Genomic DNA, 57,671 nt, shown 5'->3' with positions numbered 1-57,671 from the left:
GAACTTCTCAGCTATTACAATACAGGCTTTTTCTCCAGCTCTTTTTCCAGCTGCGCGATGCGTGCATCGATTGTGCTGCGGTGATAGGAGCTTTTCACCTGCTGCTCAAGACGGTCTAAATAGGACTCAATTTCCTGGAATCTTGTAATGGATTTATCACTGTTTTGATCAAGCACCTTATCCATTCGGTTGTTGGCGCGTGTAATATTTTCACGGCCCATCAGTTCCATGCGGCGGATATGCATATCCTTCAGTTTATGCTTCATTTCCTCATATTTTCTTTCAAGATCACCCAGTTGATTTACCGCCTGGTCTAATAGATCCTTCAAGCGGCCGGCACGCTCTTCATACTGCATTTGCTCCTGTGATGCGAACTGGAAGAGTTCCTCTTCACCGGCCTTGGAAGCAACATCTGCCTGGCGCTTGCGCTTATCTGCAAGGTTTTTAGCCTGCTCGTATTCCCGGGTGAATTCTTCTTTCAATGTATATTGACGTTCCAACAGCTTGCGGACCTTCTCAGTTTCCCTCTCACAATCACGAAGGTATTGGTTTAATAGTGCTATTGGATTCCTTTTCTCCTTTTTATCCAACGCCTCATGAAGGTCTGCCATTACAGTATCTTTTATTCTTGTTAATAGGTTTGCCATATGGATCTCTCCTCTTTTTAGTTTTTATTTAATTCTGCCCATTGCTTTTCAAAGCTGGCAAAAGGATCATTATCTTCTTCCATTACACTTGAGCCTGAATCGTTCCATTTTTTATAAACCAGGTAAAGCACGTATGCAGCTGCAAGCCCCAGAATTGCTGGGAAGTTGGAAGCTGTGGCCATCAAAGCCATAAATCCGATGATGCCAAGACCGATTTTCGCCATGGTGCTTTCTGCTTTTAAAAATTGTTTAATCACAAAGTATAGAATTGCCGCGCTTACTGCGAGACCCACGATTGGGCCAAGATTCGAAATCAGCACCATCGCTGCAATTCCACCTGCTATCAATAATCCAACTTTTTTCATTTTTCGTTTCCTCCTTTCTTGATTTCATCTTACCTGTAATCCGTAAATGCTATAACGAGCCTCAGCTTTATTTTTAAATAAGACCTGAGACGTAGCAGCTGGTCGGCCCCTTTAAATTTAATTGGAAAATCTGGAAAAATAATCTACGTTAGTGCAGTAAAATGAGGGGTACACATGAGGTGTGCAATCAATTAACGATGTCTGATCGGGCAGTTTTTATAGATCTATTGAATTGGAGGGACTTCCATGTTTGGGTATGATGATTTTTTAAAGTTCATGCAAGCTTTTTTTGTGGTATTCCCAATAGTGACCCTCATTCATTTGCTAGGTCATATATTCTTTGCAGCCATTTTTGGCGGGAAAAGAATCCGTGTTATCATTGGCACAGGGAAAATTCTATTCACAACGAGGTTTTTGGAATTGAGACGGTACTACTTCTGGTATGGAGGGTGTGAATATACCTCTTTAAGATACAGCAGTAAACTGACCAAATCTCTTATCTTTGTAGGAGGATCCATTTTAAACATTGCGAGTATTTTTCTTGTGAATCACTTGATCCAAATAGGTGTTCTGGATGCTAATATGCTGTGGTACCAATTTATCTATTTTTCCTTTTATTATGTTTTTTTCGCTCTGCTGCCAATGGATATGGCAGATGGCACACTTAGTGACGGGAAGGCCATTTATATGCTGTGGTGCAATAAAAATATCAATGATTGCTCCGCGGACTGTCAGCTCGTCGATGAGAAAAGATTATGATCATCCAAAAGGAAGCCCAAAGAGGAGCTTCTTTTTTGTATGTATTTCTTTTTTGTAATTGCTTATTGCGGCCAGAACTTAAGCAGATTGGAATGATGATCAAACAGACTTTTCGGCACATGAAAGAATTCTTTCCTGCCAATACTAATGGCGGAGGTGAGAATAATATGAATTTCTCATGGGTATTAGGGATTATGTTAATGGTACAAACACAGACTGCCGGGCTTCCACAAGATTTGTCCATTGAACATAACGGCCAAACCATTTCAAATATCAGCAGAATGGACTATCAAATACCGTTTCCCGGGCTTCCCATGGTAGATAGCGAACGGTTCATTCAGCTCCTTGAGACATTGGATCGACAGACGTATATTCCGCCTATGAACGCTTATATAGACGACAGCGGGCGGATCGTTGCCGAGAAACCCGGAAGAATCCTGCATCGCAAAGCATTCATCGATATTTTCTATACGTATTTTTATAATAAGGGAACGGCAAGAATTCAGATCCCGATGCTCCCCGTTTATCCTAGAGTGGATAGGGACCTTCTTTCCCATATTCGGGTTAAAATGATCGGCCAGTATGTTACATACTTTAATCCCAATAACACCTCGCGCTCGCACAATATTCAGCTTGCAGCTGAAGCCCTTGATAATACTGTGGTTTTTCCGAAAGAAGTGTTTTCTTTTAATCGTGCGGTTGGCAAAAGAACAGCCGGGAAAGGCTATATGCGTGCCCCGGTTATCGTAAGGGGGGAATTGTCAGAAGATATCGGAGGCGGGATCTGTCAGGTATCCTCGACTCTGTTCAATGCAGTGGACCGGGCTGGCGTCAAGGTACTCGAGCGTTATTCCCACAGCAAGAAGGTTCCGTATGTACCTCCCGGCCGGGATGCAACGGTAAGCTGGTATGGCCCGGATTTCACCTTTAAAAACCGCTACAGCTCGCCACTGCTTATACGGGCAAAAGCCCTGAACGGCCAAATGGTGGTCAGGGTATACTCATCTGATGAAATAGACTATGAGCCCCGCCGGGTCCCGAAGGCCTCAACCATGCTGCCGGAAGAAATCAGAATCGAAAAGGAAACGATTATAGAGGACTGAAGTTGATCAGGCTATTCATTGAACATCTATAAAAGAAGACCAAGAAGCATTATGACCAGTCCAAAGACCGAAGAGATCCGCTTCACACCTCTATTCTTTCCGGGCTTTAGGAATAAACTGATCACAAAGCCAACTGGCAAAATAATGCCATTAAAGCTGAAAGTGAATGTGCCTAGTATATAATAACCAATCAGCTTCAGCACCAGGTGCTCTTCTTCCTCATTCCTGCTGCGGAACAGAAGATAAATGCCGGCGGCCCATATTAGCAAAAAGATTATAAACATAATGTGCACCCCCTTTAAGATACGGTATTCCCTCTTAGTCAGGAAAGTGCCAATAAACAGGAAACACCCGCTCACCAGCGGGTGTTCAACTTTAGATAAGCGGCTTCGAAGAGACAATCACACCATCATCATCTGCATAAGCATATTCTCCCGGCTTCCAGTCAATCCCGCCAAAAGTGACAGGAATGCTGCGGTCTCCTTTTCCTTCTTTACGGCTTTTCAAAGGATTTGAACCAAGTGCCAAAATGCCTGTATTTAGGCTTCCAAGCTCCACTGTGTCCCGAACGCATCCGTAAATAATTACACCGGCAAGCTCCCTTGATTGAGCAATCTCACCAAGCCGGTCACCCATTAGGGCACATCTTTTTGACCCGCCGCCATCCACAACCAGTACATTTCCCGCTGGTATTGACTCCAGTGCCTCTTTTACCAGCACATTATCTTCAAACACTCTGACGGTCGAAATGGGGCCGGAAAACCTGCCTTTTTTCCCATACGACTTAAACTCCTGCTGGCAAATACGCAGCTCGTGACTGTACTCATCACATAAATCTGCCGTTTTAAAACTCAAAAGAGATCTCCTCCTTAAGCACTTTTGGCTGTAAACCTCTTCATGCCATCTTTCAATACTTCGATATGCAGCAGCCTGTTCCCTTCCTATTTTAATAATCGAATGGGAAAGATTACAGATTTCAGGCATATACCTTTTAGTAAAGAAACTCTGCACTAATAGAAAAGGGAGGTTAAAGGATGGCTTTAATGTGGGCAATTACCATCGGTTTTATTGTGTCACTGGGTCTTGTCGGATACATGCTTGTCCATTTTCTAAAAGGTGCAATGGATACCCGTGATTCCAAGACTGTTGACAGAATCGAGAGTGATACAAAAGAGTAATGAAAAGAGGCTGCCGAAATAGGCAGCCTCTTAGTCAGCTTTGGCAATTTGCACAATAGAACGTTTTCCGTGAAGATATTTCTTCTTTCACTATAGGGCTGCTGCAGCGAAGACATGGTTCTCCTTCTCTGTCATACACTCTGCACTGCTCATTATACCCTCCGGTTCTTTTATCTCCTTTAAACAACGGCTCTTCCATATAGCCCCCAAACTGAATGGCGCGGGTTAATACGCCCCTCATGGACTGATATAGGATTTTTATTTCATCCTCATCCAATTCATCTGCCTTTTTCATTGGCAGCAGTCCTGCCTCAAAGCAGATTTCATCACTGTAGCAATTGCCGATTCCCGAAAGAAAATGCTGATTGATGAATGTTGTTTTCAGCATTCCTCTTCGGCTTCCGATCAGTTCCCGGAAGGCTGTAAATCCCAGCGTGTGAGCCAAAGGCTCCGGTCCCAGATCTGAAAGCTCCTTTTCAATCTCTGCGTCTGTCAGCAGATGAAGATAGCCAAGTCTTAGTCCAATAAAATAGAGCTTTTTATCACCGAAAGAAATAATAATCTGTTTAGTTCGGTCAGGTTTGTCCGCTTCATTTCCTATATACATCCACCCCCCCAGCATCAGATGAAGCAGCAAATTTTTACCGGAGCTCAGTTTGAAAATAAGATGCTTGGCCCTTCTTTGGATTTCGTTTATTTGCACACTAATCAGCTGACTTTTGAATTGGGCAGGCTGAACGTTTATGGACTTTTCGCGATTTACTTCTACATCGGTAATGACTTTACGGGCCAGCTGTTCCGTTAGCAGCCTTCTATAGGTTTCCATTTCCGGAAGTTCAGGCATCATGTCAGCTCCTTCCTAAAATACTGTTACCTTAGTATTTAATGGAAGGAATCACTTCATTCCTGGAAACTGCACAATAATACATTCATTGTTAAACATTTCGTAACAATAGTTTCCAATATTTTGATGTTAAAAATGGTACGATTAAGATAAAGGGAGGTTTTTCCATATGCAAAAGAACCGTTCCAGCAAGCAGGCATTATTGTTTTTCTTCATTTATTCTGCATTACTTGGCAGTTTAATTTTTGCTGCTGCCACTTTCAAACCTTCGTTCCAAGAAGAACAGCCAACCGAAATTTCTTTCACTTTCTCGAAAGAACTCCAGATTCAAAAGCATAATCAGGAAAGGAAAGCAGCTAAGAACGAAGGGAAATGGAAGCCAACCAAAACCTTTGTAATCACAGCCATTTCCATTGCCTCCTGCCTTGATATCATCATTGTTCTGCTCTGGGCCCGTCATGAGAATAAACAGAAACAGCAGGGGCAACTCTCTAATCCGGATAGATTGACTAATAAGAAGTGGTTCTGGTACTTGGTTTCAATGGGCATTGTTTTGCCCAGGGATGGCAGGCTGACATTCAGCCTTAGAAACTTCATCTTAACTGCTGCCTTATTGGTGTTATTGAAGTTTTGGATGTTAGCCCGGCTTGAGAGCATCTAATATCATCCCTGACTTCGATTAACTGCCTCATTAAGCTGTGCAATAATATCGTCTGCATGTTCAATACCGATGGAAATCCTCACCACGTGCTTGGTGATTCCAAGTTCTTTGCTCACTTCAGGAGGCAGTGCACGATGGGACGTTGTCAGCGGATGGGACACCGACGTTTCAACACCAGCAAGTGTCGGAACAATTTTAATCCACCCCAGCTCTTTAAAAAACGCATTCACATCAGTACTTTCAGACAATTCAATTGTTACAATGGCCCCGAACCCTTCTTCACCGTGCTGGGAAGGATAATATACCTTATTTACCTTTTGCTCTAATGCCCTTGCCACTTTACTGGCATTGGCAGACTGCTGCTTCATTCTGAGTGCCAGAGTTTTTGCTCCCCTGCAGGTCAGCCAGGCTTCAAACGGGCTTAGATTTGCGCCAAGGTTAATAATTTTTGTGCGTGCTTTCCCGACCAATTCTTCATTTCCTGCCAGGACACCTGCTGTAATATCGCTGTGTCCGCCTATGTATTTGGTTGCACTGTGGACGACCAGATCAATGCCTTTCAAATAGGGCTGGCAATGATATGGAGTGGCAAATGTATTATCAATCAGAGTAACGAGGTGATGCTTCTTCGCCAGTCGGACGACATCCTCAAGGTTTTCCACCCGCAATAAAGGATTTGTGATGCTTTCAGAGTATAAAAGTTTTGTATTCTTCCTTATGGCCCCCTCCACTTGGTGAGCATCAGAAAATGGCACAAAGGTTACTTCTATACCAAGCTGTGTCAGCTCTTCCTTAATTAAATGGAAGCTGCCTCCGTACAGGTCATCTGCTGCCACGATATGATCTCCGTTTTTGACCACAGCAAGCACCCCCGCCAGGATGGCAGATAAACCGGATGAAGCAGCAGTCCCGGCCGGAGCTCCTTCAAGGCCGGCAATTAATTCACCAAGCTCATCTGTATTCGGATTCCCAACCCGGGAATAAAGATAATTGCCGTTCCCCTGATAAAATCCCTCCAGCTCATCAAGGTCGCTGAAAGCGAAAGCAGAGGTTTGATAAATGGGTGTTACTTTACTTTTAATTTTTCGTTGGGTGTTATGGTTTCTATGAAGAACAGAAGTTTCGAAATTCATTTGGTCTTACTCCTTTAAAAGAAATAGGCCTGGAGACAAGCCCAGACCTTTTTAATGAAATTAGCTGAATTTATAAAAAATTATATCAATACAGCTTTTATACGTCAATGTACGAGAGGATCCCTACTTTACTTCCTGCAGAAAACTTTTTGTCCTGATGCCCGTCCTCCGAATGATTAATGTTGTGTCTACATGTATATCTGCTTGTGCAAATTTTTCATCCCAGTTCTTCTCGACCTTTTTGAAATCCTGATAATCCTCCCTCATCACAACCTCGCCAAAACCGAAGATATCGGTTCCATATTCCTTCTGAACTTTTTTGATCGTTTCAGCAACCATTTCATTAATCTGTTTCTCTGCCATTTGCCCATTTTCATCGAATGTCTTTGCTTTATCAAACTGATCGTTGCAATGAGTACCGTTAATATAGGACTCTGCTCTGATTTTTATATGGATATCTGCTTTCCCATTCTCGAGTTTCCCTTTAACTTTCGTCCGTGTATCGTATACTCTTATCCCCATATAACGGTTTTCGCTGCATTTTACAGTAATCGACGTTTTATCAATTTTATTCTGAAGCCATAAGTAATTTCTTGAATCCTCCAAAGTTAGAAATCCATCCAGCTTATCACCTTTGAATATCGCCAGTGAGTCCAGGACTACAAGTGCGTCCGGGGTGACCTTCATCATATTTTCCACATTTGGGCCAGCCTCCGGGTCACCATTTATTCTGACAGCGGCCATTACAGGCTGACGGCCCGGAGTTGTCCAGGCCGTAATGACATCATTCATTCTAACGCCTGGGTCTCCGCCCCAATCCTTCATCATGGTATCCAGCTGTGTGTGCAATTTTAAAGAAGTAGATTTTTGGAATTGATATGTCACCTTTAGAATATCAGAACCTTTGGCTTCTCTTGCAATCAATATATTAAAATCATCTCGAATCTCCCTGTTTCTTTCCAGAAAATCAATGAAGTCAATAATCCCCTCTTTGGCTAGTTCCTCTCCAATAATCAGCGTGCGCATGTGAGAATAGATCAGATGCCTGGATAGTCCTTCATTCACTCTATAGGCCAGCTCTGCCAGAGAATTTCCTTCTGCAGAGAATACGATAGAAGGAGCAAAGCCGCTTGCGGTGCGGTTATTTAACTCGATTGCATTAACGCCTTCCACAGTCAGGATGTATTTATCGTTTTCTCCCTTATCCACAGCCATTCCTATTACAACGGTTATTTCCCCCAGTTCTCTCTGATCCCAGCATCCTGTCAGCAGTATTGCCGTTAAAAAAATGGCACCAAATTTTTTCAATTGGACTGCTCTCCTTTCATTGGGGGAGGAGAGGGCGACCCTGTCTTTGGAAACTTTTCAGGATTCTGTGTTTTTAAATATGCCGGCCTCTTCCTCATGCTCCAGATCGGGAATCGGAAAAATACATCCTTCTGCTGCTCAATGATAAACGGTGCCACCGGCGATAGATATGGAACACCAAAAGACCTGAGAGAGCTCAGATGGGCCACAACAAAAACAAGTACAATCAGTACGCCATACAAGCCCAATATAGCCGATACAATTATCAAGAGAAACCTTAACAGCCTTGCTGCTGCAGCAAAACTATAAGTTGGTGACACAAAATTGGCGATGGCAGTAATAGCGACAATGATGACCATAATATTCGATATTATCCCTGCCTCTGCTGCAGCCTGGCCGATCACGAGTGCCCCTACAATGGAAACAGTCTGCCCGACAGCCCTTGGCATCCTAACACCGGCTTCCCTCAGGATCTCAAACGTTACTTCCATTAATATAACTTCAATGACCGCTGGAAAGGGCACTCCTTCCCGCTGGGCAATGATCCCGAGAAGCAAAGGGGTTGGCAGAAGCTCATGATGAAAGGTTAAAATCCCGACATATAAGGAGGGCGTAAGCAAGGCAATCATAAAGGATAAATAGCGGATTAATCTTAAGAAGCTTCCCATCATAAAGTTTTGATAATAATCTTCTGCGATGGAGAAGAAATCGACCAGTACTGCCGGAACCACCAGTACAAAGGGAGTACCATCGACAATGATGGCAATCTTCCCTTCCAGCAAATTAGCTGCCACCGCATCAGGCCTTTCACTATTCAGAGCCAATGGAAAAGGTGTCGCTGCTTTATCTGCAATCAGCTCTTCAATATTTCCGGATTCAAAGATGGCGTTCACCTTTATCTTGCCAAGTCTTTTGCGTACCTCCTCAACGATCTTTTTATTTGCGATTCCTTCCATAAACCCGATGTATACAGTTGTGTTAGTTTCAGAACCAATAATGAATTTTTCAAAACGGAGGTTCCTGTTTTTTATTCTTCTTCTCAGCAGGCTTACATTGGTTGTTATCGACTCTACGAACCCATCCTTAGGCCCCCGGATAACCGTCTGCGTGCTTGGCTCAGTTATGGACCGGTCTTCCCCGATAGCCATAGAAAGGGAAAGCGCCTTCTCCATATCTTTAAATAAAATAATGATGTTTCCATAAAGCAGAGAGGTGATAATCTCATCGAATGTATCAACAAGCTGATAGCCTGCTCCCCCGAATTTCTCCTTACATAAAGACTTTAAATCATCCTCTGTTGATAAATTAAAACCATCCTTATGCCCGCTGATGGATTGCAGGATCGTTTCCTTGAGTGATTTAGTATCAATCATGGTTGTAAGATAGACAAGCAGCGCATCTTTGCCTTCTGTTTTCAGTTCATCCATGCTTAAATCAATCGTGCTTCCGAACTCTGCTTTGATTTTTTTTCTCAGCTGTTCCAGGCTCATGCTTTTTAGAACCGGACCCGGGTCTGCCGCTTGCTCAATCTGAACAGGGTGTTCCTTTTTTTTGCGCATTTTCAAGAGTGATTTAAGAATACTCAAAACTTCATCCCCTTCGTGCCGGGTTTAGCCTTTTTCTTTCGGCTCTTCCATAAAACTGCGATTAATAGAAGTGAAGGCAGCGCGAACTGCATCGGCAAATGCAAGAAGTATGGAACCATCTCAAGTCCCTCCTGCCAATGGTCACCGAAATTGGCTGATATCAATATAGAATAAGATGACACAATCATGGCTGCCGGAAGGGAGAAATACCGATACGGAATTCTGAAGGTGTATTCCAAGCCCTTCAGAGCTGCAAACATAAATACGGATCCCTTGACCAAAATCCCCAGCATCATGATAAAAACAACGAGCGCATCAATTCTTTCTATGAAATTGCCTATGGAGACCTCGCGGGCAGAACTGAGCATAGGAAAATTGGAACGCAGCAAAGCATCAGATCCCAGTGTCACAATCATCAAAAACATCGCAAATAATAAAAGCACACCCGCAATCGCCACTCCCAGCAATGACACACGCAGGCAATATTTAAAGTTGGTTACGACGGGAAGGATGAGTGTGAATGCAACAAGCTCGCCAAAAGGAAACACGATTAAAGTTGGAAAAAGCGCTTTTACAACCGGCTTAATCCCATCTCCGAGCACGGGCTTTATTTCATTTAAGCTGGCATTCCCGCTTGCAAATAAGAAGATGGTCAGAAGGAATAAAAATCCGAATAAATAAGGCGTAAAAATTTCTGAAGTTCTCCCAAGGACTTCGAGGCCGAGATATAAAATATAGGCCATGGCAAGACAGATGGTCAGCGAAATGATCTCAATTGGCGTCGACGGCAGAATGGCCGAAGCAATCAATTCGCCAAAATCCCGGACCACACGGCTTGCAAGGTACAGAAAATAAACTACATAAATACTAGAAAAAATTATGGCAAGCGGTCTTTTAAAACCCATTTCCATGAGTTCATACAAATTTTTTCCAGGTACCCTGCTAATCAGGAAATAGTAGAATAGCATGATCCCAAACCCGAACATAATGGAAACTGCAATGGCAATCCAGGCATCCTTCTTGGCATCCCCGCCTACTCCGACAACAATGGCGCTTCCTAAAAGGAAATTGATCAACAATGTCAGCAGCTGGCTGAGAGAAATATTCTCTTTTAACATTCCATCACCAATCCCTTTTAAGATGTGTAAGTTCTAAGATGACCGATTCTTTTTCCTGGCTTTCCAAAGATGGAAATCAACAGCTGCACTCGAGGCAATTCCAATCATAACGGTAACAATAACAATCATTCTTCCAGTAGCAACCTCTGAAAACAGCAGATTCCTCAAAGCTTCAAAAAACGTTTCATCAAATATTTTCATATCAAAAATAGTGCACAATATAGCCAAGAGCAGAAAAATGGCCAGATAGCTAAATGTAATCATGTCTGTACCCCATTAACATTGGATATTGTATATCTTTTCTCGGTCTGCCCATTTTATCCAGAATAAAAGAAAAATCTGGCCAGGATCCGATTTACCATTCCAATTATTTGGGTATGGTTAGAGAAGGACAAATTGTATAGGAATAGGATTTGCAGGAAAAATTATGTATGAATACAACGTAGGAGGACAGATATGACGACATCCAACCACAAAACACCTCAATATCCTGAGCCATTTTGGAGGGAAGAGGAGCTTCCTGCCTTTGACAAGCTCAGAGAAGATGCTCAAACGGAAATTGCGATTGTCGGAGGAGGCATAACCGGGATTACAGCAGGGTACCTTCTTGCCAAGGAAGGTTTTAAAGTGGCGATCCTTGAAGCCGGCAATATCCTGAACGGCACCACTGGCCATACAACAGCAAAAGTAACTGCACAGCATGGTCTAATTTACGATGAATTGATCAGCCACTTTGGCGTGGAAAAAGCTAAACTTTACTACCAGGCTTCCGCTGACGCTCTGGATTTTATCAGGAAGACCGTTTCTGACCAACAAATCCAATGTGACTTCAGCAATGAAGAAGCCATTATATATGCTGTTTCGGAAGAGTATGCACAAAAAGTTGATAAAGAGCGCCAAGCCTATGAAAAACTCGGCATTCCACACGCAATGAAGGAGAGCATCCCGTTTAACATCAACACGACTGCTGTGCTTTCTATGAATAACCAGGCCCAATTCCATCCTGTGAAATACTTGAAAACGCTCCTTAAAGAATTTGTGGATCTCGGAGGGACTGTTTATGAAAATACAACAGCATCAGATATTGAAGAAGGCAATCTGCCTGATGTGGTAACCAGAGATGGCCATCGACTGAAATGCAAATATGTCATTGCAGCTTCCCACTTCCCTTTTGCGGATATGAAAGGGTTTTATTTTTCCAGATTATCTCCGGAAAGATCTTATGTCATTGGCGTAAAAATCAAAGAGGATTTTCCTGGAGGCATGTATTTAAGTGCCGATTCACCGACCCGCTCGCTGAGGTACACCCCCTATAACGGAGACAAGCTTATTTTAGTCGGCGGGGACAGCCATAAGACGGGTCATGGGCCGGATACGATGAAGCACTACGACGCCCTCGAAGTATTTGCGGAGGAGGTGCTCGGCATAACCGATTATCCTTATAGATGGTCTGCCCAAGATTTATACACACTGGATAAAGTCCCTTATATCGGTCCGATCACGTCCAAGCAGAAGAATATTTTTGTCGCAACAGGCTACCGGAAATGGGGGATGACAAACGGGGCAGCAGCTGCCATGCTGATAAGGGATCAGATAATGGAAAGAGACAACCCTTATGCCGACCTGTTTACTCCATCAAGATTCCAGGCTGACCCAAGCATTAAAAAATTTATTGCAGCCAATACAGATGTTGCCGGACAGCTGATCAAAGGCAAGCTTGAATTTGTTCCAAAAGATACAGGGGATCTGTCCAATGATGAAGGCGGCGTCGTAATGATTAACGGCAAGCGGGCAGGGGCATACAGGGATCCTGAAGGCAGCCTTCATCTTGTGGATACAACCTGCACCCACATGGGATGTGAATGCGAATGGAACCATGGTGATCGCACCTGGGATTGCCCATGCCACGGCTCACGCTTTTCCTATGATGGAACCGTTGTCGAAGGTCCCGCTGCCAAACCGCTGAAAAAGGTTGAAGAATGAGATATAGGTAATTGAAATGTAAAAAAGACAGTCTTCGAATGGGAAAACTGTCTTTTTTTATGTGTTTCGGAGGATTTACGCGCCAGTGATAGAGCTGGTCCTGATTTATGTACAGATAATTTTTTTATGTGCGGATAACCTTTTTTGTGGGCGGATAGAACTTTTTTGTGCGCATACCCCATTTTTCTGGGCGGATAATTCTTTTTCTGTGCGCCTAGCCCTTTTTGGTGGGCGGATAAACCTTTTTCTGTGCGCATAACCCTTTTTGGTGGGCGGATAGAACTTTTTTGTGCGCATACCCCATTTTTCTGGGCGGATAATTCTTTTTCTGTGCGCCTAGCCCTTTTTGGTGTGCGGATAAACCTTTTTCTGTGCGCATAACCCTTTTTTGTGGGCGGATACTACTTTTTCTGTGCGCATAGCCCTTTTTGGTGTGCGGATAAATCTTTTTCTGTGCGCCTAGCCCATTTTTCTGTGCGGATACTACTTTTTCTGTGCGCACAGCCCATTTTTCTGTGCGGATACTACTTTTTCTGTGCGGATAAATCTTTTTCTGTGCGCACAGCCCTATTTATGTGCAGATAGTATTCTGCACTATAAATATAGCTGCATTTTAAAGTTTAAGATGCTGAATACCCAGCTTTTACTTTCAGATAACCTCTTTTACATGCATATAGCTCACTTTTATTTTCGGATAGCCTTTACACGCCCCTCTGGTATGACAGCAGCAAAAAATCCCCCTTTTAAAAGGGGGATTGGGTTCATCAGTCCTGCACATTGTTTTCTTTCTTTTCTTTGCTTCCAGTTGTGAATTCAACAAGCTCTTCGCTTGTTCGCTGCGGTCTGTGTTTATTGTTGTTGCGCTGTGCATTGCCATTTCCAAGTTTGGTTCTGCCCATATTCTCATCTGCTCCTTTTTTGGTTTATCAGGAGTAGTATGAGTCAATCAGGGAGCTGTTATTCTGATGCCAGCACTCCAAGTTCAGGGGCTTTTCTATGCCTGGTAGCCTGTTCAAAAGCATAGGCAAGTTTAATCAGGAGCGGCTCACTGTAGGCAAGTCCTGTAAATGTGATGCCCACCGGCTCTCCTTCAGGGGTATATCCGGCTGGTACTGTGATGGATGGATATCCCGCTTTTGCAGGGATGCCTGCCCCATAATTATTCGGGAACACGATGGCATCGAGATTATGCTCCTGCATTACGTAATCAATACCCTGCTCCCCTGAAAAATAGATGTCCTTCTCAAGCGCTGATATATAGGCCATTTCGGTTAAAGCTCCGCTGGTTTCCTCCGCTTCAATCAGAATGGATTGACCGTATTTTAAGCACTTTTCGCCGTTTTTATCATTGAATTTAATGACATCGGATAGGGTGCGAATAGGAAGGTGCGGTGCGACAGTCCGCAAATAGGCATTCACATCCGCTTTAAATTCATAAGTCAGGACGTCGTAGCTCCACTCCGTTTTTGCGGAAGGAATCACTGCTTGGTCGACCACCACTGCACCCAGCTCATTTAATCGGGCTACGGCCTGATTCATGACGGCAAGCTTCTCAGAACTTAAATAGTCAAAATAAGTCTCTCTGGCAATGCCGATTCGTGCTCCCTGCAGTCCGTTTTCATCAAGGAACGAAGAAAAATCCTTCCCCTGCCGATCCTGATTGGTCAGGGTTACCGGATCATTTTCGTCAGAGACGGCCAGCACGTTTAATAATAATGCGGCATCCTTTACCGTTCTCGCCATTGGCCCGGCAGTGTCCTGGCTGTGTGCAATGGGAATAATTCCGGTTCGGCTGACAAGTCCGACGGTCGGCTTTATTCCAACGAGAGAATTCTGGCTGGCAGGACTTAATATAGAGCCCGATGTCTCTGTTCCAATGGCTGCCACTGCAAAATTAGCTGCAATAGCTGCACCGGATCCCGCGCTCGAACCTCCGACATCAAATTTACCCGGCCCGTAAGGATTTAAGGTCTGCCCGCCCCGTGAGCTGTAACCGCTCGGCATCCCTTCTGTCATAAAATTAGCCCATTCTGTCATATTAGTTTTTCCTAAAATAACAGCCCCCGCTTGTCTTAATTGAGATGCCACAAATGAATCCCTTTGTGCAAAGTGATTCTTTAAGGCAAGTGAGCCTGCAGTTGTCCGCATTTTGTCTCCTGTATCAATATTATCCTTTAATAATATGGGAATGCCGTGAAGAGGGCTGCGCGGCCCCTTCTTCTCTCTTTCCGCGTCAAGAGAAGCTGCAATATGCAGTGCATCCGGATTTAGTTCTAAAACAGAATGAATATTTTTATCCAGCTGTCCAATTCGGTACATATACATTAATACAAGTTCTTTGGAGGTAATTTCCCCATTCTGCATTTTTTCCTGCAGTTGATCTATTGTGGCTTCAAGCAGATACTTATCATGAAAACTCTCTAGCCTTGGATTCTCCATTTTATTGATTTCCCCTATTCTTTAGTGAAATAAAGCTGTACTTACTAATTCGCTTAGATTACGGGAAATTCCTTTTTAAAAAAAGGCCGGACACCAACTGATTCAGGTGTCCGGCCCTTAATCTTTATACGATTTGGCCGCCGCGCATGACTTTCTTTTCTGCAGTGAGGCTCAGTTCTTTCACCATTTTCTTCAGTTCGCGCTCTTCTCTCTCAGTAACAAGAGAGATAACAGTTCCGCCAGCGCCGAATCTTCCTGTTCTTCCCGACCGGTGAACATATTGATTGATATCCTTCGGGAAGTCGAAATGTACGACATGGGTAACACCTTTGATGTCCAGCCCCCTTGCCGCAACATCTGTGGCAATCAGCATATTTGTTTTACCCGTGCGGAAATTCTTAATCGCTTTCTGCCTGTCAAATTTGCTCAGGTCGCTGTGCAAAGTGCTTGAAGAGATATTTTTAAAATCAAGCTTTTCAGCCATGACGGTAAGGTTGCCAATATCCTTAACAAATACCAGTGCCTTTATGTCCTCAAGCCTTGAGATCTTCTCGAGCATTTTGATTTTATCCCGCGCTTCCGCCACAAAATAAATATGGTCCACTCCTGCAGCCTGAATGGTTTCATCCTTCTCGACACGGATGACTTCAGCATCAGCTGTCAGCTCTTTCGCGAGCTGCTCAACAACCGGAGGCAGTGTAGCTGAAAACAGCAGAACCTGGCGTTCTTTAAGCGTAGATTTAACAATGTTTTGGACCGTCTGAGTGTGTTCCTTAACGAGAAGCTGATCGCCTTCATCAAGGACAACGGTTTTGACTTCATGCATTTTCAGCTTCTTCTGTTTAATCAGCTCCAGCACCCGTCCCGGCGTTCCTAAAGCAATATGAGGATGTTTCTTTAATTTTTCAAGCTGCCTTTTCACATTGGCACCGCCGATAAAAGAAGCAGCTTTAATCCCGCTGCCTTCAGCCCACTTTTGAATCTCGCTTAATATCTGCATTACAAGCTCCTGTGAAGAGGCTAAAATGACAGCCTGAACGGCCTGTTTATCCGGGTCTATTTTTTCCAGGACCGGCAGCAGGTAAGCAAGTGTCTTTCCGGTTCCAGTCGGAGACTCGGCAATAACATCTCTGCCTTCCAGGGCCTCTGGCACCGCTTCTGCCTGAATGGTCGTCGGCTGAGCGAATGCTGACTTTTTCCATGCCTCCTGGATAAATGGCTTCATATTTTCAATAAAAGATTGTGTCATATGTTACTCCTTTAACTTTATTGCGTAAAATCAGATTAATTATTATTAGTATAGCCGAAAATCGGAAAAAACTAGTATCGGTAATGATACTAGCTTATAGGCAGGAAGTTGTCCACCTTAAAAGATGGCTCTATTCGTATAAATTATTAATTTCCAAGTGCTCCCTTTCCGCTGGGCGGACGATGAGCATCCTCTAGGCTGTGCGTCTGCGGGGGCTCACCTGTCCCGTTGGACTTTGAATAAGCTTCCTTGATTAAACACCGCACGAAGAAAATGCGCATGCATTTTCGAAAATCTCGCACTTACGCTACAATCAGCTATGTAAATTAATACAAAAAGCAGAAAACTTTGCGAACAGTTTAAATGAAAAGGCACGAAGCCTTTTCGGGCATCCGTGCCTTAATACTTACTTATGAATCCATACGGCTCCGGCAGAGTTGTCCTTTGCTTCACCGATCACTTGGAATTTCAGGCCAAATTCAGGAACAATTCTTCCTGCATCAGGAATCATACTGTTAATGAATTGGTTAGAATCATCAAAAACAGAAACTCCTTTGAGGCCAGGATAGTCATAATCTCCGCGGGATGGAGAACTTACCTGCCATGCTGGTGCTTTGTCCAAGGAAAACGCAGCATCTGCAATCTGATATCTTGTGCTTTGAGATACTGTTTCTTTGCCGTCTAACAGACCCGTAATGGCTTCCGGATGAGAATCCACCACTCCAAGAAAACCTTCTCCCGGATGAACGCCAACCCAGTTGTCTGTGTGGCTGTCATCAGCATACCAAACAACTAAACCAGTGTTGTATTTTACCCCTCTGGAATGGGCAAGAGCTGTATCGGAGCCAGCGTAATTTCTCCACTCAAGGTAATAGTGGTTCTTCGCAAAGCTGATTCCATTGGAAACAATAAATCCGTCAAGTGCCATCTGTGAGTTTCCTTCAGCATCGTCTGAGAAAATCACATTGCCGTCAGCCATAACAGTGATTTCATCCATCGCAAACCCATCCAACGCTAAGCCGCCGTCTGTTACATATTCAAATGTCAGGCTAACCTTTTTACCTGCAAATTCGCTTAAGTCATATGTCTTATCTGTCCATTGTCCTTTTGAAGATTCAGCGCGGGCATCACCATCTGTATCTTCATCACCGATAACATCCAGCTCAGCTTCTGTCCCATCAGATGCCTTTGCAGTAACTGTCAGATAATCATAATCAAACTCAATATCAAAATATGCCTTTGCGTTAAAGGCTGCTGTTGTGGCACTTGTTAAATCAAATTCAGGCGTCGTCAAAGTGGTATGAAGATCATCGCCTTTTGTGCTGTAGTAATATTTCTCCCCGAATGCAGGTGCAATTCCCTTCACTTCTTTTTCAGGCAGATTTACTTTAACAATTGCCGGGTTTTTCGATTTGGTTACACTTTGGTCAATAACCGTTGCCATGCCTTTTTTATCAATATCTTCATAATTTACTTCCATAATATTAGCCCAGTTTCCGCCCATGCCTTTTTGGAAAAACTCTTTATTTTGCGGTGAGAAGCTGGTTGGTTCAGTACCTGCTATTTCCCCGTTCCAGCTGCCTCCGCTCATGATGGACCAGGAAGCAATCGGCTCACCCTCACCGGTATACTGTGTATCATACTCATCCGGCAATCCCAGATCGTGGCCAAACTCATGAGCAAACACCCCGACAGCTCCGTCTTCAGGCTGGATTGTGTAATCAAATGCTCCCATTTTTCCGCCCCAGTAATCTACCTTGGCTGTTGTATTTGGAACTGCAAATACTCCTTCAAGCGTCCAGCGGTGAGACCAGATGGCATTATCACCGAGCGCACCTCCGCCAGCTTCCTGACCTGTACCGGCGTGGATAATCATGAGATGGTCAACCAATCCATCAGGCTCGTTAAGGTTTCCATCACCATCTAAATCATATAGATCAAATTCATCGTATTCTGACAGATCCATTCCCGCGTTTACAGCCGCCTTTAAAGCTTCTTTTACTAAATCGCGAGGTCCAAGAGGTGATAGATTGTCATGGCCACCGCTAGGACTATCATCACCATAGTCACTTGCTTTTCCAGGGACAGTAAGCCAATCTGATACAGTGCCATCCACCGTGTAGCTGCCTCCGGACTGCTCTTCATAGTACTGCTTAAACGTTTTCACTTTATCTCCGTTAAATAATTTAAATTCAGTATCGCCAAACATCAGTTTTTCATAGTGGTCTTTGCTGAAATCATCAGCGTACATGTAGCCCTCTTCCTGTGTTACATTATTATGCTTGAAATCTTCGAATTCGGTTAAAAGCACAAGCACTTTATCTGTTCTGACATCACCATTGTATTTTGCATCCTTGGCCGGATCTACTTTTACATAGCCGTCCGGTTTGCCCTTTTTGAAATTTTTATGTCCTTTGTTCAGCTGCTTTGACAGCTTGTCTTTTTGTTTGGTTAAAAAATCTTTTGTTTTTTTGTCAAATTCATCTTTATGAGTATGGCTATTTTTTGTACTTCCTGGCTGCTTTTCACCCTGTTTTTCATTTATGTAATCCTTAACAGCCTTTTCTATTTCTTTTGATGATGCTTCCTTTTTAACTAGCCCTCTTTCCTTTAAAGCCTTTCCGAGCCGGTCTTCATTCACGATGTTTAAATCAATCGGTGCAGAAAGCTCCTCTGCTGAAGCTTTTGAAGGAGATGCTGTCCCAACAAAAGATCCCGCAAATAGCGCAGCTGCCATCATCGTGCTGGCTGTAATAGAAGATACAACCTTAAAAGGTTTGTTCTTATTATTCATCTTGTAGCCCCCTATATAATTTCTCTGAATTTTCGAAGCGCGAAATTAATTCTATCAAACTAACATAAAGTTTTTAATAGTCTAACAATACTGTTATTTTAATATTTTGATAAATTTTGAGTAGGTAATAATACTCGATTTTTTCAGAACGAACACTGAAATTAGGTATTCATGCTTACTTAGGAGGAATAAAAAAAGAGCATCAGACTGTTCTGATGCCCTTTCTATTATTCATTCATTTTGGTAATTCTTCTTCAACACTTCTTTAGTCCTTTGATTCAGCCTGATAAAGCATCAAGGCCGACGAGATCCAAAGACTGGACTTCAAATGGCTGTTACTCCGGGAATTGAAGCGAATACTTTGCAAAGCCATTGGCTGCTTCCCCGGCATAGCCGATTCCGCTGTCTTCAGCAATCGCATCCTTTGCATCAGGTGAAGATACGAACGTTACATTTACTTTACCGGCAACCGATGCAAATGACCAATTGGCATCTGCAGAAGGATCGATGGTTTGTTCTTCGCGAATATAATCAATGATCGTCTGGCGGTTTTCATCCGGATAAAGCTCTGCTGCCGTATTGTTTCTAACTCCAGGGAATGTTCCGCTGGCCCGATAATTATTGGTCACTACAATGAATTCCTGATCCAAATCAATAGGTGCCCCGTTATACTGAAGATTTTTGATTCTGTTTGCATCGGCATGAACCAGCTTGCCATCTTTATCATACTTTGCAGGTTCTGTAACATCGATCTCATATGTCACACCATCGATTACATCAAAGTTATAAGTAGGGAAATCCTCATTAATGAGTGACTGTTCACCCGCTTCATTTTCGTTTATCTGATTGAACTGGCCAGCAGACATTTCAAGCCATTCTTTCACATCTCCCCCTTTAACTTTTACAGTAGCAACTGTGTTCGGATACAGGTATAGGTCTGCTACATTTTTGATGGCGATTGTGCCATCGGGGATATATGTGTAATAGCTTGCCCCGTTGCGGCCGCCCGCTTTAAAGGGTGCTCCTGCTGAAAGCACCGGTGTGTTTTCATCTGGTGTTCCTTTTAATTGCTTTTCGATATACCACTTCTGTGCATTCGTCACAATTTGAATAGACGGGTCATCTTTGACAAGTGCAAAATAGCTGTGGATATCAGCGGTTGTTTCCCCCACAGGCTGGCGGACATAATTCACCGTTCCTTCATGCTCTTCCTTTACCGCTTTCAAAATGGCAGGATCTGCATCTGCGACGCTTTCCTTTACGGTTGCGCCGGATTCATTTTGATAGCTTCTAAAAATGGACCTTAAGGAGGACTGGGAATCCTTCACCCTCCACTTGCCTTTCACCTTGGCAATGGTCAGGTCCATAACACCAAGCTGGTTGCCCCAGCTGCCCGGCATGATGAACGGCACCCCGTTGACCGTTCCTTTTTCTGTATCCACTCCAGGAAGATCGGTGAAATCTCCCGGAAAATTTTTATGGTTGTGGCCGGAAATAACCGCATCTATTCCATTTATTTTTGTTAAGTCGTAGGCCGCATTCTCTTCCATCTCTGCATATTCCGCGTCCCCCATACCGGAGTGAGCAAGCGCAATGATAATATCAGCCCCGTCTTTCTTCATTTTAAGAATGTTAGCTTTTACTGATTTTACAATATCTTTTGTAATGATTTTCCCATCAAGATTGGCTTTATCCCATTGTGTAATCTGCGGAGTCACAGCACCGATCACCCCAACCTTAATGACCTGCTTTCTGCCTTTTTCGTCAACGACTTTTTTCTTGATGATTGTATACGGTTTAAAGTAATTTTTATCGTTTTTAGGATTTTGATCATGATCATCTTTATAGACATTGGCATTTACATAAGGAAATGGCGAATCATCCAGAACCTCATCTAAATAGTCAAGTCCATAATTGAATTCATGGTTTCCTACTGTTGCTGCATCATAGTCCAGCAATTCCATCGCTTTGAAGACTGGATGCATTTCCCCATCCTCAAGCTTATCAACTTTTGCTTTATAATCGCCAAGCGGATTCCCCTGGATTAAATCTCCGTTGTCAAATAGTAAGGTGTTTTTCGCTTCTTTTCTTGCCTGTTTGATCAGGGTAGCTGTTTTCGCAAGGCCAAATTCAATCGTCTCAGCATCTTTATAATAATCATAGTTATAGAGGTGTGTATGTATATCTGTTGTTCCTAATATCCTCAGACTCACATCATGGCTGAACTTTTGCCCCGGCTTCCCCTTATGATCGGGCATTGCTGCCATTACCGAATCATATGAAATAGGAGCAGCTAAGACAGAAAGGGACAGCGTAGCAGCGAGAATTGTTTTTCCTAATTTGCGCGCAGGATTTTTCAAATGAATACATCTCCTCAATTTTAGTAGATTAGGATGATAACATTCATAATTCTATCTATTTTTTGACTTATTTGAGAATGAGCAATTAGGTGCAATTCTTAGTAATTTTTTGTAAAAAAATAATCAAAAAACAGCACCCTCGAAGGATGCTGCATCATTTTATCTCCACCCTCAGACTTTTCCTTTAATTCCTATGCAAGCACTGACAGTCTTTCGGTTGTATGATTGATTCCTGTATGGACTGAACAATGCTGTCCAGGTCATTTTTGTTGCGGCCATACATATCCAGATATTGTTCCATTTCCATTTTAACGGTAACAAGCCCGCCTTTTACCTGCTGAATCCGAGTCTGTGATTCTTTGGTTGAGAGATTCATGGAGTTCATGGTATCAACCAGAACGCTGCTTTGATTATCACTTTTTTGGATTTGTTCCTTGATATGGCTGCTCATCTTCTTAGAGTTTTCAGCCAGCTTCCTCACTTCGGTTGCTACTACGGCAAACCCCCGGCCTTCATCCCATATTATGTATAAGAAACTATAAATCCTCTGTTTGCACAGGGTCATTTGACCTAAATATTAATAGAGGATGCACCCAAAAGGGTACATCCTCAAATTTCTGCTACTCTGCAGGCTGCTCTATTGGAATAGTAAGGTTCACAATTGTTCCTTTTCCCACTTCACTTTCAAATAGGATTCCAGCCCTGTGTTCTTCTATAATCTGCTTGGTAACCATCAGGCCCAGACCAGTTCCATCCGGTTTAGTTGTATAAAACGGATCTGCTATTCGCTTCAGATTATCTTTATCAATTCCACAGCCTTCATCTTTAATGCTGATCAGAACCTGGTCACCCTCCTCCACATTGGCTGAAATCAGGATCGTGCCGCCCACAGTCATAGATTCCATGGCATTTTTAATCAGATTAATAAAAGCCTGTTTCAGCATATGTTCATCACACTGAACTCTGGGAAGGGAGTTCAAGTTCTCTGTTTCAAAGCGGATATTTTGACTGGCAGCCTGTTCTTTAATAATGGAGAGGACGTAGTGAATCACTGCATTCAGTTCAACACTTTTAAACACAGGCAGCCTCGGTTTGCTCAGGATCATCAGGTCATCGGCTATCAGATTAATGCGGTCGATTTCTTCGATCATAAGTTTATATCGATTCCTGTCTTCAGGGTGTTTTTCCATCTGCAGCTGAGTAAACCCTCTTAATGCTGCTAAGGGATTCCTTACTTCGTGACCCACTGCGGAAGCCATCTGTCCGACAGCAGCCAGCTTTTCTTTCTGGCGCAGTTCCTGGAAAACATGTGTAAGCGAATGAATATATGAATAGAAACGGTTCAGCAGCACATAAGAAACACTTGAAAAAATGATTAAAAGCACGATTGGCACCATTACCTTCTGACTGCTCAGGAAAACACCAGCTAAAAGATACTTCGCAACCATGCCTCCGGTTACAATCCAAAAATAGCGCTTATTTACAAAAATCGGTGCAAATATCATAAATAAAAGTTCTACTGCGCTCCCGCTCTGAAATTCTTTCGATTCACCAAAATAAATCAGCATGCTGCTGCTAAAATCAATCAGGGAAAACCCTGCAAAAAATAAGTATTTTACGAGGAAAGGCCGTTTCGTTCTAATAAAATAAATCCCTATCGGCAAAAGCCCGATAATAGCCAGATAATAGCCCCATCCGAGTCCGCCCTCAGGGAGCCCGATATTGCCGCCAATATTGAGGGGAAGCACGTAATAATAAAATAAATCATATAGCGCTAAAATAATATAAAACAGCCAGATAAAGAGGGTGATTGCCTTTGTTTCTTCTTTTATCAAAGTATCTTGATTAAAGCCTTTCATTTACATGCTCCTTGGTTAACTCTATTAATAATATGCCTTTAGGACTATTATATACGTTTGTGTCGAAACATGTAACATTATGTTATATTCTTAAACTTCAAAAAACCGGTCCTGGCATATCCAGGCCGGTTTGTTATAACGGCTAAGGCTTTAATATAACTTTAATGCAATCATCTTCATGGTCGTTAAAAATCTTATATGCACGATCTGCTTCTTCGAGGGGAATCTGATGAGTAATAATGGACTTAGGATCGAATTCCTTATTCGTGATTTTTTCGAATAGCTCTGGCATGTAGTGCACAACAGGGGCTTGTCCCATTTTAATGGTCACATTTCTCGAGAAAAATTCCTCCAGCGGGAACATATTGTATGTTAGCCCGTACACACCTGTCAGCTGAACGGTACCAAATTTCCGTACGGCTTTCGTCGCTATTTGGATCGGGCCAAGCGTTCCGCCCTGCAGCTTAAGCTTCTGTTCAATTTTTTCCACTGCAGATTTCTTTCCGTCCATACCCACACAATCAATGACTACATCTGCTCCGCCCTGAGTAATTTCTTTTAAATAAGCACCCATGTCATCATATTTCGTGAAGTCATAGACCTCCACATCATTGGTAAGTTTGGCGTGGTTCAGTCGGTAATCAAGATGATCGACGGCTATTACCCGTTTAGCCCCTTTCATCCAGGCGAATTTCTGGGTCATTAACCCGATGGGGCCGCAGCCGAGGACGACGACTGTATCTCCGGATTTTACACCTGAATGCTCTACACTCCAATAAGCCGTCGGCAGCACATCTGATAAAAAGAGCAGTGACTCATCCTCCAGCTCGCATGATTCCGGTATGACAAAGGGCATGAAATTGCCAAACGGCACCTTTAAGAACTCAGCCTGGCCGCCCGGATGATTTCCATATTTCTCTGTATAGCCAAAATAGCCGCCAGAATCGTTATGGGGGTTGGAATTATCACATTGGCTTTCCATGTCATGCTGGCAATAAAAGCAATGCCCGCACGACACATTAAAAGGGATGACCACCCTGTCGCCTTTTTTTACCCGAGTTACATCAGGTCCTGTCTCCTCAACGATTCCCATTGGCTCATGCCCAATAATATACCCTGGCCGCAATGGCATATTTCCCTGATATAAGTGAAGGTCCGATCCGCAAATAGCTGTTGATGTAATCCGAATAATCACATCATCTCTTTTTTCAATTCTGGGATCCTCCACGTTTTTCACTTGAATATCTTTTGCTCCCTGGTAAGTTACAGCTCTCATTGCTTCACACTCCTTAAATGACTTAATAGGCTTTACCCATTTAAGATAGGAGTTAACTCCATAAATATCCAAAAATTAATTTTGAAAATAATTCCAACGGCCATTTTTACTGCACAGCAGCCTGCTTTTTCAGCTTTCGGTTATAGATAATCTTAGACAGGCTCAAACTTGCCTCGTAAAGCACCAGGAGAGGTAATGTAACCAATATATCTGAAATAAAATCAGGCGGTGTGACTAAAATTGCAACTACAATCAGCACGAAATAGGCATACTTCCTTATCTTCTGCAGCGAATAAGGATCGAGGATGCCAAGGCTGGTCAAGAACATAATCACAACCGGAAGCTCGAACAGAAAGCCGAATGGCAATGTTAGATGCAGCACGAATTGAAAGTATTTTTCCGTTGTAAAAAAAGCGGTGAACATTTCTCCGGATAAGGTCATTAAAAAATTTAGAACCATCGGCAAAAGAATGAAATACCCGAATGCTATACCGGTAATGAACAGGAAAAATAACGCGGGTATATAGGATAACGCTACCCTTTTCTCCATACCGGTAAGCGCCGGACTGATAAACAGCCAGATTTGATGGGCAGCTACAGGGATAGCAGCTGCAATCGCGACGACAGACGCAAGCATAAAATAGACCCATAGTATCTCGGAGGGACCAAGAACAGCCAATTTAAAGTCCAGATCCTTAACCAGCCATTGATAAATGTCGCTGACGAAAATAAAGGATAATGCCAGGAACGCTATAAAAACTGCAGCAATAATCATCAGCCTCTTCCGGAGCTCCTCAAAATGCTGGAGAACATTTACTGCCTCATTGTTCAAAATTAATCACCCCAATATAAAAGGAAGGAAGATAACTCTCCCTTCCTTATTCTTTGTTATCGCAATTCTTTTTTCTTATCTTCTGGCTGTTCCTCGGACACAAGTTCGCGTGTGGATTTCTTGAATTCCTTCAAAGTTGTCCCAAATGCCCTGCCGATTTCGGGAAGCTTGGATGGACCGAAAATGATCAGCGCCAGTACTAGAACAATAATTAATCCTGGTATTCCGATATTAGATAGCATAATAACCTCCTAGTACTTGAACCCTGTAATCGCCACAACCCCAGGACGCGGCATGGTGTCTCCCTTGCGGTGCGGCCATTTGCTTGTGGGATTGCTCAGGTCATCCGTCTCTTCTCCCGGATGCTGAACGGACAGGAACAGGGTTGTCTCGTTTGGTGTAAAGGATGGTCCAGTCAGTTCTGCTTCAGCTGGCGCAGAAGCAAACTGAAAGGCTTCGCCTGTATTTTTGCCGATCGTCGGGATGACGAACATGCCATTGTTTGCAAAATGAGTGTAGATTCCTGTATTCAGCTTGCTTGATGACATATCTGTAACAGTCCAGAGATTGCCAAAGCTATCGAAAGTCAGATTATCAGGTGCACTGAAACCGCTCTGTTTTCCGCCGGCTGCGAAGATTTCGAAATCAAAGGTCAGTGCTCCGAGGTCATCTCCATCCTCGATAAATCTGGTAATATGGCCGTGAAAGTTACCATGTTTATCATTGTTGGTATGAGCAATGAATACCGTTTTATCAAAAGGGCTGATTTCCACATCTTCCGGGCGGTCGGTAGGTGTTCCGCCAACAAGCAATGCTGCTTCATGGCAATGAACAGCCACATCGGCCTGTGTTTGGAATTTCTTTAAAAGATCTGCTTTCCCTTTGGCGATTTTCTGTACATTTTCGATCGTTAATGGCACCCATTCTCCGCTTCCCATATTCGCCACATAGAGTGTCCCTTCTTCAAGAAGATCTGCGTTGGCTTTGCCGCGGGACTTTACATATTTATTTTTACTGATGAACTTATACACGCAGGCATCTTTTTTATCATCACCCATATACACGACAACCCGATTGTCATTAGTCAGGCCGACTGCTGCATTTTCATGATTAAAGCGGCCAAGGGCAGTATGCTTGCGCGGCTTAAAATGAGGATCAAACGGATCTATTTCTACAATCCAGCCATAATGTGTATCATTTAATCCTGCATCCTTTGATGTAGATTCGAAATTCTCCTCTGCTGATAAAACCGTGCCCCACAAAGTCCTGCCGCCGGAGCAATTAGCAAAGGTTCCCTGAACATTCGTTGCACCGCCCACTGCTTTTGACCCTCTGGCAGGACCTGTAAGCAGAAAGGGCGTCAAGCCTGTAATACGGCGTGCATACTTAGAATTCGTGTCCATTTTCCATGTACCCTCTTTATCACGGTATACCTCGATAATCGATCCACCCTGGCTGTAAAGCATTTTCTGAATTTGCGCTTCTGTATACTTGCCATTTGCCGGCCTTGCACCATGAACAAATAGATCGCTTGAATATTCATGATTCACCCATAAGAGACCGCGCTTGTCCTTATCGATTGGAAAATATAATGTAAAGTCATTGTTAAATCCGAATGTATCGCCTTTTTTATTAATGACATCTCCATAAGCTGCCACCACATCATATTTATACCCACGCGGCAACACAAGGTCGTCTTTAGCTGTCGGATCAATCGGCTTGAAATTCAATCCAGATATTTTCTTCTGGAATCCGAATAAATGGGCCGCTGCCTCAACCCCCTTAACTTCCGCTTTTGGAACCATTGCCCCCAATCCTGTTGAAGCCACAGTCAATGCTCCCACACCTGTACCAACATAGGTTAAAAATTTGCGGCGGTTCAATTCAGTCATCCTCAGCACCTCTTCTATTGAAATATCAATTTATGTATTTAACTCAAATAAAATACTAAATGATGATTATTAAGAGAATGCTAAGAAATATGCCGAAAATTGTAAAAGTAGATTTAAATATTGTAAAAAAGATGCCCGGCTTCAGCCGGACATCTTTTTTCTTTCTATTAAGATACCTTTTCTTCCTGTGACTTGTATTCTTCTTCCCAGTACTCCGCATTTTTAATGCCAAGCTTTTTGGAATTGAATACTGGATCAAGACCTTGTTTCTTTTGGGCCTCGTAATCTTTCAGTGCAATCAGAGCCGGCTTTCTTAAGATTACGATGGCAATTAAGTTCAGCCAAACCATTAGACCTAAGCCAACATCTCCAAGTGCCCACGCCAGACCTGCTGTTTTAACAGCACCATAGAATGTTGCACCTAGCAAGACAATCTTCAGAATAAACATCGCCAGTTTGCTGTTCTTGCCGCTAATCAGGTAAGCTACGTTTGTTTCAGCCATATAGTAGTAGGCCATGATAGTTGTGAAAGCAAAGAAGAAAAGAGAAACAGCAACAAATCCGGCACCGAAGCCTGGAAGCACAGATTCAACAGCTGCCTGTGTAAAGCCCGGTCCAGCTTCCACTCCAGGAAGGTTTTCGATAATTGGAGTCTTTCCATCAGAGCCGACTGTATTGAACATTCCTGTAAATAGGATCATGAAAGCTGTTGCAGAACATACGAATAGCGTATCAATATATACAGAGAATGCCTGCACAAGGCCTTGCTTTGCAGGGTGGGAAACTTCAGCAGCTGCAGCAGCATGCGGGCCTGTACCCTGACCAGCTTCGTTTGAATAAATTCCGCGTTTTACCCCCCAGGCAATTGCACTTCCAATAATTCCCCCAAACATGGAGTCAGCACCAAAAGCACTGCTGAAGATTAACGAAATTACGCCAGGCAGTTCACCAATGTTCATGGCAATAATGATTAAAGCCACTAAGATATAACCCACTGCCATAAAAGGAACGGTATATTGAGCCACAGTTGCAATACGCTTTACACCGCCGAAAATAATCAGGCCAAGTAAACCGATAATAACAAGACCTGTTACTGTTTTGCTTATGCCAAATGCATTTTCCATTCCAAGCGCAATTGAGTTTGACTGGATGCCAGGCATTAATAGTGCCATTGCCAGCAATGCAGAAATGGCAAAAAGAACGGCGAACCATTTAATTCCGATTCCCTTTTCAATATAATAGGCTGGACCGCCTCGGTATAGCCCGTCTTTTTTCACTTTGTAAATCTGAGCCAGCGTTGATTCAACAAATGCACTGCCTGCTCCGATAAAAGCAATGGCCCACATCCAGAATACAGCACCAGGACCACCCATTGCGATAGCAGTGGCAGTACCTGCGATGTTACCAGTTCCTACACGGCCGGAAAGAGCAATAGATAAGGCCTGGAAAGACGAAACGCCCGCTGCGGAACTTTTCCCTTGAAACATAAGCAGTACCATATCTTTGATATGGCGGACCTGTAAAAATCGAGTTAAGACTGAGAAGAACAACCCTATTGCTAAACAGATGTAAATAACAGGTGTACTCCATAAAATACCGTTTAGCTGATTAACAAAAGCTTCCAAACAACTTCCCCCTTTTTTAGATATATTCTGAATCTTTTTCCTATTAGGAATTATAGAATAAATACTGTTATAAGACAATGTTTTTTTCACGGACTCTGGTAAAAATGTCATAGAAGTTTCTCTGATTCCCTGAGTAAAGCGGTTTTCATCATAGTTGAGAGGATATATATAAATTAGAGTAATAGCATAACCCTTCCTATTTTTTGTCATTTTCGTTATTATATATTTAGGGAAACGAAGTGTTGACCGGAAAGAAGTGTTTCAAACATGGTAAAACAGACAAAAAGAAATTTAATGATTATGTGGTTTGCCAATTTCTTTGTGGCAGGCAGCATGACAATGGTGCTTCCCTTTATATCGTTATATATAGAAAGCTTTGGCGACCATTCTGCCACCTATGTTCAGCACTGGTCTGGATGGACGTTTGCGATCACATTTGTGACGGCGTTTCTATTTTCACCTGTGTGGGGAAGAATCGGGGACCTTTTTGGGCGCAGGAAAATATTGATTCTGTCCGGAATTGGGATGGGCTTATCCATCTTCCTGATGGGATATGTGACTAACGTCTGGCAGCTGTTTTTTCTGAGACTGTTTATGGGGATTTTCACCGGCTTCATCGGTATGTCCCAGGCATTTATTTCCACTCAGACTCCAAAAGAAATCGCAGGCAGGGTAATGGGGACACTGCAGACCGGGAGCATTACAGGGTCATTGATGGGCCCACTTCTCGGCGGAGTTCTCGCTGATTTATTCGGATTCTCAGACACCTTTAAATGGACCTCCATCGCCATATTTGTTTCCGCTTTTCTAGTCTTTTTCACAAAAGAGCACAAAATCCAAACTCAAAAGGGCGAGAAAACACAGTATTCAAGTAAGGCCGTCATTCAGCATATTATCAGCAATCCCGTCCTGCTGACCGTCATGCTGATATCTACGCTTGTTCAAATCGCACATTTCAGTATTCAGCCTATCCTTTCTCTATATGTCAGTGAATTGCACGGACCAGAAAATCTGGCGTTTTTTGCCGGAATTGCTTTTTCAGCTGCAGGGCTTGGCAATCTCTTGATGGCAAGGCAATGGGGAAAAATCGGGGATCAGCATGGCTATGTCAAAACATTGGTTGTTCTCCTCCTTCTCGCAGGTGTGTTTTATCTGCCTGGCGGATTTGTCTCAAACATGTGGCAGCTTGTTCTTGTCCGCTTTGCACTTGGTGTCACCATCGGAGGCATCATTCCTGTCCGGATCGCCTATATTCGCCAGGAAGCACCTGTTGCTATGCAGGGTGAAGTGCTTGGCTACAACACAAGCCTCCGTTTTTTTGGAAATATTATCGGACCCGTCATCGGCGGTTTGATCTCAGGCTATTTAGGTTTTTCGGCCGTATTCGTCGTTACAAGCTTTCTCCTCATCCTAAGCGGACTGATTCTGCTTGGTATCATGAACCGCCATCCGAAGCTGGTGAAGGATTCTTATTAAATGAAAATGAAGCCGGCAGAAATGCTGGCTTCATTTTTCTTTTGCTGCGTTGCTTGCGATATGGACAGCATCCCAGACACCTGCAAATGGAGGGGCGTAACAAAGATCCACCATGCCAAGCTCTTCTGCTGTCATTTTATTGTGGATGGCAACGGCAAAAACATCGATTCGAAGGACCACTCCTTTATTTCCGATGGCGTGGGCTCCGAGAATTCGGTTTGTTCCTTTCTCACAGATCAGCTTGATCCAGATAGGGGTCTGATTCGGATAGTAGCCCGGATGATCTGCCGCTTTAACAAATTCAGTTGTATAGGCTAGGCCAAGCCTTGTGGCATCTTCCTCTGAAAGCCCCGTTCTGCCAAGCTCCATATCAAAAATTTTGATCGCGGCGCTGCCAAGCGTTCCCACATATTTTTCACGACTGCCGGCTATATTGGCCCCAGCGAGGCGGCCGCATTTATTCGCGTTTGTTCCAAGCGGGATATAATCATTTTCTTCTAGCAATCTGTGATATACCTGAGCGCAGTCCCCCGCTGCATAAACCCCTTCAACATTTGTCTGCATTTCACGGTCGATAATAATGGCACCATTTTCCGCCAGCTCTATTCCCGATCCCTCCAGAAACTTCGTAGCAGGCTTTACACCAACAGCTACAAGCACTAAATCGGCTTTATACGAGCCTTTATCCGTTTTGATGCTTTCCACTTTCCCATTGCCGCTAAAGCTCTCCACCTTTTCTCCCAGGTTCAGCTCTACGCCGTGATCACGGATTTCCTTTTCAGCGATATCGGTTATTTCCTTATCAAAAGGTGCCAGGATTCTCTCACCCATTTCAATCACTCGGACATTTTTGCCGAGGGTTTTCATCGCTTCGACCACTTCGATGCCAATATAGCCTCCGCCGACAATGACAACATCTTTCACCTCCGATTTACTGGAAATTTCTTTTAACGCCATCCCATCTTCCATGGTTTTCAGCACGTGAACGTTCTCAAGGTCCGCTCCAGGGAACTGGGGCATGATGGGAAACGTGCCTGTTCCAATCATCAGCTTATCGTAAGTATCCGTAAACATCTCCCCTGATGCAAGGTCTTTAACTGTTACTTCCTTCTTATCTGTATCCACTTTTAATACTTCATGCAGAAGATATGTTTTAATGTTCCTCTCAGAAAATTGCTCCTGTGTTCTTGCAATCATTTTCCGGTGATCATCATTTTCTCCTGAGATATAATAAGGAAGACCGCAGGCACCGTATGATAAAAACTTGCCTTTCTCATAAACGGTAATTTCCGCTTTTTCGTCCATTCTTCTCAATTTCGATGCGGCTGACATACTTGCAGCCACCCCGCCAATGACCAGCAGTTTCATCAGAATCTCTCCTCACGTATCAATAAGCTTTTAGATAGGTTTCGTTAAAGAGGCAAAATTATACAGCATCTCTATACCCTTATAGCTACCCCGCTTTGGCTATTTTAAGACGTTCTTCAATACTTCTTCCGTTACTTTTCGAACTATGCTTTCGATCATTTCTTCCCGATAGCCTGGAGCTGTCCGGCTTTTCTCCCCACAGCCACCATCAGGTATCCCGCCTGTTTTAATGCCCATTTTCTCACGGATTGTGATCAGCTCTGCAATTTGTTCAGTGCTCAATTCATTTGACTTTTGAATGATATGTCCGGAGTACATTAGCATGAGTGCATAGTGTTCCAGTGACTCCATCCGGAAATAGGCCTCTGTTATGTCCCGGCCCCAGGTTAGTGCACCATGATTTGCTAAAAGGACTGCATTGTAATCCCGGCAATAAGGGGCAATGGAATCTGGCACTTCCTGTGTTCCAGGGGTGGCATACGGGGCTACCGGCACTTTGCCAAGCAAGACTACCGCCTCAGGAGTAATGGGTTTTTCAAGACTGATTCCGGCTATGGCAAATGATGTTGCCACAGGCGGATGGGCATGAACTACAGCCCTTGCTTCAGAATTTTCCTGATACACTCTAAGGTGCATCTTTATTTCTGAAGAAGGCTTTAGCTTCCCTTTCAGAATATTTCCTGAAAGGTCCATTTTAACCATCATTTCCGGTGTCATAAATCCTTTGCTCACTCCTGTGGGTGTGGTCCAGATCTCATGGTCTCCTACTTTTATAGAGATATTCCCATCGTTAGCAGCAACAAAGTTTTTATTGTAAACCCTTCTGCCGATTTCGCAGATTAATTCCTTTGCATCCTGATCGCTTATATATGTATTTTGAACAGCCATAGCTGTCAGCTCCTTCCTATTCACATCCACTCCTTATTGTATATTCAAACAGGATTTGCATCATCAGTTTTTACAAGTTTTCATTTTTCGCTAAAAAATGATCATTTCCGCGGAAATATTATGTATTTCGGGATCATTCATGCTATACATAAAAACCGCCCGATCAGAGGATCGGACGGTCTTAGGGGGTATGATACTGCTTGCTTATTTCACGCGCGGGTATCCGAAGCCTGACGCATAGTCATCTCCTGCTGCTGCTCCGTATCCGCCTTTAATGTCATATTGCTTAGCACGGTTTTGAAGCTCTGAGCGAAGTTGAGTATGGCTCATGGATGGACTGGATGACCAGATTTTCGCTGCAAGACCAGCTACGTGAGGTGTAGCCATGGATGTTCCGCTGATCGTGTTATAGCCTCCGTTATACCATGTTGACTCAATGCTTGCTCCCGGTGCAGAAACTTCTACATCTTTTTCCTGAATCACATAGTCACCGTCAGTGCTAGGGTTTCCGCGGGAAGAGAAGTTTGCCACACGGTATGTACCGTTCTGCTGAACATTTTCAAGAGCTGCAACCGCAACCGCATTCTTTAATGCTCCAGGATATCCGATTGTATTAGCACTGTAACCTGAGTTACCTGCCGCCGCCACAATAAGGACTCCTTTGCTGTATGCGTAATCAACAGCACTGCTGATTAATGAATCTTTGCCGCTTGAACCAAGTGACATATTGATGACCACTTTAGAACCTGTGCGGGATGCTTCGTCTGCAACGTGGCGGATTGCAGCTGCAATATCATCTGAGTAACCCGAACCATTATCGCCAAGAACTTTGTATGCCCATAATTTCGCCTGTGGGGCTACCCCATAAATTCCCTGGCCATCAGATCCCCCGTGTGCCAATACGGTTCCAGCTACATGTGTACCATGTCCCTGTCGATCCGTACATGAGCCATTGACAATCGGAGAGGATTGAGTGAAATCCTTACATTGCTCCGCTGAGCCTGCCAGGTCGATATGGTTTGTATGAACCCCTGTATCAAGAACAGCTACCTTAATCCCGCTTCCGCCTGAGGTGCTCGTTATGCCGCTGTTGTTATAGATGGATTCAATCCCCCAAGGTGTCTGGTCACTTGGATATCCAGCGGCCTGAGCCTTCTTGGACGCTGCTGTCCTGACTGTATCAAGTTTAACTTCATGTACTTTTTCAATCTTTAAGTTTTTATTTTTCAATAATGCCTGGTACTGCTTAGCATTGACCTCTGCAGTCATTCCATCGCTGCCAAAATCCCAGCGCTTGTCCACCTGCGAATTCACAGAAGCTGTAGCATTTGATGGGCCTTGGATCAATACCCTATAGGTTTCGTTTTGAGTCTCCGGTTCTTTTGCAAATGCCCCCGCTGTGAAAACTGATAAACCCATTGTCATACTTAGTAATGCTGCTCCTAATGCCCTTTTTTTCTTCATCCTTTTTCTCCTCTCGAATCTTTATTTTTTCTGTCGCTTCTTGTTGCATTTAAAGTATATTTGAAATATTCAGACTCTATCAATATGCTAAATTATTTAATCATCAGACTTTGGAATCAGGCACTAAAACATAGTTTCTTAAAAAGTATCAGGTAATTTGGAGGGTTTACAAATAGTTTCTACTATTAATATGTTGTTTAATTCATAATTTTTCCACATAAAAAAGAATTCCCCCAAATAAAACAGTACAATTGGTTGATGCAAAGAGTAATATTACACTATGTTTTTTGTCGCTTTCAGGGATATTTTCCTAGTTAAACGCTTTAAAGATATAAAGAATAAAAATCCTCCTAATCGCGTGGACAGGAGGATTTTTATTCTTATTTAAACATTTTAGGAAGGCTATCTGTGTACGGTGCATACGCGATGCCATTCTCCGTGATAATGCCTGTGATCAGTTCATTATCCGTTACATCGAATGCGGGATTATAGGTTTTTACGCCTTCTGGCGCCATCGGCTTTTCGTACCATTTAGAAGTAATCTCTTCTGAATCTCTTAATTCAATATGGATATCGTTCCCTGTTTTGCATGTGAGGTCGACAGTTGACAGCGGAGCACAAACATAGAAAGGTATATTATAATGTTTTGCGAGAATCGCAACGCCTGATGTTCCAATTTTATTGGCAGTATCCCCATTGGCTGCAACACGGTCACAGCCGACAAGTACCGCTTGAACCCTGCCTTCTTTCATGATGATGCTGGCCATATTATCGCATATCAGCGTAACATCGACACCTGCTTCTTTAAGCTCCCATGCAGTCAGGCGGGCCCCCTGAAGCAGCGGGCGGGTTTCATCGGCGAATACTTTAAAATCATATCCCTTTTCCTGTCCTAAATAAATCGGAGCCAGGGCTGTCCCATATTTAGCAGTCGCAATTGTACCGGCATTGCAGTGTGTCAGAATTCCCCATCCGGGCTCAAGTACAGAAAGAGCGTGCTGGCCGATTGACTCGCAGACTTTTTCATCCTCACTACGAATTTTTTCTGCTTCCTCTTTCAGAGCCTGCTTTATTTCTGCTGCACTCCTGCCTTCTTCCTTCTGGAAACGGGCTTCCATGCGGTCGAGCGCCCAAAACAGATTGACTGCAGTCGGCCGTGATGAAGCCAGATATTCCTTCGCTTTTTTAAAATCCAGGTAAAGCTCATCATAGTCTTCTGCTGCTGATTGCTTTGTGCCCAAATAAACACCGTAAGCCGCAGCTATTCCGATGGCAGGTGCACCCCGGACCTTTAAATGATAGATTGCATCCCAAATTTCCTTTAATTCTTTCAAATACAAAAAGTTCTTTTCATTCGGCAGAACTGTTTGATCTAATAGAATGAGTGTATTGTTTTCATCCTCCAATCTTACAGACTGGATAACATCCACTGGTTTTCCCATCTTGCTGCCTCCTTAGAATCTTTTTTCACAGTCTTTTAGAGTACGCACAAAGTCTTCTCCTGTTTTAAAAGATTCCCTTTCCATAATAAACATCTTTCCGGCTGCCAGACAAATCATTTCTGCAGCAGCTTTGCTGCTGTAATCGTCAATGCAAGTGACATCCTTTACTGATGCCAGCCCAATAATCCTCCTGCACAATTCAAGTCCTGTAACAGCCGCTGTGTCGCGCAGAATTGTTTCCAGATAATATTCTTTAAACCCTTCATAACGGGCTGTTTGTTCAGTTGCTTTCTCATCCCATGCCTTCAGGAATTTCGTTTTGAACAAGTCGATAATATCTTCTATTGTATTTTCGAGATATTCCATCTGAACCTGCCTTTGTTCTCCATTATCCATTGTATATTTCGCGTTCACATAGGCGAAGATCAGATTGGCGATCACGTTGCCGATATCGTATCCGGCCGGGCCATAAAAGGCAAACTCTGGGTCAATAATTTTAGTAGAATCTTCTTTTACAAAAATTGAGCCTGTGTGCAGATCGCCATGCAATAATGACTGAGCATGGGTCATAAACTCAAATTTTAGCTTTGCCGTTTCGAGCTGAAGCTTGGAATCTTCCCAGATTTCCTTCTTGGCAAATTCCCTGGTACCTTCAAATACATCATTTCTCGAACAGTCGTAAAACGGTTCGGTGAAGACGAGATCCTCTGAAATTTCGCACAACTCCGGGTTAGTGAACCTTTGGACCAGCTCTTTCTTTTCCTTATGTCCGATGACAACATCAGAAGTGAGTAATAGGGTATTTACCAGGAAGCTTGAGATATGGTCAGCAAACAGCGGGAATTTTTCATGCTGTATTAAAGCTGTCCTCATAATAGTGTAATCTGACAAATCCTCCATTGCGGTACAATTCATTATGGGATCGTAGCTAATCACCTTTGGCACAAAACCTGGAGCGAGCCTGTTTTGAAGATCGAGAATTTCGTATTCGATGCGGTTGCGGTCAGGGGATAGCTTAAATTCATCAGATATTCTGGCAACCGGTCCGGCCTGCTTAATAATCAGAGACTTCTTGTGTTTATGGTCAATCAGCTTAAAAACGTAGTTTAAATTGCCATCGCCAATTTCCCTGCAATCCAATTCTGCATCTGGTGCAAAATAACTCAGCCTTGTTTTGGCATATTCAATGGCTTCTTGTTCAGTCATTGTAAAATAAGCAGATGTAAATACAGTCATACAAAAATCCCCCCATACGAATCTTTTTGATAGCATCTATTATTTTGTTAATTTAATATATTTGAAAATATCTAAATACTATCATGTGAATTGGGGTTCGACAATTGTTTTTTAAGGGGGTTTTCGTATAAATAGTGCTTTTCACTTAACAATGTTGTCCGTTGATTGCAGCGAGTGGAGGCTCCCTGCAGTCAGGCGCTGATGCTGTACATGTACCGGAGTAAGAAGTTTTCACCATTTTTATAAAAAAAAGCCGCTTAATAAGCAGCTCCTTTCATTACAGTTATTTAATGCTTCTAATCGCCTGCAAAACGTTCGAATATACCTCAAGGGATGATAAGTCGATGCCAAGTCCAACAGCACTTTTTGCCAAATCCGGTCTGACACCAGTGGCAATGGTATTGACACCGACCAGCTGGAGTATATTCCGGATATTGAAAATATGATTGGCAATTTCAACATCTATATGCACCGTTCCGGAAAAATCAATAATTAAGGTTTCAATCCCCAGCTGGTTTACCCGCGGGACTGTCTTCTCTATGATGATTTGTGCTCTGTCATAGTCTATGCTTCCGATCAATGGAAGTATTGCAATGCTGTCCTGAATCGGTACAATGGCTGCAGACAGCTCATTTACCTGGGATTGCGTCTCTTTTAATTGCTCCTCGGAGTGCCGTTCAAAGGCAAATACGGTCTCATTAATGCTGATGTCCAGCATAAAATTTACTTTTTTAACAATAGTAATAATTTCATCAGCCGTTAATTCAAGCTTTTTGCCAATATTATTTAATCTATCAGTAAAAACTAGGCGGGTGTCCGGATAACGGATAACGATATCAGAAATTTTCCCTCCTTTGGATGCAGCCCGCTCGCCATTTCCTTTGCTCCATTCAACAAGTCCATCAGGAATCATATTATCACTGCTTGCAATCATGGTTCCCAAGAACTTCAAAAAATTCACATACATCAATACGGCAGCCTCAATTTCCGGTTTAGGAATTTCAAAACCAAATCGTTTTATGATTTCTGTAACCAGTTCTTCGGATAATACCTCCGCATTTTGAGTAAGATATGCTGCAACTTTTTGTATAGGCTCCATCTGTATGTATATCCCCTCTCCTATGTCTTGCTTCGATTATATCCTACTAAATCTTCAAAAGAACAGATTGGGAAATGATTCCTTAAGATAATAACCATTCCTCATAATCTTCTTCCCTTATCTCACTGATCAGGAGAGATTCAAATCTTCTGTAAAGCTCAAGGATTCCAGGATCGCTGTTAATTAGCGGCATCTTGTTTAGATAGTCATCTTCCGACTTAAAAAAACTGATTTCAGTCCACTTTGTCTCATCTGTCTTGCTTTTTAATATCTTGGTCTGTACATCGATATACTTTCGGTAGATTTCACCGGCTTTCCGCTGAATCTGCATCAGTTCCTGCTGGTTTTCAGGGCTAATATGATATTGATAGAGTTTTATGCACATAGTATCTCCTTAAGATATTGGCGATTTGGGCAAGGCTGAGGGTTTATGGATAAAATTCAGTCATCTTTTCAACCTTTCAGCTTCTTGTAGAAGCCCAATGATTCTGTTAAAAGCTCCCGATCATACCCTGTCTTTTCATGAATCCTGTCTGTCCATTCTTCAATAGTATCCGCAGGGGGATCATGGTACAAGCCTTCTGTAGTGCTGAGGAAGCTTTTCCAATTGTAAAATTCCCAGTGTGCGGTTTCGTTTTTATAGGAAATCCGCTGCTCCAGCAAAGCCTTTGGATAAATATAGTTTTGGGAACGTTCAGCTGCATCAAGAAAGAAGTTCAGTTCAACCGGATTTGTATCATAACTTTGCCGCGATATTTTTCCGTTCGGCCGGTGATAGGCAATTTCCAGCTGTCCGTGCTGGGTTGAAACCTGGACATCTGCTGCCGGGAAAAATCCGCTTCTCTTTTCCGGAGTAAAATTCCGTGCCTTTGAATCAATTAATATGGGCTGCAGCCATTGGTCGCCAAGATCACATAGAAAACGGTGCCCCTCCTCATCCACCGCTACCACTGCAGCATGGGCTGAGGAATTATGCAATTCGTGGCCAACCGGATAGGCCTGAATTCCAGCCTCCATAAACTCGTGCAGAAGCCAAATTGCGAGGTCAAAGCAGTTTCCGGTAATTCCATATTGAGCACGGTGCTCTTTCATTAAAGAAACGTCCCGCTGCTTTTTCGTTCCTGCTTTATCGTAAAACCATGCTTTAGTCAAAGTCTCCATCGGAAAGTGATCAAATTTTTTCCAAACAGACAAAATCGATTGGGGTGCCTCCAATATGATCATCCTTTCATCTATATACCTTATTTATTATTCTTTTTTGATTGTCAAATTCCTCTTCCTTTTGTTTGAACTGGAATGTATGATAGAGTATTTTCAGAGAAAAAGAATTAAAAGGAGGCTCCATATGGCCAAATATAGAGGATACATAGGGACATATACAAAGGGTGAAAGTGAAGGGATATATACATTTATTCTGGATACAGATGCCGGTAAAATTTCCGATGTGAAAACGGCAGCGAAATTGGATAATCCCACTTATTTAACAATCAGCCAGGATAACCGCTTTTTATACTCAGTAGCCAAGGAAGGCGAATCCGGCGGAGTAGCTGCATATCGTCTGGACAGCAGCACCGGTGCACTTGAGAAGATCAACAGCCAGGTTTCTGCCGGCTCCCCTCCATGCCATGTCAGTGTGGATTCTGCTGTCCGCAATGTTTTCAGTGCAAACTATCATAAAGGGACAGTCGAGTCTTACTTAACAAATGAGGATGGCTCTTTAAATCCTGCTGTTTCGGTTATAGAGCATAGCGGATCAGGTCCTGACAGCAGGCAGGAAAAGCCGCATACCCATTATGCAGGAATGACACCGGACGAAAAATACTTGGCTGCAGTTGACCTGGGAACAGACCAGGTAATTACGTATGAGGTAAGTAATGGCATTCTAAAGGAAACTAGCACCTTGTCCGTTAAACCTGGGAGCGGACCGAGACACCTTGTGTTCCATCCAAATGGAAAGTATGCCTATGTGATGACCGAGTTTAGCTCTGAGGTTCTTTTGCTTCAGTATCACGATGATGGGAGCTTTGTTCAAAAGCAGGCTATTAGCACACTACCGGAGGGCTTTACGGAAAATAATCAGGGAAGCGCCATCCATATCTCTTCTGACGGCCTCTTCATCTATGCGGGAAACCGCGGACATGACAGCATTGCTGTTTTCTCCGTCAATCAGGATAATGGAGAGCTTGCATTTGTGGAGCATACCTCAACAGAAGGTAACTGGCCCCGTGACTTTGAGCTCGATCCTGCCGAAAAATTTATCATTGGCTCAAACCAAAACTCCAGTAATATTGTTTTGTACTCGAGAGATGAACAAACAGGGAAGCTAACATTGCTTCAGGCAGATGTGAAAGTGCCGGACCCTGTTTGCGTGAAATTTTTACATGTATAAAAAAAGGGTGAGATACTGCTTTTAGGCAGCATCTCACCCTTTTTTATTCGCTGATTCTGAAAGCAATCTTCCCCCATTGCTCCGCGTTTGCAATTTTATCAAAAGCATGGCCGTATTGTTCCAGGTGAAATGCCTGATCCAATACCGGTCTTAATTGATGTTTTTCAATAAACTGGAGCATTTCATGGTATTCCTCTGCACTTCCCATTGTCGAGCCAAGCAGGTTTTGCTGAGCGTAAAAGAGACTGCGAAGATTAAGTTCCAGCACATCTCCTGTTGAAGAGCCAAATGTTACGATGGTTCCGCCATTGCGAAGGATCTCCAGAGATTTATTAAATGTAGCCGGGCCGACAGATTCAATGACAAGATCCACCTTTTCCCCGCCAAGGGCTGCCTTCCAATCTTCGCCGCTGTCCAAGGCTATATCTGCACCAAGCTCCAGAGCTCTCTGACATTTCTCCTCGGAACGGGAAGCCACATACACGGTTGCCCCTGCTGCTTTAGCGAACTGCATTAAGAAGGTTGCCACTCCCCCTCCAATTCCGGGAATAAACACCTTCATGCCTTTCTTAAGCTTTCCTCTGGTGAATAATGCTCTATATGCGGTTAGTGCTGCAAGGGAAAGAACGCCCGCTTCCTCCCAGGTTAAATATTTGGGTTTGGGAGCTGCATTTTCAGCCGGAATCACGATGTATTCCGCGAAGGTGCCATGAAACGGCAAGCCGACAATTTCAAAGCCCTCAGGTGGCGCCTCGCTTTTTTCCTTCCAGCCAAGCCCCGGATTGATGATGACTTCATCATCTCGCTTCACTTCTGATACACCCTCCCCGACTGCGTCAATGACTCCGGCTCCATCAGAACCGATGACAAGTGCCGGATCTTCCGGTTTGTGGCGATGCGGGACAAATAAATCACGGTGGTTCAATCCTGCCGTTTTTAGTTTCACCCTGACCTCGCCTGCACCCGGCTCAGGTTTTTCCAATTCACCATATGATAACCCGTCGAGACCCGCTTTTCCTTTATGAATGATCGCTTTCATTTCGTCCACCTGCTTTTCTTTAAAAATTTCGTCTATTCTATCATAGCTTGAGAAGGGGCCAGGAAAAAAGCGATATGCCTAGATAAGCTTCAGTTTCACAAACTTCCTTTTTCCTGCCTGAAGAACTAATCCATCTGTAATTTTCACGAGCAGCTTAACATCGCTGACTTTTTCTCCGTTTAACCGGATGCCGCCTCCTGCAATCATTTTTCTTGCTTCTGTTTTGGATGGAAGAAGGCCAAGTCCTGCAATCAGGTCCGTAATGAACATTTCACCCTCTCCCTTCCATTCGAGTTCCGGAATCTCTTCCGGCATGGCTCCTTTTTGGAAAATGGTTTGAAAATGCTGTTCGGCTTTATCGGCTGCAGCTGCCCCATGGTACATGCGGACAATCGTGCGGCCTAAAAGCATTTTGGCGTCACGCGGATGAAGCGTTCCGTTTTCCAGCCCTTCTGCGATTTGCTGCTTTTCAGTTACCGGCAAATCGGTTGCCAGATTGAAGTATTTGACACTCAGCTCATCCGGTATGGACATCGTTTTGCCGTACATATTATTCGGGTCTTCATCCACACCAATATAATTGTTTTTCGATTTAGACATTTTCTCTTTGCCATCAAGGCCTTCAAGGAGCGGCATAAGGATGACAACCTGCTTTTCCTTTTCAAAATGCTCCTGCAGATGGCGTCCCATCAACACATTGAAGTGCTGATCAGTGCCGCCAAGCTCGATATCACTTTCAAGAGCAACCGAATCGTAGCCCTGCATCAGCGGGTAGAAAAATTCATGAAGGGAGATCGGCTTCCCTGTGGCCAGGCGCTCCGAAAAGTCATTTCGTTCCAGCAGACGGGCAACCGTAATGCTCGCGGACAGGCGGATAACATCTTCAAGCTGGAGGCCTGAAAGCCATGCTGAATTGTAATGAAGATCGACTTTATCCATGTCCAGCACCTTGCTGAATTGCTCGAAGTATGTTTTCGCATTATGCTTCACTGCCTCATCTGTGAGCTGATTTCGGGCTGCCGATTTGCCTGTCGGGTCGCCAATTTTCCCGGTAAAATCACCAATAATCAGCTGGATGATATGGCCGTTGTCCTGGAACTGCTTTAATTTGTTCAGCACAACCGTATGGCCGATATGGACGTCCGGTGCAGACGGATCTAATCCAAGCTTAATTTTTAATGGCTGATTTTGAAAAATGGATTTAGCTATTTTATTCTTTAGATCTGCTTCAGGCAGAATCTCCTGGACGCCATTAGAGTAAATCTCAAGCTGCCTCTCTGTTTCGAGCTTTTGATCCTGTGTTAATTTGTCAAAAAAATTCTCCATGTTCCCCATCCTTTCTCTAATTGAAATATAAAAAACCACGCCCCTAAAGAAAGGGACGTGGTTAACGCGGTACCACCCTTTTTGAAGATTGCTCTTCCACTCAGCGGATTAACGGTCCGGGCCGTTCCCTGCTACTCTTGTTCACAGGAAAAGTTCAAGAAGGTAATTCACTGTTAACTATGTGCTGATTTTCACCGGGCATCAGCTCTCTAAAACAGGGAGAATAACAGCTACTTGTTTCTGTCATTACTTTAAAATTTGAAATTTTAATTATTTTAGCTGAATGTTCTGGAGAGTTCAAGCGTTTTTTTCACGGGTAACAAAAAATCTAAAAAAACCAGGAGCATCCCATGCTCCTGGTTCATGATTATTTCGTTAAGATAATTGGTCCTTCTTTTGTGACCACAACGGTATGTTCACATTGTGCGACATGGCTTTTATTTGGTGTAACAAACGTCCACCCGTCGCTCATTTCTCTAACTTCGTCATCTCCGCTTGAGATAAACGGTTCGAAGGCTACTACCATTCCTTCTTTTAACAGCTGTTTATCCCATGGATCAAAATAGTTCAAAATATGGTCCGGTTTCTCGTGAAGGGAGCGGCCGACACCGTGGCCAGTCAGATTCATGATTACGTTGAATCCGTTGTTTCTTGCCACTTTATGAACCGTTTTGCCGACAAGGCTCAGCTTGCCGCCCGGCTTTAACTTTTTCAGACCTTCGTCGAATGCTTCCTGTGCCACATCACATAATTTTTGCAGCTTTTCATCTTCTCCAACGACAAATGATAGGCCAGTATCAGCAAAATAGCCATCTTTTGATCCTGAAACATCAATGTTTACCAGATCGCCTTCTTTTATTATGCGGCTTCCGGGAATGCCATGGGCTACCTCTTCGTTCACGCTTATGCATGTAAAGCCTGGAAAATCGTATTCTCCTTTAGGGCCGGAAATTGCTCCGTGCTTTTCAAACAGCTCTCCGGCTAAATCATCAAGCTCTTTGGTTGTGACATCCGGCTTGGTTTTTTCAATCATCGCATCGCGAATTTCCGCGACAATTTTGCCAATTTCCTTCAGTTTTGCTAATTCTTCTTCATTTTTTACAATCATACAGAATCCTGCCTTTTCTTTAGTTGTTATTTCTCTATTATAATCTAAATGTGACGCGCTTAATAAGAATTCGCATTTTCTCTAAATAAAAACCTTAAAATCAACAGTAATGTAATCAGCCCTATTGAAGAAAACAGCAGGACTTCAATCAGGTGTCCATCCCCTTTTTCTTTAGCATGGCTTGGTATTCTTCCTTTTTCAGCCATTATCCTTCTGTAATAATCCTCATGCCCCGATACAATCCTGCCATCCCGAACCTCAGCCATTCCATTGGGACCGGCGACGGGTACTAGAAAACGGGCTTCCTTTGTTTTTTCCAAAAATAACAGGAACTTGCCGCCCTCCTGCTGAAATTCCTCTGCCCATCCAGTATCGTTTCTGTCAATGCCTGCCGTAATGTTTTCTGCCGCTTCCCCTTTATAAACCTTTTCAACATGAAACTGGCTTCCATAAAATATACTCTTGCCTGATTTTAGTTTACTATTGAAATTATATGTTCCCAGCACAATGACTTGTGCACGGGATTCGACCTCTTCGGGATTTATTTCCACCCATTTTGTTGCCAATGTCTGCAAACCTGGCAGTATGAGCAGCAACAGTAATAAAAACACCTTTTTCATTGGCTTCTTCCTTTCAATCAAATGTTTGATTGAATTTCTTCTATCATTGGCCATAATGATGTCCAGTTCTTCTTTGTAACTCGCTGCAGGTATACTTCAAATAACTTTCTATCTTCAGCAAACAAAGGAGTGGGGTTTATTTTAAAAGAAAGCAGGTCCTCTATCCCCCAAGGAGCCGTTAGTATGATATTGTATTTGTCATCAAGTTTTAGCCCGAGTGCAGTAGCTGTTTCAGGAAATTTCGAGATCGCATCCACTGATGAAGTATATGGGGGTAGGTCATTAAGCAGATGCATTCTTGCCTCATTTTTAACAGACCAGGGCACTTGGGGCAGAAGGGATTTAAGCTTGGACTCGAGTACTTTTTCCGTTTCTTCTCTAAGGTCATTCTTATTAAAATAGACGACATCCACATCCGGCAAATGGGTTCTATTCCTGAATCCATGAAGAGTATCCCATACTTTTGCCCTCACAAAGCCGGCACATACCCACCAGTCAGGGAGGTTTAATGACTTTGCGGCTAAAAGGATATCCATCATCCATTTGTCCTCTTTTACCAGCTTCACGATATCTTCTTCTGTTTTAATCTGCATATTCCCTCTCCATCTCCCGAATCGAATGCAGTACCCGCCTGTAATAGTAATCCTCATGCGGAACAAAGTCGTCTTTGCACACTTTTATAGAAGATGTGACTCTTTCATCGCGTTCAATCTGAAATCCCTCTGCCTGGATATGATCTCTTCCTTCAAACCAGAGCTCATGGAAGTCTTCCAGATCAATCCGGTAGATTCCCGTTACTTCCTCCTGCTGCGGCTTGAACTCCTCCAGAGTATGGCCGCTGGGATATAGAAATACATTCGCCAGTTCTTTGTCGATAAAATTTTCTTTCTCTGCCATATAATCGATGACGCCCAATGGCACCAAATCCGTAAAATCAACTTGAATCCCCAGTTCTTCCTCCACTTCCCTCAGCCCGTCCATGACTGATTCATGGCTCATAAGATGGCCTGCAGCGGTTATGTCCAGTAATCCCGGGTAATCCTTTTTGTCCTTGCTGCGGTATTGAAAATAAATATATTCCTTTTCTTCTTGTCTATCGATGAACCAGCAGTGAAAGGTTTCATGCCAGAGTCCTTTTATGTGTACCTCTTCTCGGGAAGCAACACCAATCTGATTCCGATTTTCATCAAATATATTCAGCATTTCTGTCTCCAATTACATGTCCTCCTTGATCATATATCGATTAAGCAGTTCAACCGGATCTATATGAAATAAATCCCGATACCTTGTGATTTTTTCCTGTTCTGCGTAATGCCTTACCATTTTAAAAGCAAAAGAATAGCCTGAAAATATGGGGATGCCCATTTCCTTATCACCAAAACAGATTTTACTTTTTAACACATCGTCTTCTGTATGCAGATTCTGCCTGGCAATTTCCAAATAGCGATGCTCGGCTTCCTCAGTGAAGCTTTCCTTCCACCACCGCTTATCCCTATAAAGCGAAAGACTGAAATACTCAGCGCACCCCTCCATTTTATACCAGTCAGCGAGAGTAAAGGTTTCTAGTGTAAGATTGTAGATCGGATTTTCAGGGCAAGCATGATGGAGCTCATGGGCAAGCATATATTTTAAAAAGTCGGGGTCCGGCTGCGGCGGAATGGCAAGGAAAATAGTATCTGGACCTATAGTGTAGCCATTTGTCCACAGGGATTGATCTATATTCTGAAACCACGGGAAAGGCAGAGAAGGCACAATTGTTATAGACAGGCTTTTAAAGTGAAGCTGCCTCATAGCTGCCTTACACGTTTCATCGGCGATGGCTGCGATCTCCTCGGGATTCCAGCTGTACTCAGGGAGCCTCTCTGCTGACAAGGCTTCAAATTTAAAAAGCTGAAACTTTTTCGCCAGCTGCTCCCAGTTTTGCATCCACGATTTCCTGCCGATCAGGGGGCTGAACTCCGCTTGAAGGTAACGGTTCATATCCAGGCGGTTTTCCAGGAGGCGGGCTGGTGTGATTTGGTTCAGCGTGAATCCCATGAATAATCTCTCCTTTTCCGGAACTAATTTCAATAAACTTTCGACAGACTGCTTTGAAAAGCCTTTGCTTTTTTTGAAAAATTCAAACAGGCTATTTTTCATTTACTCTTTAATCTATTAAAATAATGATAAAAGACTTTCTTAAAGGGGCTTACTAATGCTGGAACTGCTGATTACGATGCTGGAGAGGCTTGGGATCATTGTCACTATTGCACTGATTCTGACAAGGTTCCGCTTTTTCAGAGAGATGATTTATGGCGAAAGATTAAAAAGGCAGCAGGAGTATAAAGCCATTCTTTTTTTCGGATTCTTTGGCATCATTGGAACCTATTCCGGCCTGGCTTTTAATACAGACACTCTGCAGTTTAACCGCTGGGCATCCGAGCTTGCTTCAGATGAAGCCATTGCCAATTCCAGGGTGATTGGGGTCGTGCTCGCCGGATTGCTTGGCGGCCCTAAAGTAGGAATTGGTGCGGGTATTATCGCAGGATTCCACCGATTTACACTTGGCGGCTTTACCGGGATTGCCTGCGGCCTTGCATCCATAGTAGCCGGGCTGCTTGCCGGCTTTTTCCGCCGAAAGAACGAACATGTAAAGCTGTCATCAGCCTTCTTCATTGGTGCTGCGGCAGAAGCCGTGCAAATGCTGATTATCCTTGGAATATCACGGCCCATGGAAAAAGCGGTGGCGCTTGTTGAAATGATTGGGATTCCCATGATTATAGCAAATGGACTTGGCAGCGCATTATTCCTCCTGATCATAAAAAATGTCATTAACGAAGAAGAAAAAGCAGGTGCTTTTCATGCACAGAAAACGCTGCGTATTGCAGATCAGACCCTTGCTCACCTTCGGGAAGGGATTAATCATAAATCCGCACTGGCTGTCTGCCAGATCTTACATAAGGAACTTCAAATGAAAGCAGTGGCGATCACCAATCACGCTGAAATCCTGGCCCATGTCGGCCTTGGAAATGACCACCACCGTTCCGGAAGCCCGATTCAGACCCGGATCACACGTGATGTCATTGAGCACGGTGAAATTATGGCTGCAAATGACCGGACCATTCACTGCCGGCAGGATAACTGTCCACTTGGTGCTGCCATTGTCGCTCCTTTAAAGCTGCGGGGTGAAACCATTGGAACGCTAAAGTTTTACTTCACTTCGGAAAAAGAAATGACCAATCTCGTGATGGAGCTGATCTCCGGACTAAGTGTACTGCTCAGCAATCAGCTCGAAATCGCTGAGGCTGATAAAGCCTACCAGCTGGCAAAGGAAGCTGAAATTAAAGCGCTGCAGGCGCAAATATCACCGCATTTTTTATTTAATTCATTAAATACGATCATTTCCCTTGTGAGGATTGAGCCTGCTCAGGCACGGAAATTGCTTGTATCGCTCTCACACTTTCTGCGGCAGAACCTGACCGCTACAACAGTCAGCTGTACGACCCTTGAACAGGAGCTCAGACATGTAAAGGCCTATTTGTCCATAGAGGAAACCCGGTTTGTGGATCGGCTAGAGGTCCTATATGACATTGAGGAAGAGGCCCTTTTGGAGAGAATTCCGCCGCTCACTCTGCAGCCGATTGTGGAAAACGCCGTAAAGCATGGGATTAAAGACAAAGAACAGGACTGTCTCATTAAAATCGAAATCATGAAACGGGATGGAGTAACGATAGTTAAAGTCGAGGACAATGGACAGGGTATGAGCAAAGAGCGAGCTGACCAAATTGGGAAAGAAACCCTTACGTCAAAATCGGGGTCCGGACTTGCACTCTATAATATTAACCGCCGGCTGACGATGATGTTTGGTGAAAAGGCTTCCCTTCAAATTGCCAGCACGCCTGGCGTCGGCACTGTCATACAATTCGCCATTCCACAAACGGAGGAAAAAACTGATGGACAAAACGATTCGGGCCTTAATTGCTGATGACGAACGCTACAGCAGAGATGAATTAAAGCATTTACTGGAGAAATTCCCTGCCATTCAGGTTGTCGGCGAGGCTGAATCAGGTGAAGCAGCGGTAATGAAAGCCATACAGCTTCAGCCGGATGTGGTTTTCCTGGATGTGGAGATGCCCAAAATGAACGGCATGGAAGCGGCCAAATCTCTGCACGAACTGAAAAAGGTGCCGCTTATCATCTTTGCAACAGCCTACCCGCAGTTTGCTGCTGAAGCCTTCCGCTATGAAGCCACCGATTATTTACTGAAGCCCTACGATGAAGAACAGCTCGAGCAGACGATCAGGCGTGTGGAAAAATTGATTAGCCGAAAAAAGGATCATGACATTGGCAAGCCTGCCGGCAAACTGGCAGTTGAAGAAGATGGGGAAATTTTATACCTGGAGCCAAAAGATATCCTCTATATCGGCCGGGACGAAAAAGTATCCAGAATCATTACCAAAACCGGAGAGCACGAAACCAAAATCCCGCTAAAGGACTTGGAGAGCAGGCTATTGCCATTTTCTTTTTTCAGGATTCATAAAAGTTACTTGGTAAACCTGGACTATGTAACCAGACTGACTCCCTGGTTTAACGGTGCCTATCAGCTTGAGATGGAAGGCCGGGAAGAACTCTTGTCTGTGAGCAGGAACTATGTAAAAGCACTGCGGGTGCGATTGGAATTGTGATAAAAGCACCGGAAACGGTGCTTTTTCCTATGTGCGGGACTTCAGTTGTTCTTATTTTAGGCTCACTACATATCGCCTCAGGTCCGCCACTGCAAATAAAGGAAATTTTCAAATCATTCGTACCCTTCTCTGCATCTTAATCCTCCTCTATTGCCTTTTAATCTTCATTTATTACATGTTGGACACAAATTGTTCAAATCTTCTCGTTATTTTATATAATTTATGTAAACGCATTCATAAAGGGGGATATATATGATTACTTTTTTAACCTGTATTGCACTTTTAATTGTAGGTTATTTTACGTACGGCAAGTTTGTTGAAAAAGTCTTCGGTGTGAAGCAGGAACGTACGACGCCTGCCTATACACATGCTGACGGTGTAGATTACATCGCTATGAGCACACCAAAGAACTCTTTAATACAGCTATTGAATATTGCGGGGACTGGTCCGATTTTCGGCCCGATTATGGGAGCGCTTTACGGACCTGTCGCTTTTATCTGGATCGTGGTCGGCTGTATTTTTGCCGGTGCTGTTCATGATTATTTAACAGGAATGATTTCCATCCGCAACCGAGGCGCCCATTTGCCTGAGCTTGCGAGTAAATTCCTCGGCAAAGTCATGAAGCATGTTGTGAACGCTTTCGCTGTTCTTCTGCTTCTTTTAGTTGGAACAGTCTTTGTTACTACTCCTGCTGACCTTCTTTATGTGGTGATGGATCAAAAAATCTCATTAACGCTAATTATTGCTGCAATTTTCATCTATTATATTTTAGCGACATTACTGCCAGTTGATAAAATCATCGGCCGCCTGTACCCTTACTTTGGCGCCTTACTTTTAATCAGTGCCCTTGGTGTGGGGATAGGCTTAGTTGCAACCGGTGCTGAAATTCCGGAGATTTCTTTGCAGAATTTCCACCCGGCTAACGCACCGATATTCCCATTGCTGTTTTTCACAATCACGTGCGGTGCTCTTTCAGGATTCCATGCGACACAGACACCGATTATCTCCCGTACAACTCAGAACGAGAACCAGGGACGTAAAATTTTCTATGGCATGATGATTGCAGAAGGTGTTATTGCGATGATCTGGGCTGCTGCTGCCATGAGTTTATTTGATGGCTACAATGGATTAAGTGATTTCCTTGCCAACGGAGGCCCTGGTGCCGTGGTAAGTGAAGCTTCTACCCTAATGCTTGGTGCAATAGGCGGAACGCTTGCCATTCTTGGTGTTGTGGTCCTTCCAATTACATCTGGTGATACAGCATTCCGAAGTGCCCGAATGATCATTGCTGACTATATCAATTTCGCACAGAAGAAAATTTCAAGCCGTTTATGGATTGCGATTCCATTGTTTGCTGTTTCCTTGGCACTTACGCAAATCGACTTTAACATTCTATGGAGATACTTCAGCTGGGCTAACCAATCAACTGCAGTGATTGCACTGTTTGTCGGTGCCATGTACTTGTATATCGCGAAGAAAAATTACTGGATCTCGCTTATACCTGGAACATTCATGCTGCTGATGGTCTTAACGTATATCTTAAATGCACCTATCGGCTTCGGATTATCCTGGACTGCTGCCTGGATTGGCGGCGCGATCGGTACAATTGCTCTTGTAGTCCTCTTCTTCTCCGCTGCTAAAAAAGCGCGGGCGAATAACCTGCCGCTTGAAGTAGATATTTCCGGCTGGAAGAGATCTGCATAATGGCCTGCTGCTCCCCCAATTACCGGGAAACAGTAAAGGAGGAAGAGAAGAAAATAAACGCGAAAGGTGAGGAGTCTCTCTCTCTTACTTCCAAATTGATTTTAACTGCAGTTATGTTATCAGGAGCAGGATTCTTCTTCTATTTAACTTAGTAATCTTGCAAAAGTGCACGTACATGCGTGCACTTTTCCATTTACCAAAGGAGGCACTATAGTATGAAAATATTAATTGTCGGAGCCGGCGCTATTGGCGGTTATTTTGGCGGAAGACTTCTGGAAAAAGGCGAGGATGTTACGTTTTTGGTGAGGGAGAAAAGAAAGCAGGAGCTTGAGAAATATGGACTGCTCGCTGAAAGTGTCCATGGAAAGATGGAGTTCTCTTCGGCGAAAATCATTCAGGCAGGAGAAAGTGCTGATGCATTCGATGTCATCCTGCTCTCCACAAAAGCTTATCATCTTGAAGGAGCCATCAGGGATATCCGCCCATACACAGGCAGCAAAACCTTGATTCTTCCACTCTTAAATGGAATTGCCCATATGGATCAGCTAATAGCTGCTTTTGGAGAAGAAAATGTTCTGGGCGGACTTTGCTTTATTGAAACCACTCTTGGTGAAAATGGCAAAGTGATTCACACCAGCCCAGTCCATGACTTGGTTTTCGGGGAGCGTTCCGGTGAAAAAACAGAGCGAATTCTGAAGCTTCAAGAAACTTTTTCAGGTACAAAAGCAAACTTCCGCCTCTCTGAAAATATTGAACAGGAGATGTGGCATAAGTACCTGTTTATCTCCACACTTTCCGGTGTCACCTCCCTGTTCCGTTCCCCAATCGGGCCGATTCGCGAGCAGTCATTCGGATTGAATTCAATTAAAGAGGTTTTGAAAGAGGCATCCGCCATTATGAGAGGCTTAGGTGCTCCGCTCGCTGATGGGATTGAAGAAGCCCAGGTGAAGAAAGTACATGAAATGGGCTTTGAAATGAAATCCTCCCTGCAGCGGGATATGGAAAAAGGGCAGGCTATTGAAGCAGATCATTTCTTCGGATACTTGCTGGAAAAGGCTGAACTGCTAAATTTAGATGCTCCTGTTCTTGGAGCGATTTATGGGAACCTGCAAATTTATGAGAAGAATAGTCTTTAATAACAAAAATCCGAGCAGGCCACCCTGCTCGGATTTTTTAATCTATTATTTTTTGCTGCTGTTCGTGTTATAGAAGAATTTTGCTGTGATGGATCCATCGGCATTTTCTTTAATGTTTGTTACATGGATTCCGGAGTCAGCCGGTGTAGAGCCGTATCCTTTCCAGAAGTAGTAAGAGCCTGTGTGGACCTTTCCTGAAACAGGGGTGATTTTGCTGCCTGTCTTGAAGAAGTCACCTGCATCACCGCGGTTTTTATTTTTCTCCAGGTCATACTTGCCATCAGCCTGCAGAACAGATAAGCCATAGTGTGTTACCACTGTTCCGTCACTAGCTGTTTCAGATTGGTTGTACTGGAAGCGTTTGTTCATCCAGTTCTCCACATTGTTTGGACGGAAGCCGGCTGTCTGGTACAGGTTAATGATGTTCTCATCTACATGCCACGCCACTAAGCCTTTAGCATCTTCCCCCTGGCGGATAAATCCTTTGTTAAATCCATCGTGCTGAACGTTTTCAAACAGGAAGTATTCAGTGCCGTTTGAGCCTGGCACTTCCATTTTGATAATTCCGTTGTCATCATCCGCTTTGCTGATTGGCGGCAGAGTGATTTCCTTCACGCCATCCTCTGGTTTTACTTCAATAGGCTTTACCCATCCTAAGAAGATCTTAGAAAATGGATCAAAGTGAGCTGGTGAATTTCCGCCATATTCAGGTTTATCCGGATAGCGCAGCCATGAACCGCCTGCCATCATCGAGTAGTTTCCTGCCCCTTCTGAGCTATAGACCGTATCATAGAAGTCAGGCAACCCCAGGGCATGTCCAAATTCATGAGCATAAACCCCTGTTTGTGCCGGAAACGGACCCGTTTTGGCTTCTTCTTTGTAAGTATTTGTAGCAGCATCAAATCCGGCAACATTACCGCCGATGCCTGGCTGGATATTGTAGTTGTTGACTACTACCCCATCATATGTCATATCTTCAGCAACTGTTTGGTCAATCCACGCACCTTGGGACATACCAGCATGAACATCTGCAGGTTTGCCAGTTTCATAGTATTTTCCGTAATACAGAGCACTTAAAAGGCTCCACTTATGAGACCAGAACTGTGCAGGATCACGGCTGAATTCAGCTCCTGTACCTTCATGAATGACGAAAATATTAGGCACTTCCCCATTTTCGGCATACTTTGAAAAATCAACCTGATCGTCTGCAGCTTTCAGCAAGTCGCGAATAAATTCCCCTGTATGGGCATCACCATTCACGTTTCCATTTACATATGTTCCGTTTTCAGCAAACTTTCCTTCCTGATCTAAGTAATAAGATGCACCTTTTGGCATTTGTACCCAGACAAACTCGGTGTTCTCTTTGCGGATCAGGTTCGTTTTTCCATAACTGGATTCCTTATAAGCGTTTTGCATCGTGCGATCCTTTGGAACATCTGGTCCATCATATTGCTTGAACTGTTCAAGTTCGTATGGGTTATACTCAGTGCCAAAAATTAAATCCTCATAATATTTAGCCGGGACTTGTCCGGGCATATCGCCAACAGGCTCATCGCCATCCGGATACTTTGCAAGAAGAACCAGAACTGGAATATCCCCTGTTGCTTCTTTATATGCAACGTGATTGTCGCCAGGCTTCTGAAACTTTGCACCTGCCTTGGCCGCTTTCTCAGCAGGATCCACTTTTGATAGATCCATACCCAATTCCTTCGCTTTTGCAGCAAGTTCCGGCGATGCACCAACATGATGCGCAAGACTGATTTGATACTTGCTTTCCTGCTTAACCTGAGTATTTGCCGGTCCGGCTCCTGCAAAAACGGCACTTCCTGCTAGAACAAGAGATAATGCTGAAGTTGATAGGACTTTTAACAATGGACTCACTCCCTATAATCTATTTCTGCAATCTAAATATATAAAATATTCAGTATTTTCGGAATGAGTTGAAAGTATTATTTGGCAGGGAATTTAGTGATCCAAAAGACTTATTTTTCAGAAAAGTTACAGGTGAAAAGATTATATTCTCAGAGAAATTTCCTTTAATAGGTTAATGATTTATAATAGAGGGATATGTAAATAAAGGAGATTCTAATATGACTAATATAGAAGATAATACACCTAAGAAAATAAGTCTTAAAGAAGCAATGAAACAGCAGCTTATGAATAAAAAACAGGGTCAGACAGGCGGAACGTTCAATAATGCTCCCGTTAAATCCACGAAAGCATTGAAAAGCCAGCAGACAAAGAAGACCAATAATCAGCGGAAACGGACTGGTGTGTAATGGATGGCCAGAATCGCGCTGCAATTGCGCCAGGATTAAAAGTGAAAATCGTTCTAAAAAAAGATCAGCGGACAGGTGCGCTGACCGAAGGAATCGTGAAAGACATTTTAACGAAGTCCCCTTCCCATCCGCATGGCATTAAAGTAAGGCTTGTGGACGGGCAGGTTGGCCGTGTCAAACAAATCCTGCGCCCATAAGGAGCCGTCTTTAAAATAGATAACTCACGGAGGAGACTATTGGTTACACTGATTAAACCTTTACTGGTAAATATTACGATCCTATTCTCATTTGCGTTTAACGGAAACTTGTTTTTCCCATATCAGACAAAGGCCCCTCTTACCTTTAAGCAAAGGTTGATATATGGACTGCTTGGATCATTCGGAGCACTTCTGTGTATGTTTTACCCCATTGAAACATTGGGGGAAACCCATTTTGACCTGCGAATGGTCGCAATCATGATTGTGACGCTGTATACCGGATGGCTGCCGGGATCCATTGTGATGCTGAGTACTGTCATTACTCGCTATGTAATAGGCGGCCAGTTTACTTTTATTGGAATTTTGGTTTCCATTTTAGCTTTTGTGGTTTCCATTTCATTAAGAAGAGTGTTTCTTAATTCAAATCACCGGGTGATTACGGGGTCACTTATTGTATTTTTTTATTTTTATCTGTATATAGCGATCATTGAGACAGCAATCATGTTTCTGGACACCTATTTTTATCTGATCTACTATGCAGCATTTTACCTGACATTTATTGCTCTCATACTGATAATTGAGAGTTTATTCAGAACCAATAAACAGATAAGTGAAATGGTGTATATGGATAAGCTGACAATGGTCGGCCAGCTGGCAGCTTCGATTGCCCATGAAATTAGAAATCCCTTATCCACTGTGAGGGGCTTCATTCAATATTTGAGCCAGGATACGGCAGATGAGAACTTTAAGAAGTTCTCCCCTTTGATAATTGAAGAACTGGATCGCACAAACATCATCATTACCAACTATCTTAAAGTGTCAAAGCCTGAACAGTCCCATCTGGCCAATGTCCCCCTGCATGACGTGATTCAGGATTGTGTCCTGCTCATGAGGCCGCTTGCCTCTTATTCAAATGTGGAGATTGAGTACGGGAATAAAGAGCCCTTGTATGTGAAAGGTGATGAAGATCACCTAAAACAGGCCATCATGAATGTGATCAAGAATGGAATTGAATCGGTTCAGGAAAAAGGAAAGATCTCGATTGTTATTTCAGCAGATTATTTTCTTAAAACGGTTAAAATATCGATTGCGGATAATGGCCGGGGCATGACATCCGAGCAATTAGAAAATATCGGTTTGCCTTTTTATACAACGAAAACAAAGGGCACAGGCCTCGGGAGCATGGTTACGAACAAAATTATTCGTGAAATGAAGGGAACAATTGAGTATGATAGCGAAATCGGCAAGGGGACAACAGTAAACATCACACTGCCTTTGCTCAACTGCGAATAAGAAAAAGAGTGCTTGAGTGCACTCTTTTTCTGTGTGGATGTTTATCCGAGCTTGCCCTGGGCTGCTGGCTGATATTTTCTCATCGGGCCTTTGGCCAGAACATCACGCATATAGAAGTCACCGGCCGGATTTGTTTTTTTCAGCAATTCCAAGAGGTATGTAATATCATCCATGGCCCGGTGTGTCTGGCTTTCCGCGATCCGGTGGGATTGAAGAAGCGTCAGCAGTTTGCTGTCAGAAAAACCGTATTCTTTCCATGGAACACTTCTCATGGTGCAATACCATTTTAATTCATTGATGTCCTCCGGATACATCCGGTACAAAAAGCTGCGGTCAAAGGATGCATTATGAGCGAAGACCGAATCAGCGCGGAAGAAATATTTTTTTATTTTGATATCATCAAAGCTCTTTCCTCTGACAGCTTCATAAGGAATCCCATGGACTCTGAATGCACGGCTGTAATTGTTTTTGGCAGATTGGCTGATGGGCTCCCTCAGGAATGCGGATTTATCCTTTATATCAAGAATCTCCCCTGTGTCGGCACGATATGAAAATAGCTTTAATGCCAATTCGATGATTTCATCGGAATTTGGTCCCAGGCCCGTGGTCTCCACATCCAGCAGCAATCCCATCTTTTCCTGGTTTCTCATGGCCAGCCTCCTCTATTGATTATAAATTAAGCATATATTAGAGGAGTGCTGAATGCCAGTGGAACCGCTTTAGATCTTCTTATCGTTTTTCAGGCGATCCACATAATCGGCATGGTAATTCTGATGCATGTATTCGCGGTTTTTCATCGAATAGAAATAGCCTGTCGCAAGAGACAGAAAGGCGAACAGAAAGCCTATCCCAAATCCGAAGCTATGGTATCCCATAACGATGCTGACAATGGCAATGAGCAATAGCACCACTAATATATAAAATAAGATATTTTTGCTATTCAAGGACGTGCCTCCTCTTATTTGAACTAAAAATCTGTCTTATTATTATACCAAAACCGAAACAAAACGGCGGCATTATCCGTAAAGAATAACAAGGAGGTTTTTGCCATGATTGGTCTTATCATTACACAAATTTCTGTAATTCTGCTATTCCTGCTTCTGGGATGGGCTGTACGATTCAAAAAAGCCTACTGGCTCATTTCCGGTTTCGCCTCGCGGCCGGAGATTGAAAAAGAACAATTAATCAGCAGCGGCTATCCGCAAAAAACCGGCAGCCTGCTCATTGGCACTGCAATCGGGATGCTGGTGCTCCTGCCTTTATCATTTACAGAATTCCGATTCGCAATGGAAGTGCAGTTCGGTTTTATGATAATTGTTTTGCTTGGGGGATTCATCTATTTATCGCGATATGAAGTGCCTGCCAAAAGAAAACGAAGTTATATTATTGCTCTCATCATTTTTATTGTGACAATGGGCCCCCTCATTTACCTGACTGTCTCCAGCCATAAAGGCTATGAAATGGCATTAGCAGAGAATTCATTTAAAATTTCCGGAATGTACGGAGACGAATGGGGTTACCGGGATATTCAGTCTGTTCAATTACTGGAGGAAATGCCTGAGGTCACCTGGAAGCAGAATGGAATCGGCCTCCCTACCCTTTCACAGGGGCATTTTAAAGTGACTGGCTATGGCAGCAGCTTATTATTCATCCAGAAAGGCCATTCGCCGATTCTGTATATTGAACTTAAAGATGAGCAGATTTTTGTGAACAGCAAAAATCCCGCAGAGACCGAGAACTGGTATAAGGTGATGAGGGAAGAAATGGTTAACAATTAAAGTTGCCGGCATAATAGGGTTCGGATTCGGGGGCTTTACTAAAAACACTCTGAAATAACAGTTCCTTTTGACATTTTTATTGATATATAAACTAGAAAACTCGCCCTTTGAATTTGGCGAGTTCTATTGTTATAGAATCCAGTCTTTCTTAAAC

56 protein-coding genes and 1 other annotated feature are annotated in these 57,671 nt (G+C 43.4%); of the genes, 15 read left to right on the top strand and 41 right to left on the bottom strand.

All coding sequences use genetic code 11. The annotated features are described in order from the left end of the window. Positions 1-14 precede the first annotated feature (14 nt). Both AC6CHU_RS06720 and AC6CHU_RS06715 read right to left on the bottom strand, forming a co-directional pair. On the bottom strand, positions 15-647 hold the full coding sequence (locus AC6CHU_RS06720; protein ID WP_498120855.1) for a PspA/IM30 family protein: 633 nt from the start codon (positions 645-647) through the stop codon (positions 15-17). A gap of 17 nt (positions 648-664) precedes the next feature. Continuing rightward, positions 665-1,012 carry a lmo0954 family membrane protein gene (locus AC6CHU_RS06715; RefSeq protein WP_159862067.1) on the bottom strand — a complete coding sequence of 116 codons (348 nt, stop codon included), beginning with the start codon at positions 1,010-1,012 and terminating at the stop codon, positions 665-667. 246 nt (positions 1,013-1,258) lie between these two features. Between AC6CHU_RS06715 and AC6CHU_RS06710 the strand changes: the two genes are divergently transcribed. Both AC6CHU_RS06710 and AC6CHU_RS06705 read left to right on the top strand, forming a co-directional pair. Continuing rightward, complete coding sequence (locus tag AC6CHU_RS06710; protein ID WP_498120852.1) at positions 1,259-1,771, top strand: hypothetical protein; 513 nt, start codon at positions 1,259-1,261, stop codon at positions 1,769-1,771. 167 nt (positions 1,772-1,938) lie between these two features. Next, entirely contained in the window at positions 1,939-2,874 is a 936-nt protein-coding gene (locus tag AC6CHU_RS06705) for a VanW family protein (RefSeq protein ID WP_159862431.1), read from the top strand. Positions 2,875-2,900: 26 nt separating this feature from the next. Here the strand turns inward: AC6CHU_RS06705 and AC6CHU_RS06700 are convergent, their stop codons facing one another. After that, positions 2,901-3,158, bottom strand: a complete 258-nt coding sequence (locus AC6CHU_RS06700; RefSeq protein ID WP_159862069.1) for a hypothetical protein — start codon at positions 3,156-3,158, stop codon at positions 2,901-2,903. 91 nt (positions 3,159-3,249) lie between these two features. After that, complete coding sequence (gene rraA / locus AC6CHU_RS06695; protein ID WP_498120849.1) at positions 3,250-3,729, bottom strand: ribonuclease E activity regulator RraA; 480 nt, start codon at positions 3,727-3,729, stop codon at positions 3,250-3,252. A gap of 179 nt (positions 3,730-3,908) precedes the next feature. Here rraA and AC6CHU_RS06690 point away from each other — a divergent pair, with 179 nt between their 5' ends. Further along, the gene (locus AC6CHU_RS06690; RefSeq protein ID WP_201306449.1) at positions 3,909-4,052 is read left to right on the top strand and encodes a hypothetical protein; all 144 of its coding nucleotides are present in this window, start codon (positions 3,909-3,911) and stop codon (positions 4,050-4,052) included. A 34-nt stretch (positions 4,053-4,086) separates the two neighbouring features. Here the strand turns inward: AC6CHU_RS06690 and AC6CHU_RS06685 are convergent, their stop codons facing one another. Further along, entirely contained in the window at positions 4,087-4,896 is an 810-nt protein-coding gene (locus AC6CHU_RS06685) for an Fpg/Nei family DNA glycosylase (protein WP_498120846.1), read from the bottom strand. Between the two features lie 169 nt (positions 4,897-5,065). Here AC6CHU_RS06685 and AC6CHU_RS06680 point away from each other — a divergent pair, with 169 nt between their 5' ends. Then, positions 5,066-5,557: a hypothetical protein gene (locus AC6CHU_RS06680; RefSeq protein ID WP_159862071.1), complete on the top strand. Its 492-nt coding sequence runs from the start codon at positions 5,066-5,068 to the stop codon at positions 5,555-5,557. Positions 5,558-5,559: 2 nt separating this feature from the next. On the opposite strand, the gene AC6CHU_RS06675 is transcribed toward AC6CHU_RS06680, so the two are convergent. The 5 genes from AC6CHU_RS06675 to AC6CHU_RS06655 all read right to left on the bottom strand — a co-directional run bounded on the left by AC6CHU_RS06675 (position 5,560) and on the right by AC6CHU_RS06655 (position 10,966). Then, complete coding sequence (locus tag AC6CHU_RS06675) at positions 5,560-6,690, bottom strand: trans-sulfuration enzyme family protein (RefSeq protein WP_498120844.1); 1,131 nt, start codon at positions 6,688-6,690, stop codon at positions 5,560-5,562. A gap of 123 nt (positions 6,691-6,813) precedes the next feature. Beyond that, complete coding sequence (locus tag AC6CHU_RS06670; RefSeq protein ID WP_251283265.1) at positions 6,814-7,998, bottom strand: Ger(x)C family spore germination protein; 1,185 nt, start codon at positions 7,996-7,998, stop codon at positions 6,814-6,816. Then, positions 7,995-9,584: a spore germination protein gene (locus AC6CHU_RS06665; protein WP_251283266.1), complete on the bottom strand. Its 1,590-nt coding sequence runs from the start codon at positions 9,582-9,584 to the stop codon at positions 7,995-7,997. The genes AC6CHU_RS06670 and AC6CHU_RS06665 overlap by 4 nt, the downstream gene beginning before the upstream one ends. After that, positions 9,581-10,702, bottom strand: coding sequence for a GerAB/ArcD/ProY family transporter (locus tag AC6CHU_RS06660; RefSeq protein ID WP_159862075.1), 1,122 nt, complete (start codon positions 10,700-10,702; stop codon positions 9,581-9,583). The genes AC6CHU_RS06665 and AC6CHU_RS06660 overlap by 4 nt, the downstream gene beginning before the upstream one ends. Positions 10,703-10,735: 33 nt before the next feature. After that, a complete protein-coding gene (locus AC6CHU_RS06655) occupies positions 10,736-10,966 on the bottom strand; it encodes a hypothetical protein (RefSeq protein ID WP_159862076.1) in 231 nt (76 codons plus the stop codon). A gap of 192 nt (positions 10,967-11,158) precedes the next feature. On the opposite strand from AC6CHU_RS06655, the gene AC6CHU_RS06650 reads away from it, so the two are divergent. Continuing rightward, complete coding sequence (locus AC6CHU_RS06650) at positions 11,159-12,685, top strand: FAD-dependent oxidoreductase (protein WP_159862077.1); 1,527 nt, start codon at positions 11,159-11,161, stop codon at positions 12,683-12,685. A gap of 214 nt (positions 12,686-12,899) precedes the next feature. Here the strand turns inward: AC6CHU_RS06650 and AC6CHU_RS06645 are convergent, their stop codons facing one another. The 13 genes from AC6CHU_RS06645 to AC6CHU_RS06585 all read right to left on the bottom strand — a co-directional run bounded on the left by AC6CHU_RS06645 (position 12,900) and on the right by AC6CHU_RS06585 (position 29,011). Continuing rightward, positions 12,900-13,187, bottom strand: coding sequence for a hypothetical protein (locus tag AC6CHU_RS06645; RefSeq protein WP_498120840.1), 288 nt, complete (start codon positions 13,185-13,187; stop codon positions 12,900-12,902). A 262-nt stretch (positions 13,188-13,449) separates the two neighbouring features. Further along, on the bottom strand, positions 13,450-13,584 hold the full coding sequence (gene ypzF / locus AC6CHU_RS06640) for a protein YpzF (protein WP_258549819.1): 135 nt from the start codon (positions 13,582-13,584) through the stop codon (positions 13,450-13,452). 58 nt (positions 13,585-13,642) lie between these two features. Beyond that, positions 13,643-15,124 (bottom strand): amidase family protein, encoded by a 1,482-nt coding sequence (locus AC6CHU_RS06635; RefSeq protein WP_498120838.1) that lies wholly within the window; start codon positions 15,122-15,124, stop codon positions 13,643-13,645. A gap of 124 nt (positions 15,125-15,248) precedes the next feature. Next, the gene (locus AC6CHU_RS06630; protein WP_159862080.1) at positions 15,249-16,373 is read right to left on the bottom strand and encodes a DEAD/DEAH box helicase; all 1,125 of its coding nucleotides are present in this window, start codon (positions 16,371-16,373) and stop codon (positions 15,249-15,251) included. Between the two features lie 406 nt (positions 16,374-16,779). Continuing rightward, positions 16,780-19,167 (bottom strand): immune inhibitor A domain-containing protein, encoded by a 2,388-nt coding sequence (locus AC6CHU_RS06625; protein ID WP_498120836.1) that lies wholly within the window; start codon positions 19,165-19,167, stop codon positions 16,780-16,782. 335 nt (positions 19,168-19,502) lie between these two features. Continuing rightward, a complete protein-coding gene (locus AC6CHU_RS06620) occupies positions 19,503-21,434 on the bottom strand; it encodes a bifunctional 2',3'-cyclic-nucleotide 2'-phosphodiesterase/3'-nucleotidase (RefSeq protein WP_498121007.1) in 1,932 nt (643 codons plus the stop codon). Positions 21,435-21,711: 277 nt separating this feature from the next. Next, positions 21,712-22,092 carry a methyl-accepting chemotaxis protein gene (locus AC6CHU_RS06615; protein WP_498120834.1) on the bottom strand — a complete coding sequence of 127 codons (381 nt, stop codon included), beginning with the start codon at positions 22,090-22,092 and terminating at the stop codon, positions 21,712-21,714. 55 nt (positions 22,093-22,147) lie between these two features. Beyond that, entirely contained in the window at positions 22,148-23,386 is a 1,239-nt protein-coding gene (locus tag AC6CHU_RS06610; RefSeq protein WP_251283269.1) for an ATP-binding protein, read from the bottom strand. A 142-nt stretch (positions 23,387-23,528) separates the two neighbouring features. Then, entirely contained in the window at positions 23,529-24,662 is a 1,134-nt protein-coding gene (locus AC6CHU_RS06605) for a zinc-dependent alcohol dehydrogenase (protein WP_498120832.1), read from the bottom strand. A gap of 106 nt (positions 24,663-24,768) precedes the next feature. Continuing rightward, positions 24,769-25,494, bottom strand: coding sequence for a twin-arginine translocase subunit TatC (gene tatC / locus AC6CHU_RS06600; protein ID WP_498120830.1), 726 nt, complete (start codon positions 25,492-25,494; stop codon positions 24,769-24,771). Between the two features lie 56 nt (positions 25,495-25,550). Then, on the bottom strand, positions 25,551-25,736 hold the full coding sequence (locus AC6CHU_RS06595) for a twin-arginine translocase TatA/TatE family subunit (RefSeq protein ID WP_251283272.1): 186 nt from the start codon (positions 25,734-25,736) through the stop codon (positions 25,551-25,553). 9 nt (positions 25,737-25,745) lie between these two features. Then, entirely contained in the window at positions 25,746-27,386 is a 1,641-nt protein-coding gene (locus tag AC6CHU_RS06590; protein WP_498120828.1) for a PhoX family protein, read from the bottom strand. A gap of 167 nt (positions 27,387-27,553) precedes the next feature. Beyond that, on the bottom strand, positions 27,554-29,011 hold the full coding sequence (locus AC6CHU_RS06585) for an alanine/glycine:cation symporter family protein (RefSeq protein WP_159862088.1): 1,458 nt from the start codon (positions 29,009-29,011) through the stop codon (positions 27,554-27,556). Between the two features lie 267 nt (positions 29,012-29,278). On the opposite strand from AC6CHU_RS06585, the gene AC6CHU_RS06580 reads away from it, so the two are divergent. Further along, positions 29,279-30,487 carry an MFS transporter gene (locus AC6CHU_RS06580; protein ID WP_159862089.1) on the top strand — a complete coding sequence of 403 codons (1,209 nt, stop codon included), beginning with the start codon at positions 29,279-29,281 and terminating at the stop codon, positions 30,485-30,487. Between the two features lie 30 nt (positions 30,488-30,517). Here the strand turns inward: AC6CHU_RS06580 and AC6CHU_RS06575 are convergent, their stop codons facing one another. From AC6CHU_RS06575 to AC6CHU_RS06540, 8 genes are all read right to left on the bottom strand, one after another. Continuing rightward, positions 30,518-31,855: a CoA-disulfide reductase gene (locus tag AC6CHU_RS06575; protein WP_159862090.1), complete on the bottom strand. Its 1,338-nt coding sequence runs from the start codon at positions 31,853-31,855 to the stop codon at positions 30,518-30,520. Between the two features lie 99 nt (positions 31,856-31,954). Beyond that, positions 31,955-32,743, bottom strand: coding sequence for a class II aldolase/adducin family protein (locus AC6CHU_RS06570; RefSeq protein ID WP_159862433.1), 789 nt, complete (start codon positions 32,741-32,743; stop codon positions 31,955-31,957). Between the two features lie 204 nt (positions 32,744-32,947). Then, a complete protein-coding gene (locus AC6CHU_RS06565) occupies positions 32,948-34,207 on the bottom strand; it encodes a S8 family peptidase (protein ID WP_251283276.1) in 1,260 nt (419 codons plus the stop codon). Between the two features lie 380 nt (positions 34,208-34,587). After that, on the bottom strand, positions 34,588-35,649 hold the full coding sequence (mtnA, locus tag AC6CHU_RS06560) for an S-methyl-5-thioribose-1-phosphate isomerase (RefSeq protein ID WP_159862092.1): 1,062 nt from the start codon (positions 35,647-35,649) through the stop codon (positions 34,588-34,590). Between the two features lie 12 nt (positions 35,650-35,661). Beyond that, positions 35,662-36,885, bottom strand: coding sequence for an S-methyl-5-thioribose kinase (mtnK, locus tag AC6CHU_RS06555; protein WP_159862093.1), 1,224 nt, complete (start codon positions 36,883-36,885; stop codon positions 35,662-35,664). A 283-nt stretch (positions 36,886-37,168) separates the two neighbouring features. Next, complete coding sequence (locus AC6CHU_RS06550) at positions 37,169-37,984, bottom strand: STAS domain-containing protein (protein ID WP_159862094.1); 816 nt, start codon at positions 37,982-37,984, stop codon at positions 37,169-37,171. An 82-nt stretch (positions 37,985-38,066) separates the two neighbouring features. After that, on the bottom strand, positions 38,067-38,369 hold the full coding sequence (locus tag AC6CHU_RS06545) for a hypothetical protein (protein ID WP_159862095.1): 303 nt from the start codon (positions 38,367-38,369) through the stop codon (positions 38,067-38,069). A gap of 68 nt (positions 38,370-38,437) precedes the next feature. After that, positions 38,438-39,145 (bottom strand): hypothetical protein, encoded by a 708-nt coding sequence (locus tag AC6CHU_RS06540; RefSeq protein ID WP_251283311.1) that lies wholly within the window; start codon positions 39,143-39,145, stop codon positions 38,438-38,440. Positions 39,146-39,329: 184 nt separating this feature from the next. Here AC6CHU_RS06540 and AC6CHU_RS06535 point away from each other — a divergent pair, with 184 nt between their 5' ends. Then, on the top strand, positions 39,330-40,373 hold the full coding sequence (locus AC6CHU_RS06535; protein ID WP_159862096.1) for a lactonase family protein: 1,044 nt from the start codon (positions 39,330-39,332) through the stop codon (positions 40,371-40,373). Between the two features lie 43 nt (positions 40,374-40,416). Here the strand turns inward: AC6CHU_RS06535 and AC6CHU_RS06530 are convergent, their stop codons facing one another. The 7 genes from AC6CHU_RS06530 to AC6CHU_RS06500 form a co-directional block, all read right to left on the bottom strand. Continuing rightward, entirely contained in the window at positions 40,417-41,412 is a 996-nt protein-coding gene (locus tag AC6CHU_RS06530; RefSeq protein WP_251283278.1) for a zinc-binding dehydrogenase, read from the bottom strand. A gap of 78 nt (positions 41,413-41,490) precedes the next feature. Continuing rightward, the gene (gene tyrS, locus AC6CHU_RS06525; RefSeq protein WP_159862098.1) at positions 41,491-42,738 is read right to left on the bottom strand and encodes a tyrosine--tRNA ligase; all 1,248 of its coding nucleotides are present in this window, start codon (positions 42,736-42,738) and stop codon (positions 41,491-41,493) included. A 48-nt stretch (positions 42,739-42,786) separates the two neighbouring features. Next, positions 42,787-42,994 (bottom strand) — a binding site (T-box leader). A gap of 111 nt (positions 42,995-43,105) precedes the next feature. Further along, the gene (gene map / locus AC6CHU_RS06520) at positions 43,106-43,846 is read right to left on the bottom strand and encodes a type I methionyl aminopeptidase (protein WP_498120823.1); all 741 of its coding nucleotides are present in this window, start codon (positions 43,844-43,846) and stop codon (positions 43,106-43,108) included. 59 nt (positions 43,847-43,905) lie between these two features. Then, entirely contained in the window at positions 43,906-44,466 is a 561-nt protein-coding gene (locus tag AC6CHU_RS06515) for a hypothetical protein (protein WP_251283279.1), read from the bottom strand. A gap of 17 nt (positions 44,467-44,483) precedes the next feature. Further along, positions 44,484-45,059 carry a nucleotidyltransferase family protein gene (locus tag AC6CHU_RS06510; protein WP_251283280.1) on the bottom strand — a complete coding sequence of 192 codons (576 nt, stop codon included), beginning with the start codon at positions 45,057-45,059 and terminating at the stop codon, positions 44,484-44,486. Next, complete coding sequence (locus AC6CHU_RS06505; RefSeq protein ID WP_251283281.1) at positions 45,049-45,681, bottom strand: NUDIX hydrolase; 633 nt, start codon at positions 45,679-45,681, stop codon at positions 45,049-45,051. Before AC6CHU_RS06505 ends, AC6CHU_RS06510 begins: the two co-directional genes overlap by 11 nt. Next, a complete protein-coding gene (locus AC6CHU_RS06500) occupies positions 45,682-46,503 on the bottom strand; it encodes a DUF2268 domain-containing putative Zn-dependent protease (protein ID WP_251283282.1) in 822 nt (273 codons plus the stop codon). A 157-nt stretch (positions 46,504-46,660) separates the two neighbouring features. On the opposite strand from AC6CHU_RS06500, the gene AC6CHU_RS06495 reads away from it, so the two are divergent. The 4 genes from AC6CHU_RS06495 to AC6CHU_RS06480 all read left to right on the top strand — a co-directional run bounded on the left by AC6CHU_RS06495 (position 46,661) and on the right by AC6CHU_RS06480 (position 51,970). Beyond that, complete coding sequence (locus AC6CHU_RS06495; RefSeq protein ID WP_251283283.1) at positions 46,661-48,430, top strand: sensor histidine kinase; 1,770 nt, start codon at positions 46,661-46,663, stop codon at positions 48,428-48,430. Continuing rightward, positions 48,399-49,130, top strand: coding sequence for a LytR/AlgR family response regulator transcription factor (locus AC6CHU_RS06490; RefSeq protein WP_251283284.1), 732 nt, complete (start codon positions 48,399-48,401; stop codon positions 49,128-49,130). Before AC6CHU_RS06495 ends, AC6CHU_RS06490 begins: the two co-directional genes overlap by 32 nt. Before the next feature lie 252 nt (positions 49,131-49,382). Continuing rightward, positions 49,383-50,834, top strand: a complete 1,452-nt coding sequence (locus AC6CHU_RS06485) for a carbon starvation CstA family protein (RefSeq protein ID WP_251283285.1) — start codon at positions 49,383-49,385, stop codon at positions 50,832-50,834. A 215-nt stretch (positions 50,835-51,049) separates the two neighbouring features. Then, positions 51,050-51,970: a ketopantoate reductase family protein gene (locus AC6CHU_RS06480; RefSeq protein ID WP_498120818.1), complete on the top strand. Its 921-nt coding sequence runs from the start codon at positions 51,050-51,052 to the stop codon at positions 51,968-51,970. A gap of 45 nt (positions 51,971-52,015) precedes the next feature. Here the strand turns inward: AC6CHU_RS06480 and AC6CHU_RS06475 are convergent, their stop codons facing one another. Continuing rightward, positions 52,016-53,851 (bottom strand): M6 family metalloprotease domain-containing protein, encoded by a 1,836-nt coding sequence (locus AC6CHU_RS06475; RefSeq protein ID WP_498120816.1) that lies wholly within the window; start codon positions 53,849-53,851, stop codon positions 52,016-52,018. Positions 53,852-54,060: 209 nt separating this feature from the next. Here AC6CHU_RS06475 and AC6CHU_RS06470 point away from each other — a divergent pair, with 209 nt between their 5' ends. From AC6CHU_RS06470 to AC6CHU_RS06460, 3 genes are read left to right on the top strand one after another with little or no spacing between them, the layout of a single operon-like run. After that, positions 54,061-54,249, top strand: a complete 189-nt coding sequence (locus AC6CHU_RS06470; protein ID WP_159862109.1) for a hypothetical protein — start codon at positions 54,061-54,063, stop codon at positions 54,247-54,249. Beyond that, on the top strand, positions 54,249-54,446 hold the full coding sequence (locus AC6CHU_RS06465) for a YwbE family protein (RefSeq protein ID WP_159862110.1): 198 nt from the start codon (positions 54,249-54,251) through the stop codon (positions 54,444-54,446). Before AC6CHU_RS06470 ends, AC6CHU_RS06465 begins: the two co-directional genes overlap by 1 nt. A gap of 39 nt (positions 54,447-54,485) precedes the next feature. Then, entirely contained in the window at positions 54,486-55,739 is a 1,254-nt protein-coding gene (locus AC6CHU_RS06460; protein ID WP_498120813.1) for an ATP-binding protein, read from the top strand. A 41-nt stretch (positions 55,740-55,780) separates the two neighbouring features. Here the strand turns inward: AC6CHU_RS06460 and AC6CHU_RS06455 are convergent, their stop codons facing one another. Further along, complete coding sequence (locus tag AC6CHU_RS06455; RefSeq protein ID WP_498120811.1) at positions 55,781-56,389, bottom strand: exonuclease domain-containing protein; 609 nt, start codon at positions 56,387-56,389, stop codon at positions 55,781-55,783. A 69-nt stretch (positions 56,390-56,458) separates the two neighbouring features. Then, positions 56,459-56,683: a hypothetical protein gene (locus AC6CHU_RS06450; protein WP_498120809.1), complete on the bottom strand. Its 225-nt coding sequence runs from the start codon at positions 56,681-56,683 to the stop codon at positions 56,459-56,461. Between the two features lie 105 nt (positions 56,684-56,788). Between AC6CHU_RS06450 and AC6CHU_RS06445 the strand changes: the two genes are divergently transcribed. Next, a complete protein-coding gene (locus AC6CHU_RS06445; protein ID WP_498120807.1) occupies positions 56,789-57,517 on the top strand; it encodes a DUF3784 domain-containing protein in 729 nt (242 codons plus the stop codon). Positions 57,518-57,671 lie beyond the last annotated feature (154 nt).

Source organism: Cytobacillus sp. GQ23 (assembly GCF_059758675.1).
The sequence above is the reverse complement of the archived record's forward strand: the minus strand, read 5'-3'. Positions and strand labels throughout refer to the sequence as shown.

Coding starts and splice junctions, on each gene's coding strand:
- AC6CHU_RS06510 (WP_251283280.1), bottom strand. CDS start 45,059: ATGCAGATTAAAACAGAAGAAGATATCGTGAAGCTGGTAAAAGAGGAC.
- AC6CHU_RS06650 (WP_159862077.1), top strand. CDS start 11,159: ATGACGACATCCAACCACAAAACACCTCAATATCCTGAGCCATTTTGG.
- AC6CHU_RS06445 (WP_498120807.1), top strand. CDS start 56,789: ATGATTGGTCTTATCATTACACAAATTTCTGTAATTCTGCTATTCCTG.
- AC6CHU_RS06655 (WP_159862076.1), bottom strand. CDS start 10,966: ATGATTACATTTAGCTATCTGGCCATTTTTCTGCTCTTGGCTATATTG.
- AC6CHU_RS06720 (WP_498120855.1), bottom strand. CDS start 647: ATGGCAAACCTATTAACAAGAATAAAAGATACTGTAATGGCAGACCTT.
- AC6CHU_RS06630 (WP_159862080.1), bottom strand. CDS start 16,373: ATGACACAATCTTTTATTGAAAATATGAAGCCATTTATCCAGGAGGCA.
- AC6CHU_RS06715 (WP_159862067.1), bottom strand. CDS start 1,012: ATGAAAAAAGTTGGATTATTGATAGCAGGTGGAATTGCAGCGATGGTG.
- AC6CHU_RS06685 (WP_498120846.1), bottom strand. CDS start 4,896: ATGCCTGAACTTCCGGAAATGGAAACCTATAGAAGGCTGCTAACGGAA.
- AC6CHU_RS06690 (WP_201306449.1), top strand. CDS start 3,909: ATGGCTTTAATGTGGGCAATTACCATCGGTTTTATTGTGTCACTGGGT.
- AC6CHU_RS06535 (WP_159862096.1), top strand. CDS start 39,330: ATGGCCAAATATAGAGGATACATAGGGACATATACAAAGGGTGAAAGT.
- AC6CHU_RS06575 (WP_159862090.1), bottom strand. CDS start 31,855: ATGAAACTGCTGGTCATTGGCGGGGTGGCTGCAAGTATGTCAGCCGCA.
- mtnK (WP_159862093.1), bottom strand. CDS start 36,885: ATGACTGTATTTACATCTGCTTATTTTACAATGACTGAACAAGAAGCC.
- AC6CHU_RS06550 (WP_159862094.1), bottom strand. CDS start 37,984: ATGGAGCCTATACAAAAAGTTGCAGCATATCTTACTCAAAATGCGGAG.
- AC6CHU_RS06605 (WP_498120832.1), bottom strand. CDS start 24,662: ATGAGAGCTGTAACTTACCAGGGAGCAAAAGATATTCAAGTGAAAAAC.
- AC6CHU_RS06455 (WP_498120811.1), bottom strand. CDS start 56,389: ATGAGAAACCAGGAAAAGATGGGATTGCTGCTGGATGTGGAGACCACG.
- AC6CHU_RS06615 (WP_498120834.1), bottom strand. CDS start 22,092: ATGACCCTGTGCAAACAGAGGATTTATAGTTTCTTATACATAATATGG.
- AC6CHU_RS06495 (WP_251283283.1), top strand. CDS start 46,661: ATGCTGGAACTGCTGATTACGATGCTGGAGAGGCTTGGGATCATTGTC.
- AC6CHU_RS06675 (WP_498120844.1), bottom strand. CDS start 6,690: ATGAATTTCGAAACTTCTGTTCTTCATAGAAACCATAACACCCAACGA.
- AC6CHU_RS06660 (WP_159862075.1), bottom strand. CDS start 10,702: ATGTTAAAAGAGAATATTTCTCTCAGCCAGCTGCTGACATTGTTGATC.
- map (WP_498120823.1), bottom strand. CDS start 43,846: ATGATTGTAAAAAATGAAGAAGAATTAGCAAAACTGAAGGAAATTGGC.
- AC6CHU_RS06705 (WP_159862431.1), top strand. CDS start 1,939: ATGAATTTCTCATGGGTATTAGGGATTATGTTAATGGTACAAACACAG.
- AC6CHU_RS06490 (WP_251283284.1), top strand. CDS start 48,399: ATGGACAAAACGATTCGGGCCTTAATTGCTGATGACGAACGCTACAGC.
- tyrS (WP_159862098.1), bottom strand. CDS start 42,738: ATGGAGAATTTTTTTGACAAATTAACACAGGATCAAAAGCTCGAAACA.
- AC6CHU_RS06700 (WP_159862069.1), bottom strand. CDS start 3,158: ATGTTTATAATCTTTTTGCTAATATGGGCCGCCGGCATTTATCTTCTG.
- AC6CHU_RS06515 (WP_251283279.1), bottom strand. CDS start 44,466: ATGAAAAAGGTGTTTTTATTACTGTTGCTGCTCATACTGCCAGGTTTG.
- AC6CHU_RS06635 (WP_498120838.1), bottom strand. CDS start 15,124: ATGGAGAATCCAAGGCTAGAGAGTTTTCATGATAAGTATCTGCTTGAA.
- AC6CHU_RS06590 (WP_498120828.1), bottom strand. CDS start 27,386: ATGACTGAATTGAACCGCCGCAAATTTTTAACCTATGTTGGTACAGGT.
- AC6CHU_RS06580 (WP_159862089.1), top strand. CDS start 29,279: ATGGTAAAACAGACAAAAAGAAATTTAATGATTATGTGGTTTGCCAAT.
- AC6CHU_RS06595 (WP_251283272.1), bottom strand. CDS start 25,736: ATGCTATCTAATATCGGAATACCAGGATTAATTATTGTTCTAGTACTG.
- ypzF (WP_258549819.1), bottom strand. CDS start 13,584: ATGGGCAGAACCAAACTTGGAAATGGCAATGCACAGCGCAACAACAAT.
- AC6CHU_RS06500 (WP_251283282.1), bottom strand. CDS start 46,503: ATGGGATTCACGCTGAACCAAATCACACCAGCCCGCCTCCTGGAAAAC.
- AC6CHU_RS06480 (WP_498120818.1), top strand. CDS start 51,050: ATGAAAATATTAATTGTCGGAGCCGGCGCTATTGGCGGTTATTTTGGC.
- AC6CHU_RS06530 (WP_251283278.1), bottom strand. CDS start 41,412: ATGAAAGCGATCATTCATAAAGGAAAAGCGGGTCTCGACGGGTTATCA.
- AC6CHU_RS06625 (WP_498120836.1), bottom strand. CDS start 19,167: ATGAATAATAAGAACAAACCTTTTAAGGTTGTATCTTCTATTACAGCC.
- AC6CHU_RS06540 (WP_251283311.1), bottom strand. CDS start 39,145: ATGGAGACTTTGACTAAAGCATGGTTTTACGATAAAGCAGGAACGAAA.
- AC6CHU_RS06620 (WP_498121007.1), bottom strand. CDS start 21,434: ATGGCAGCAATGCCCGATCATAAGGGGAAGCCGGGGCAAAAGTTCAGC.
- AC6CHU_RS06470 (WP_159862109.1), top strand. CDS start 54,061: ATGACTAATATAGAAGATAATACACCTAAGAAAATAAGTCTTAAAGAA.
- AC6CHU_RS06680 (WP_159862071.1), top strand. CDS start 5,066: ATGCAAAAGAACCGTTCCAGCAAGCAGGCATTATTGTTTTTCTTCATT.
- AC6CHU_RS06565 (WP_251283276.1), bottom strand. CDS start 34,207: ATGAAGAAAAAAAGGGCATTAGGAGCAGCATTACTAAGTATGACAATG.
- AC6CHU_RS06485 (WP_251283285.1), top strand. CDS start 49,383: ATGATTACTTTTTTAACCTGTATTGCACTTTTAATTGTAGGTTATTTT.
- AC6CHU_RS06545 (WP_159862095.1), bottom strand. CDS start 38,369: ATGTGCATAAAACTCTATCAATATCATATTAGCCCTGAAAACCAGCAG.
- AC6CHU_RS06610 (WP_251283269.1), bottom strand. CDS start 23,386: ATGAAAGGCTTTAATCAAGATACTTTGATAAAAGAAGAAACAAAGGCA.
- AC6CHU_RS06710 (WP_498120852.1), top strand. CDS start 1,259: ATGTTTGGGTATGATGATTTTTTAAAGTTCATGCAAGCTTTTTTTGTG.
- AC6CHU_RS06465 (WP_159862110.1), top strand. CDS start 54,249: ATGGATGGCCAGAATCGCGCTGCAATTGCGCCAGGATTAAAAGTGAAA.
- AC6CHU_RS06570 (WP_159862433.1), bottom strand. CDS start 32,743: ATGGCTGTTCAAAATACATATATAAGCGATCAGGATGCAAAGGAATTA.
- mtnA (WP_159862092.1), bottom strand. CDS start 35,649: ATGGGAAAACCAGTGGATGTTATCCAGTCTGTAAGATTGGAGGATGAA.